This window comes from Pseudobutyrivibrio ruminis CF1b (genome assembly GCF_000424005.1).
Classification (GTDB): Bacteria; Bacillota; Clostridia; order Lachnospirales; family Lachnospiraceae; genus Pseudobutyrivibrio; species Pseudobutyrivibrio ruminis_C.
Map to the genome: position 1 here is coordinate 1 of NZ_AUJB01000008.1, position 57,671 is coordinate 57,671.

Consider the following 57,671-nt stretch of genomic DNA (forward strand, 5'->3'; position numbering starts at 1 on the left):
AAAAGAATCAACTTTGGTAGTTGGAATTGATATAGGAAGTACTACACATTATGCCAGAGCCTTTGATTGGAGAGGCATTGAACTAGGTAAAGTTTTTAAGTTTAGCAACAGTCGAGAAGGTTTTGATAGCTTCAAGAATTGGATGCAGTGGTTACTAAATAAAAACAATAAGTCAGATGTGATAGTAGGAATTGAGCCAACTGGTCATTACTGGTTTGACCTTGGCGCTTATCTTGAGGATGGAGGCATCCTACTGGTTATGGTTAACCCTTATGCGGTAAAGCAGACCAAGGAACTGGATGATAACAGCCAAAGTAAAAATGATTGTAAAGATCCGAAGGTAATAGCAAAGCTTGTTATTGAAGGCAGATATTCTGCTCCATATACACCTGATGGTGTTTATGCAGATTTAAGAGTGTTGACAACCAATCGTAAGCGAATCATTAGGGAACTTACCCAGATTAAAAATCGCATTGCAAGATGGTTTGCCATATATTTCCCTGAATATAAAGATGTGTTTGGGGACTATGAATCACAAAGTAGCATGCTCGTTTTAAGACATGCATGTACTCCAGAAGCAATAGTAAATCTTGGACCTGAAGGAATAAACCAACTTTGGAGAAATGAAAAACTTCGAGCTGTTGGAATGAAAAGAGCAATGACTCTGTGGGAAACAGCAAAAAGAAGTATCGGACTGAAGAAGGGAACTACCGCAGCAGAGTTTGAGATGAAAATGATGCTTGAGGATTATGATTACAAGATGACACAGCTAAATTCCATCATGGAAGAGATAGAAAGCTTGTGTAAGAAGATACCTGAAAGCGAGCAACTGCTTGCCATTAAAGGTATAGGATTAATCACTGTTGCTGGATTCTTGGCTGAAGTTGGTGACGTAAGACGTTTCGATTCACCAAGGCAGATACAAAAGCTTGCAGGGCTTTCTCTTAGAGAGAATAGTTCAGGAAAGCATAAGGGACAAACGACCATAAGTAAAAGAGGTCGAAGTAAGCTACGAGCTGTGCTGTTCAATGCAGCAATCCCTTTAATAGCTACAAATCCAGAATTCAAAGCACTGCATAAGTATTACACAACAAGAGCACAGAATCCTTTAAAAAGGAAGCAATCAGTGATAGCAATCAGCTGTAAGCTGATAAGAGTTTTCTTTGCAATTTTAACTAAAGGTGTGACCTATGATCCAGCCAAGATGATGTCGGATATACATAGGCAGCCTGTAGCAGCATAAGAAAACAACTGTAAATTTCAGGAAGACGTCCGCCGAAAGGTGCTGAGATAAGCAGAAACTTTTAAATACAACATAGAGAGCCGTAGTCGGATTTTTTCCCATCAGAGCATCGACTCAGCGAGTGAGCATAATGACGCCCCTTTATGGATAAGCAGAACGAAGGAATTAAGGACCCTGGAATCAGGTGATCCCGTATGACATGGGAGGTTAGGCTGCCGTAAGGACTTGGGGATAAGAAGGGCCAATCATAGTGATAATAAGACGACGTCTTATTAAATGCACCCCAAATACCTGTATATCCGTAGTTTTGGCCGTGGGGAATGGCATGGACTTAGATAGCTTCATCTATGTGACTATGAAAAAGTGAGAAAAAGTGAGTTAACAAGAGATATAACAAGATTAATATGGGAGGTACTGATTTATGAAGAAAAACAATCCGTTTACATTAACTTTTGGTAAGCAGCCAGGAGAGTATATATACAGATATGAAAATACAGATACTATAGTTAGCACTTTTGAAGCAGATAATCCAATTAGTCAGGCATATCTTATAGAAGGTGTAAGAGGTAGTGGTAAAACTGTATTGATGACAGCTATTGCAAATATCTTTTCAGAAAGAGATGAATGGGTTGTCGTCGATTTAAATTCAACACAGGATTTGATTACAGATTTTGCTCAGAGATTATGTGCTGAATGTAATAAGATACCTAATTTATTAAAATCAGGATTTAGTGTTTCTGTTGCAGGATTTGGAGTTGGTGTAAATGGCATAGGACAGACTCAGGACAATGTTGGAATAATAGATAGCATATTATCTTCTTTAAAAAAGAAAAATAAAAAAGTCCTTATCACGATAGATGAAGCAATGCCAAGTGAGAATATGAGATTCTTTGCTAGTCAGTTTCAGATATTTATAAGAAAGGATTATCCTATATATTTATTGATGACAGGATTATATGAAAATATTTATGCCATCCAGAATGATCCAGCACTCACATTTTTGCTTAGAACTCCAAAGATTAATATGGAGCCACTTAGCATTCCACAGATTACAAAGCAGTATAAAGCTATTTTTAAATTAGAAACAGAAGATGCGCATAAAATGGCATTAATTACAAAAGGCTATGCTTTTGCTTTTCAAGCATTAGGAATGCTTTACTATGAATATAATGATACTTTGCAATGGGATGAACTATTATCAAAGTTTGATGATTTGCTTGATGATTTTGTGTATAAAAAGATATGGGAAGGTTTATCAGAGAAAGATAGAGAATTAGTTAGAGTAATCGGAACAGGAGTTACTAGCGTATCTGACATATGTGAGAAATTACAAATATCCAACACAAGCTTTCCTAGATACAAGGAACGCCTGTTGAAAAAGGGGGTTCTCTCTATTGCAGGACGTGGCTTAGTGGAGTTGTCACTACCAAGATTTGCTGAGGTTGTCGAGCTTTATCCGTAGATATTAAATATATATATAAGAGAGAATATAATCGTTAGAAAAGAGCTTCCGGAAGGAAGCTCTTTTGTTATATAGTAACATAATTTCTGGAAATGGTAATTTAAATATAACAAAACCGCATTTTGTCGTTATTTTTAAAGGAAAGTTAACAGGCAAATTATGAACAATTCGTGAAAAGTCTGTTAATTTCAGAAATAGGTGTTATTATAAGGTTACAGAACGGAGGAGAAAGTTCTGTGCGTTAAAATTTTATAACGCAAAAAGAAGACAGTATACCGCACGAGTACTGTTGGTTATGTATTAACATTCAAATCTTTTTGGAGATTCAGATTTGGGTGTTAATGAGAGGTTATTAATTGATGTGCCAGGCACATCACCGGGAATGGATTCTCGGACAGGTATCTACAAGGAGGTAGAGATTATGGTAGTACAGCACAATATGCAGGCAGCTAATGCATCAAGAATGCTCAGCATCACAGCAGGAAGTCAGGCAAAGTCAACAGAGAAGTTAGCATCTGGTTATAAGATCAACCGTGCAGCAGATGATGCAGCAGGTCTTTCAATTTCAGAAAAGATGCGTAAACAGATCAGAGGTCTTACACAGGCTTCTACAAATGCAGAAGATGGTGTTTCTGCAGTTCAGACAGCTGAAGGTGCATTAACAGAAGTTCACTCAATGCTTCAGAGAATGAATGAGCTTGCAGTTCAGGCTTCAAACGGAACAAACAGTGAGACTGATCGTACATCTATCCAGGATGAGATTAATCAGCTTACAACAGAAATCGATCGTGTTGCAGAGACAACAAAGTTCAACGAGACATATCTTCTTAAGGGTTCTAACGGAACTAAGACAATGAAGATTGATGCTCATGATGCAGGTCTTGAAGGAACACTTACACAGAACACAGCTAAGGCTACATTCACAATGGATACTCTTGCTGTTGGTGATAGCGTAACAATCGGTGGAACAAAGTATGAAATTGGTGCTGAAGACTTAGATGAGGCTATTAGAACATTAGGTCTTACAAATCAGAGTACAGGTTCTATTACTATTTCTGGTAAGTCATTTGAGCTTTCTGATACAACTTCAGAGAAGGAAGCTAAAGTAAGATTTGCAGACATCAATAAGTTCGCTGGAGCTGGATCTTCTATTGGTTACAATGGAAAGACAGTATCTATCTTTAGCGAAGATTCTACAATGGATCTTACGGCTTCTTATACAGATAAGAATACAAAGACTCTTATCAATGATAAGAAGGCTTATGAGATGGTTAAGACAGAGCTTGCTGCTGCATCTTCAATTGGTGCTTCAAATGCAATTTCTACTGCTGATATTGACGATAATGAAGATGCATCAGCCAAGAAGATTTCTTTCTCATTCGATAAGGGTAGCAATACTGTTCAGAATGATCTTACATTCAATCTTCATGTTGGTTCTGATGCTGATATGACAAATAAGATTGGTGTAACAATTAATGCTATGGATTCTACAGCACTTGGTATCAAGGGACTTAATGTATCTGATGCTTCAGGTAAAGCTGCTACATACGCTATCGATGCAATCGCTGATGCTGTTTCTAAGGTTTCTGCACAGAGATCATCACTCGGTGCTATCCAGAACAGATTAGAGCACACAATCGCTAACGTTGATAACGTAGTTGAGAACTCTAACGCTGCTGAGTCACGTATCCGTGATACAGATATGGCTGAAGAGATGGTTAACTACAGCAAGAATAATATTCTTCAGCAGGCAGGCCAGGCTATGCTTGCACAGGCTAACCAGTCTACTCAGGGAGTACTCTCTATATTAGGGTAATGTAACCCCTACTGGGGAATAATAAGTAACTATTAACCAATTTTATCGTGCGACTAGATATTAATGCATAATTACAGGGGCTTCTTCCAATTGGAAGAGGCCCTTTTTCTATAGTAGTAAATATTTTTTGAAAAATTTTTAATTTAGGGGTTAAGTTTATAACACTACCACCGATATATAAGGTGTCAAGATGATAATGGCTTAAAACAAAATCCACAAAAAAAATTTTTTTAAAAAGGGGTTAAGTTTTAAATCGACTCATCCGATAAAGCATATGTAAGGTGAAAGAAAAGGAATTCTTTACCTTCGAAAAATAATAATCCAATTTCAAATGAATTCGAAACAGGACATGGATGTTATGGATCGAAAGTAATCAAATTTATTTTCCAATATCGCTTTACAACTAAATATGCAACTTGAAAAACTTGTACTAACTTTACTAGATATTGTTTCGATATTCAAAAACAGTATGCCGCGCGAGTACTGTTTTGGATATAAATGTAATTTGTTAACAATAAGTGCTAAGGCACTTCTTCCGGGAAAGGAATCCAGGAAGTATCTACAAGGAGGTAGAATTTATGGTAGTACAACACAACATGCAGGCAGCTAATGCTTCAAGAATGCTCGGCATTACATCCGGAGCACAGTCAAAGTCAACTGAGAAGTTAGCATCTGGTTACAAGATTAACCGTGCAGCAGATGACGCAGCTGGTCTTTCAATTTCTGAGAAAATGCGTAAGCAGATCAGAGGTCTTGATCAGGCATCTACAAACGCATCAGACGGTGTATCAGCTGTACAGACAGCTGAAGGTGCATTAACAGAAGTTCACTCAATGCTTCAGAGAATGAACGAGCTTGCAGTACAGGCAGCTAACGGTACTAACAGTGAGTCTGATCGTTCTTCTATCCAGGACGAAATTAATCAGCTTACAACAGAAATCGACCGTGTTGCTGAGACAACAAAGTTCAACGAGACTTATCTTCTTAAGGGCGATTATGGTAAGAAAGAAATCATGATTGCAGCACATGATGCAGGTCTTGCAGGAACACTTACTCAGAACACAACAACAGCTACATTCACAATGGGCGCTTTAGCAATGGGCGATACTGTAACAATCGGTGGTACAAAGTATACAATCGGTGTTCAGGGCGCTACAGCTGAAAAGCAGTTAGCAAATGCACTTTCTGTATTAGGCATTGAAGAACTTAACGCAGGTGAAGTAGTTAAGATTGATGGCAAGTCATTCACAATTACAAAAGGAACTACAAATGCAGATACTTCTGAAGTAAATCAGGATGATCTTGGTAAATTCGCAAGCCAGGGCTCTACAATTGAGTACAATGGCAAGACTGTTAAGCTCTTCAGTACATTATCAGATGATGGTCCAGCAGATGGTGCAACTGATGATGGTGTTGATGATGCAGATGCAACACTTATCACAGCAAACAAGGCTTATCAGCTTATCGCTAATGAGCTTCGTACAGCATCTTCTATAGGCGCTGACAAGGTAATTGATGAAGTAAAGGCAAAATTTGATGGTGGAGATATTGTTGTAAAAACAGCAGCAGGCTCTACATCAGTAAATGGACAGAAGCCTACACAGGTAAGACCAGATTCTGGTGAGCTTAAAGTAGAATTCAAGATTAAAAAGGGCAAAGCATCAGTACAGAATGACCTTACTTTCAACCTTCATGTTGGTTCTGACGCTGACATGACAAATAAGATTGGTGTTACAATCGCAGATATGAGCTCAGCTTCACTTGGTGTACAGGGACTTAACGTTGCTGATGCAACAGGTAAGGCAGCTACATACGCTATCGATGCTATCGCAGACGCTGTTGCTAAGGTATCAGCACAGAGATCTTCACTCGGTGCTATCCAGAACAGATTAGAGCATACAATCGCTAACGTAGATAACGTAGTTGAGAACTCTACAGCAGCTGAGTCACGTATCCGTGATACAGATATGGCAGAAGAGATGGTTAACTACAGCAAGAACAACATCCTCCAGCAGGCTGGTCAGGCAATGCTTGCTCAGGCTAACCAGGCTACACAGGGCGTATTATCAATTCTTGGATAATAAATACATGAAAGTCTTAAGCATAGCTTAGGATTTATCCAAAATAATTGTTTCGCGCAGACTAGTTCCTAACTAGCAAATTGGGAACTCCTCGAAAGGGGAGTTCCTTTTTTGATGTGTGGACTAAAGTTTTTTTTCACACTTCCGATAAAAAAAGTAGATGAATTAATATTCATCAATCGTAGCTTTAAAATTGAATAAGGCTATACTACATAATTTCTTCTCTTGGTAACCTGGGGTGGTTGGTCACACCTCTTGTTATATAGATACGGATGCAGCCTAAAGTATGTAGCATTCCAAATCAAAAGAAACTTTAAAAATTTTGTTATGCGTTCGTCGCATCTCTTATGAATGGAATCAAAAGAGTATCTACAAGGAGGTAGAAATTATGGTAGTACAACACAATATGCAGGCAGCTAATGCTTCAAGAATGTTAGGAATAACAACAAATGCTCAGTCTAAGTCTACTGAGAAACTTTCATCAGGTTTTAGAATCAACCGTGCAGCAGATGATGCAGCAGGTCTTTCAATTTCTGAAAAGATGCGTAAACAAATCAGAGGTCTTGACCAGGCGTCAACCAACGCATCTGACGGTATCTCAGCAGTACAGACCGCCGAAGGTGCCCTCACAGAAGTGCACTCTATGTTACAGAGAATGAATGAATTGGCAGTCCAGGCAGCAAACGGTACAAACTCTGAATCTGACCGAGGATCCATCCAGGATGAGATTCTTCAGTTAACAACAGAAATCGACCGTGTCGCTGAAACGACAAAGTTCAATGAGACCTATCTTCTCAAGGGGGATTACGGCACTAAGACTCAGGTAATCGCAGCTCATGATGCAGGTCTTGCTGGTACAATCACACAGAACACTACAACAGCCACATTTACAATGAATGCCCTTGCAATGGGTGATACAGTTACAATTGGTGGCGTTAAGTACACAATTGGTGTTGAAGGTGGTGACGTAAAAACACAGCTCGCTAACGCATTAACAGTTATTGGCACATCAGCAGAAAAACTGGAATACGGTGAAGTTGTAAAGATCGACGGTAAGTCATTCACAATCGCAGCTAAGACAAATGCCGACACATCTGAAGTAGCAAAGACAGAAATTAACAAGTTTGCAAGTCAGGGTTCAACAATCGAGTACAACGGCAAGGTTGCAAAATTGTTCAGTACAGAGCTCGGTGATGCACCAGCAGATGGAGTTGATGGCAGAGACGCAACACTTATTACAGCAGCAAAGGCTTATCAGCTCATGGCAAATGAACTTAGAGCAGCTTCATCAATCGGTTGTGACTCAATCATTGATGTTCCTAAGGCTTATTTCCAAGGCACAGAATTTGAGGACAAAATTCCAAATGGAGCTGATGAGGTTAACGGCCTTAAGCCAACAAGTGTTAGCCTTGGAAACGGCTTATACAAGAAGGTTGAGTTCGTAATGAAGAAGGGTACTGCAGTAGTTCAGAAGAGTTTATCATTCAATCTTCACGTAGGATCTGATGCTGACATGACAAACAAGATTGGTGTTACAATCGACTCAATGACAGCTACAGCTCTTGGTCTTCAGGGACTTAACGTTGGTGATGCAACTGGTAAGGCAGCAACATATGCGATTGACGTTATTTCTGATGCTTTAGCAAAGGTATCAGCACAGAGATCTGGTCTTGGTGCTATTCAAAACAGATTAGAGCATTCTATCGCAAATCTTGATAACGTAGTTGAGAACACAGATGCATCTGAATCACGTATCCGTGATACAGATATGGCTGAAGAGATGGTTACATACAGCAAGAACAATATTCTTGCTCAGGCAGGCCAGTCAATGCTCGCTCAGGCAAATCAGGCAACACAGGGTGTTCTTTCATTACTTCAGTAATTAGCGTGGCCAAACGCAATAGAGTACTTTTACGTACTATCCACAAAATTGGGGTCCTTCGGGACCCCGATTTTAATTTGCAAAAATGATATTAAACTTATATAATTGATAAGGATAATATCTTTTTATCCGACTGTGTTTTTATCATTCCAGAGGGGAAAAATTAGGGTAAATCGCACTAGAAGGAGTTTTAAATGAAAAAAGTAGAAGACTACGTAAGAACTATTCCGGATTTTCCAGAACCAGGTATTATGTTTAGAGATGTCACAACAGTTCTTCAGGATGCTGAGGGCTTCAAGCTCGCCATCGATGAGATGAAGAAGCTTCTTGATGGAGTTGATTTTGACGTTATAGCAGGAGCTGAGAGCCGTGGATTCATCTTCGGCGCACCACTTGCTTATGCAATGGGCAAGCCATTTGTGCTCATCCGCAAGAAGGGTAAGCTCCCATGTGAGACAGTTGAGAAGTCTTATGACCTCGAGTACGGTTCAGCTACTATCGAGATGCATAAGGATTCAGTTAAGCCAGGACAGAAGGTTGTTGTAGTTGACGACCTTATCGCTACAGGCGGTACTATCGAGGCTGCTTGCGAGCTTATCGAGGAGCTTGGTGGCGAAATCGCCAAGGTTGTATTCCTTATGGAGCTTGCTGGACTTAACGGACGCGAGAAGCTTGCAAAGTATGATGTAGCTTCTGTCGTTACATACGAAGGAAAGTAATATGTTCCCTCCTCTTGTATTAAGGGGAGGGATTTTTTATTATTAAAGTATGAATTTAAATCAGATAGCACATATAAACACAGGATTTACACAAAAGTTTGGTATACCTAGACAAAGTGGATTAGTTGGTGAAATAGGCCACATCATCTTCGAACCTGAATTCAGAAATCCCACATTTATCGATGGCATCACGGATTACGATTATCTGTGGCTCATCTGGGGATTTTCAAAGAATAAGCCCTTAGAGGGAGGCACCGTTCGCCCACCTCGTTTGGGTGGTCAGAAGCACATGGGTGTATTTGCCACCAGAGCGCCATTCAGGCCCAATAATATCGGTCTTTCTTCCGTGGAACTGTTGGAGGTGCAGGACACAGAAGAGTACGGACAGGTCCTAGTGGTAAAGGGTGTGGATATGCTGGATGGCACACCAATCTACGACATCAAACCTTACATTCCTTATGCAGATGCTCATCCCGATGCCAGGGGAGGTTTTACAGATGAGCTTTCAAAGGGGGCACAGGTAAGGGTATATTTTCCAGAGAAACTTTTACAGAAGCTTCCAGAGGAAATCAGAGAATCAGCGGTGGAGGTCTTAGGACAGGATCCAAGAGCTGGTTACGACCGTAGCAAGCAGCGTGATTTCAGGCTTGCATATCACGGGTATGATATAGTATTTTTAGGTAAAGATGGGGAAATAACAGTTACTGATGTATTGAAAATTTGATTCAAATTAAGGAGGGGCTCATTATGTATGACTATATTGCCATTGAACGTACCTACGGTAGTGGTGGACACAAGATTGCTGAACAGCTTGCAAAGCGACTGAATTATCGCTTGTACGACCGCAGCGTAGTAGTTGAAACCTGTAAACGTATGGGACTGGATTATGATGTGGTTTCTACAATGGATGAGCAGAATCCTGTTAAGACATTCTTCAATGCTCCTGGTGATAATCCATCTATGGAGGAGAAGATTTATAATACTCAGGTGTCTATCATTAAAGAGGCAGCTGAGCAGCCAGGTTGTATTTTCGTGGGCCGTGGCGCCAGTGAACTTTTAAAGGACAAGAAGGTCCTTAAGGTATTTATCACAGCAGGCGATGGCTATCGCCGTGGCCGTGCTAAGGATGTAGAGAAAATCGAAGAGAGCAAAATCGACGAGACTATGAAGAAGTTCGACAAGAAGCGTGAGAAATTCTTCACCACTCACTGCCCAGGCGCTAAGTGGGGCTCTATCGAGTACTTCGATTTAATCATCGATTCAGAGCATATCTCTGAGGAAGGTGCAGTTGCAATGCTTGAGGCACTTGCAAAGGCATAGGATTTTTATAAAAAATACCTCATTTTTATATAAAAAACTAAATTTTTCGCTTAATATTTAACCCGTCAGGTATTGAATTACCTGGCGGGATTTTTTATAGTAAATACAGGTACGAAAACGTTTAAGGGGGAATAAACTCAAATGAAGAAAATATTCGTAAATCAGGTAGGTTTTTTACCTTCAGAGGCTAAGAAGGCTGTTTTGAATTTTGATACGCCAGAGTTCAAGCTTGTTGACGCTGTTGGCAACTGCGTATTTGAGGGCAAGACAAGTCATTTTGGGACTGATGAGATTTCCGGTGAAGACACTTTTGTAGCGGACTTTAGTGGCTTCAGTGGACAGGGAAAATACAAAGTAGAGGCAGGCTCAAAGGAAAGCGTCACCTTTGCTATCGGAGATAATGTTTATGACAAGCTCATGCATGATATCTGCAAGTGTTTCTATTATCTCCGTTGCGGCGATGCTCTTGATAAAAAGTATGCAGGAGAGTACTATCACGAGCCTTGCCATCTTACAAAGGCAACAGTGTACGGAGAGGACGTTGAGCCTGTTGATGTGACAGGTGGTTGGCACGACGCTGGTGATTACGGACGCTATTCTACAGCAGGTGCAGTAGCGGTAGCTCATCTTTTATATGGAGTGCGTTTTTTCAAAAATCTTCTTGATGTGAAGTTTGAGATTCCAGAGGAGAAGTGTGAAAAAGGCACATTGCCAAATATCCTTGCTGAGGTAAAGGTGGAGCTGGATTTCCTTATGAAGATGCAGCGCGAGAACGGTTCTGTTTGGCACAAGGTTACCACATTCAGCCATGCACCATTTATCATGCCTGAGGAGGATAAGTCAGAGCTTTTCTTATTCAGCGTGTCTTCTCTTGCAACTGCTGATATTGCAGCAGTATTTGCACTTGCTTATACAATCTATAAGGATTATGATAAGGCTTATGCTGATTTGCTGATGGAGCGGGCATTAAAAGCTTATGCCTGGCTTGAGGCAAATCCACAGGCTACATTATTCAAAAATGCCGAAGGCTCTAACACTGGCGAGTACCCTGAAAATGAGGACAACTCTAACAGATTCTGGGCTGCAGCAGCATTATTTGAAGCTACCGGAGAAAAGAAATATTATGATGAGGCTCTCAAGCAGAAGCCTCTCATTGAAGCTTACGACAAGAGCGATGCCTTCAAGGAATACACAGGAAATGTGTTCACATGCCTTGGATGGGGCGATGTGGCAGGGCTTGGTTCATTGTCACTTATTCTTAAGGATGACGGCAGTGAGCTTTGCACATTTGTAAAGGATGCCTTTTTAGGTGAGGCAGACCGTCTCTGCAAAAACGCTGAGACCAACGGTTTTGGCCTTTGCATGCTGAAAGAGAATTTCATCTGGGGAAGCAACATGGAGCTTTTGAAGTATCTTATGGTGCTTACTACAGCAAATGTTCTTAAGCCACAGGAGAAATTCGTAAATACGATTACAGCAGGATTGGATTACCTTCTTGGCTGTAACAGCGTGGACGTAAGCTACGTTACTGGAAATGGAGAGAAATCATATAAGAATCCACATCTTCGCCCAACAGCGGTAGATGACATTGAGGAGCCATGGCCAGGACTTGTTTCCGGCGGACCGAACACAGGTCTTCAGGACGAGCAGGCTCAGACACTTCCAAAGGACACAGCACCAATGAAGTGCTACCTTGATCACGTGGATTGCTATTCTCTCAACGAAATCACAATCTACTGGAATTCACCACTGGTATTTGTGATGGCGGGATTACTAAAGTAATTCTTTATATTAAGTTAAATAGTAGGAGCTTGCTTGTAGGCAGGCTCCTTTTTTTGGACAATTTTACCTGTGTTTAGGGGTGTAAAATGAGGCTTAGATTTTCAGTAGTTTATCATGGAAGGAATTAGTGTATGAATTATTCTGTAATAGCCCTTGATTTAGATGGCACACTTTTAAATAGCAAAAAGGAAATTAGCAAACGTAATAAAGAGACTATTATGAAGGCCGCAAAGGCGGGAGCAAAAATCGTGCTTGCTTCTGGTCGCCCTGTTCCAGGGGTCAGAAAAATCGCCCAGGCTCTTCATTTGGAAGAGGTAGGCGGATACATGCTTGCCTATAATGGCGGTATGATTATGGATTGTAAGACTGGGGAGGTGCTCCGTCGCGAGACAGTTCCTACTGAGTTTTACCATACAATCGTGCATATTGCTCACAAATATGGTGTGACACCACTTACCTACGATAGTGAGGGAATCATCACAGACAATGCTGATCATGAGTATGTGCAGCTGGAGGCAAAGATTAACAACATCCCAGTGAAAGAGGTATTTCATCTTAATGAAGTGGCTGCACTTGATCCACCTGTAAAGTTTTTAATGGTAGGAGACCACAAGGTCTTGCGTCAGGCCGAGGCCGAGCTTAATGAGAAATTAAAGGGCGAAGTAGAGGTATTTTTCTCAGAGCCATTTTTCCTTGAGATTACTCCAAGGGGCATCGAAAAGGCATCATCTCTGGAGCTTCTTTTAAGCAGTATTGGCATGGAGCGCAAGCATCTTATGGCATGTGGCGACGGTTTCAATGACATCCCTATGATGCGTTATGCAGGTCTTGCAGTTGCCATGGAAAATGCCCAGGATGAGACAAAGGAATGGGCAGATTACATTGCTCCTCTCAATGATAAAGACGGTGTTGCTGTGGCTATTGAAAAATTCGTGTTGACATAAAATGTCCATAGTGTTATAACTGTATTACTACATTTAATACAGCTAACACAGAGAGCAAGGAGATTTTGAGATGAAAAAGAGATTTTTAGTAATTATTATGGCAATGACAATGGGCTTATCCATGGTAGCCTGTGGCCAGAAGAATGATGATTTCTACAATACAACTAGTGACTGCGGTGTTTGTTTAGATTGCGATGATGACGGTGAAGTTGATGACGGTTTAGCATCAGAGAATCCTCGTGAGGATACATCTGTTTCCAGCGAAGTATATGAGATTAATGTTTCTTTAATGGATGATGCTGAGGAAGTATTCAAGACTCTTACAGATAACTGGGGTGATCCATATATTGAGGATTCTGGTGATTACAAGATAGCAACTTTCGATACTCTTAAGATTACATATTCTGAAGTTGATGGTAAGAAGGAGCTTATAGAGTTTGATGTATACTCTGACTGCTATAAGACAAACAAGGGCATCACAATTGCTTCTACACAGGACGATATAAGAGCAGCATACGGTGAGCCATTATGCGAGTACGATGATGGCGATGAGCACTATATGAACTATTTCTATAAGGATGGCTTCAGCATCTACTTTACAACTTCTTCTAAGGCTGGTGATGCAGTAACAATGTACCAGATCGTAAAGGGAAGAGGCTAATAGTATTTTAGACTTAAATAAATAAAATTTTTACAAATCAGCCCTAACATGGTAAGATATAACTTGCCTTGATAGGGCTATTTTTATGTATGTAAATATTTAATGTATAGATAAGGAGATATATTATGCGTTTAGGCATTGTCGGCTTACCAAACGTTGGTAAGAGTACACTTTTCAATTCACTTACAAAGGCTGGGGCTCTTGCAGCAAACTATCCATTTGCTACAATCGACCCAAATGTTGGTATTGTTTCAGTACCTGATAAGCGTCTTGATGCACTTACAAAGATGTACAACTCTAAGAAGACAGTTCCTGCTACTATCGAGTTTGTTGATATTGCAGGTCTTGTAAAGGGTGCGTCAAAGGGTGAAGGTCTTGGAAACCAGTTTCTTGCAAATATCCGTGAGGTAGATGCTATCGTTCACGTTGTACGTTGCTTCGAGGATGCAAACGTAGTTCACGTTGATGGTTCTATCGATTCACTCCGTGATATCGAGACAATCAACCTTGAGCTTCTTTTCTCTGATATGGAGGTTATGGAGCGTCGTTATTCTAAGACAGAGCGATCTGCTCGTATGGACAAGACACTTCAGAAGGAAGCTGCTATGCAGAAGCGTCTTCTTGAGCATATGGAAGCTGGCAATATGGCTAAGACTTTCGAGCTCAACGATGAGGATGAGGAAGGTTACTTCAAGGAGTACAACCTTCTTACAGCTAAGCCAGTAATCTATGCGGCAAACGTAGAGGATGAGGATCTTGCAGACGACGGCGCTAACAATAAAAATGTTCAGGCTGTTCGTGAGTATGCTGCAAAGGAAGGCTCTGAGGTATTCGTTATCTCAGCTCAGATTGAGCAGGAGATTTCAGAGCTTGAGTCAGATGAGGAGAAGCAGGAGTTCCTTGAGGCTATGGGTCTTTCAGAGTCTGGTCTTGATAAGCTCATCACTGCATCTTACAGACTTCTTGGTCTTATCTCTTACCTTACATCAGGAGAGGACGAGACACGTGCTTGGACAATCAAGAAGGGTACAAAGGCTCCACAGGCAGCTGGAAAGATTCACACTGACTTCGAGCGTGGATTCATCAAGGCTGAGGTTGTCAGCTATGATGCCCTTATGGAGAATGGCTCAATGACAGCAGCTAAGGAAAAGGGCCTTGTTCGTATGGAAGGTAAGGATTACGTTGTAGCAGATGGCGATGTAATTACATTCAGATTCAACGTTTAATCCGAGAAATTCACACATTTTTGAATATTATGTATTATTATAAGGATTATAAATAGATTATTTTATTTTCCTTTAAAGGAGGTACATATGAAGCTTACAAATATTAAAGACACAGAAGCATTTTTCAAGGTTATTGATAGCTGCACCGGTACAGTAGAGCTTGTTACTGGCGAAGGTGACAGATTAAATCTTAAGTCAAAGCTTTCACAGTTTGTATCACTTGCTAATATTTTCCAGGCCGAGGAGAGCATTCCAGAGCTTGAGCTTATTGCATATGAGCCTGATGACGCTAAGAGATTACTGGAGTTTATGATTAACCAGTAAACATAATTGAAAACTAACGGGGGCCACGCTTTATTTGTGGCCCCTTATTCATGTAATCAGCTAAGGAGCGACATAATGTTAGAGAATCTTATTTTTTGTCTTAATGCAACTGTACCAATTTTCCTTTTGATGGTTTTGGGAGGAGTATTCAGAGCCACCGGGATTTTCACTGAAGACCTGACAAAGGGTCTGAACAACTTCGTTTTCAAGATAGCTCTTCCTGTCCTTGTTTATAAGGAACTGGCCACATCTGATGTTGAAGAGCTGTGGGACACAGGTTTTATCGTATTTTGTTTTGTGGCCACATTTATCTCTATCCTTATTGGTTGGGCATTTTCATTTTTAGCCCACGACAAGCGCACCAGAACAGAGTTTATTCAGGGAACCTACAGAAGTAGTGCGGCCCTTTTAGGTGTAGGTATCGCAGTTAATCTATACGGTACAGCAGGTATGACTCCACTTATGATTATTGGAGCTGTGCCTCTTTATAATGTGGCGGCTGTAATCGTTCTTACACTTGGTCAAAGCGATGGAAAGCTTACACCGGCGCTGATCAAAAAGACTGCCATCGGAGTTATTAAGAATCCGATTATTATAGGTATTGCACTTGGAATTATTCGTTCACTTATTCCTGTGCCTATCCTTCTTCCAAAGACACTGGAGTCAGTCAGTGCTTTGGCTACACCACTTGGACTTATGGCACTTGGAGCCAGCTTCCAGATGGGGGAGGCCATCAAAAAATACAAGCCTACAATTGTGGCTACATTCTTTAAATTGATTGGATTTTGTGCCATCTGGCTGCCAGTGGCAATTGCCCTTGGATATAGTCATGACAAGCTTGTCGCAGTGCTTATTATGACTGGTTCCCCAACTACAGTTTCATCATTTGTAATGGCTAAAAGTATGGGGTATAATGGAAACGTTTCAGCAGGTATTGTTATGCTGACCACCATATTGTCTGCATTCACGCTTACAGTATGGCTTTATATTCTGAGGTCTATGGGCCTTATTTAAAGGAGAATTAATTATGAGAGCATATGAAAGATTGCTTAATTATGTAAAAATATACACCACCAGTGACGAGGACAGCACCACTGTTCCTTCAACAGCCCGTCAGTTTGATTTGGCTAAGATTTTGGTGGAGGAGCTTAAGGAGCTTGGCGTTGCCGATGCACATGTAGATGACAAGTGCTATGTTTACGGCACTATCCCTGCTACAGCAGGCTACGAGGACAAGAAGGCTATCGGCTTTATTGCCCATATGGATACAGCTCCAGATTTCACAGGAGAGAACGTTAATCCTATAGTTGAAGAAAACTATGGCGGCGAAGATGTTGTTCTTGGAACATCAGGCAGAGTTATCAAGGTGGCTGATTTCCCACATCTTAAGACATTAAAGGGACGCACCCTTATTCATACAGATGGCACTACACTTCTTGGTGCCGATGATAAGTCAGGTATCGCAGAGATTATGACTTTTGTAGAGGAGATTCTTTCAGGCAACGAGCCTCACGGCAAGATTTGCATTGCCTTCACTCCAGATGAGGAGATTGGAGCAGGCGCAGATCATTTTGATGTAGAGGGCTTCGGAGCTGATTTCGCTTACACAGTAGATGGTGGCCAGGAAAATGCAGTTGAGTACGAGAACTTCAATGCAGCAGGCGCAGAGGTTAAGTTTAACGGTGTAAACATCCACCCAGGTGATGCAAAGGACATTATGGTTAATGCAGCACTTGTAGCGATGGAGTTTAACGCACTACTTCCACCTTCAGAGGTGCCATCACAGACAGAGGGCTATCAGGGATTCTTCCATCTTACAGATATGTCAGGTGATGTTGCAGAGGCTAATCTTTCTTACATCATCCGTGACCACGATGAGGAGAAGTTTGCTTACAAGAAGAAGATTATGGAGCACGCAGCCAATATCATCAATCAGAAGTATGGCGAGGGCACATGTGAGCTTACTATAAAGGATCAGTATCAGAATATGCTTGAGATGATCAAGCCACACATGTTCTTAATAGATTATGCATTTGAGGCCTTAAAGGATGCAGGCGAGAATCCTAAGGCAGTTGCCATCAGAGGTGGCACAGATGGAGCAAGACTTTCATTTATGGGATTGCCTTGTCCAAACCTTGGAACAGGTGGATACAACTTCCACGGTCCAATGGAGCATATTACAGCGGAGGGTATGGACACAGTAGTTAAGGTTCTTCAAGGTATCGTAAAGAGATTTGCTCAGTAGTCCAGACGCTAAGGGGGAAGATAAATGTCATCAGAGAAAAGAAAAGAATTAATCATAGATATAATTATGGATGCCCTGTCAGGTTTATTCATAGGTATCGCACTTTACAATTTTGCAGCAGATGCAAAATTTCCATTGACAGGACTCACAGGTATCGCTATGATTTTCTATCAGTACTGGGGATGGAAAATCGGTATTGCCACCATCATCATGAACATTCCACTTATTATCTGGGCCTACAAGGTTCTTGGTAAAAAGTTCCTTTTAAAGTCGTTTAAGACTATGGCTATTGGCACAGTTATGATGGATTTTGTGGCACCGCTGGTGCCTAAGGTAGCTATTGGCAATATCTTTTTAAATGCCGTAGTAGTAGGTGTGTTTACAGGACTTGGTTATGCCCTTGTATACATGCGCAATTCATCTACTGGTGGAGCGGACTTCATCATGATGATTATCAAGGCGAAGCATCCACATATGTCCCTTGGAAGAATTTTCTTCATCGTGGACACTGTAATTATTGTTATCGATACCATTGCATACGCTCATTCATTTGAGGCTCTTTGCTATGGTTTTGTAATAAGCTATATTGGTTCTCTTGTAGTTGATAAGGTAATGATTTCTGCCGATGCAGGTATGATGTGTATGATTGTTACCAACAAGGCTGAGGCCATCGCGGACGCTATCGATAAAGCTGTGGAGCGTGGTACCACAATTTTTACCGCAAAGGGCGGTTACAAGGGAGATGAGAGACAGGTGCTTATGTGTGCCTGCTCAGACAAGCAGATGTATCAGGTTAATCGTGTTGCAAAGAAGATTGATGTGGATGCATTTATTGTCATCATGGAATCTAAGGCCGTTTACGGCGAGGGGTTCAAGCGTTTTAAGGGTTAAAAGTAATAAGGAGTATTTATGTCAGAGAAAATTTGCGTTCTTGGTGTAGCAGGAGGTTCTGCTTCAGGCAAGACTACAATCATCAACAAGTTACAGGACTTTTTTGGAGAGGATATTGCAGTAATCAGTCATGATGCTTACTACAAGGCTCATCCAGAGATGTCTTTCGAAGAGCGTAGCCAGCTTAACTACGACCACCCAGATTCATTTGAATCTGACAGAATGGCAGAGGATGTTAGAAAGCTTATCAAGGGTTATGCCATCGATATGCCTGTTTATGATTATGTAAATCACAACCGTTCAGCTGAAACTGTTCGTGTTGAGCCTAAGACTGTTATCGTTATGGAAGGTATCCTTATCCTTGAAAATAAGGAGCTCCGCGATTTGATGGATATTAAGATTTTCGTTGATACAGATGCTGACGAGCGTCTTATGCGTCGTATCCAGCGTGATATGATTGAGAGAGGACGTAGCATCGAGTCAATCATCGAGCAGTACTCAAAGACAGTTAAGCCAATGCATGAAGAGTTTGTTGAGCCTTCAAAGAAGCATGCTGATATCATTATCCCACGTGGTGGTGAGAACGCAGCCGGCATTGAAATGCTTACAACATATATGACCAAGAAATTACACAGTGAGGATTAATCCTCATTTGTCTTGTGCAAAGTGCTTTTTACGCCACAGTGGATTTTGTCTATTTAGGAAAAAATCCCTGTGGCTTTTTTGTTTTCCTTTATTTGTGGAATACTTCTATGCTAGAATTGAATAGCAATAATTGACAAAAATTTATCAATCTTTGACAGTTATTGAATTGTGGTAATTAAAGGGAGAAATAATTAAAGATGGAAAAGAAGCCTATAGTGTTGGCTGTTGCTGGTAAAGGTGGAGTAGGTAAGACTTCACTTGCGTCGGTGATGGTCAAGTTGTTAGTGGAAGCTTATCCAGACAAAAAAATCTTAGCAATCGATGCGGACCCAGCTGTTGGTTTGTCCACAGCACTTGGCGTGGAGCCAGAGCTTACTCTTGATGATATCAGGAAGGAAGCTGTGGAGGCGGCTGAGAATGGGGATGCCAAGGCCACTGTTGAGGTACTTGGTGAAGCCAGATATCGCATTTTCGATGCTATGGTTGAGATGGATGGCTTTTCTTTTATTGCAATCGGACGTCCTGAGGCTGCAGGCTGCTATTGCAAAATCAACACATATCTTAAAGAGGTCATCGCTCAGGTGGCCGACAATTTCGATTATATCGTTATAGACGGCGAGGCTGGTATCGAGCAGATCAATCGCCGTGTCATGGAAAAGGTTACACACCTTGTTCTTATTACCGATTCTAGTAAGAAGGGCTGTGGAGTAGTTAAGACAATCAAAGAAGTGGCAGACAACCTTGTTATGTACGACGAAATCGGAGTAGTTGTAAATCGTGTTCCATCCGAGGACGTTTTACAGTACATGGATTTGGGAGATATTCCACTTTTGGGTTGGATTCCAGCAGATGCCAATCTTACAGAGCGCGATCTAAAAGGAGAATCTGTCTTTTACATTCCGGGAGAAGCACCAATCGTAGAGGGCCTGCGTAGCTCTCTTAAGAAGATGGGTGTTTTATAAAATTTTTAAATGAGCTGGTAGCTATCAATCTCTAAGTGTTGCACAGCGAGACGTGTTAGTCGAGCGGAGCAATATCTTAGGATTGAGAGCGTAACCAGCGGAGTAGGGAGAATTGAATATTATGAAGGATTTAAAGCATTTATACTACTTTGAAAACCTTCTAATGGACGCTGATAATGATCTGGTTAGACAGGCCCAGGCTGAGGGCCGTGTCTGCGTTGGTTCAGTTTGTTATCAGATTCCAGAAGTGTTGATGAACTTAGGTAATGCTTTCACTGTAAGACTTCGTGCGCCACGTACAGGTTCCATGGAAATGGGAACCTATTACCTGACCAGTCTTTTATGTGAATATTCCAGAGCATTGCTTGAGCGTGCCATTGAAGGCGGATATCAGTTTTTAGATTGCCTTATGGCACCAGACGGATGCACCATGATCAACCGCTGCGTTGAGAACATGGAGCTCCTTAAGATGAATGACAAGGAGCATTTCTTCTACCAGTACCTAGAGGTTCCAATGAAGGCTGATGAAAATGGATTAAACCTCTATGTTGGACAGTGCAGAAGCAAAATCCTTGAACCTTTAAATGAAAAATTTGGTGTTGATATAAGTGATGAAGCTCTTAGAAAGGCAGTGGAGGAACACAACAAAATCTGCCGTCTTATCACAGAGCTTGGAAACTTCCGTAAGGAAGAGAAGCCTCGTATCACAGGATACGAGTTCCACATTATTACAATGTGTACTTATGTGTGCCCTCACGACTTACTTATTGAGAAGCTTGAGGAGACACTTGAGGAAGTCAAGAATCGTCAGCCAGACGAGAAGTGGCCATTTAGAGCAAGAGTCGCTGTGGTTGGTTCAGAGATTGACGATATTGATATGATTAAGCTTGTTGAGGATTCAGGAGCTTATGTATGCGCAGACCGTTTCTGCTTCGGTTCATTGCCGGGACGAGAGGAGATTATCCTTAATGATGAGGAGGATGTTCTTACTCAAATTTGCCGCCATTATATGATGAGCTGCATGTGCCCACGTCATATGGACACACCTAAGATGAACCGCAGACGTGAATACGTGGACGAAATCGCGCGAGAATACAAGGCAGATGGAATCATCTATGAGCAGATGAAATTCTGCGACCCATGGGCATATGAGAGAATGGTGGGAAGTCATGTTTTACGCGACGAATATGGTTATCCAGTTCTCACTATCGACCGTCCATACGCAGTAGGAAATTCCGGACAGTTACGCACCCGTGTACAGGCCTTCGTGGAGAGTATCGAAATCAAAAAAATCCAGAGGGAGGTGTGATTATGACGAAGTCAGAATCTACCATCACACCGACCGATGTGGCACTATTGCGGAAGCAATCGTGCCGATTCATTGTAAACGGAGGTAGAAAGTAATGGGAAAAGCAGTCGGCAGCTCACAGCTTGGAAAGCTTTATAGTGGTGATAAAAAGGTTTTCAAGCATCGTGAATGGAGAGGAATTAAAGACACTTGGTACGATTACACCAGATGGCTTGGAATCATGGCCATGCTGGGAAAGTTTATGCTTCATCCAAAGAATGTAAAGGGATTCTTTAGATATCGCTGGATGCTCAATTATCTGGCTGTGCCAATGATGATTGACAAGCATTCAATGGGTCTTCGTGGCCCACAGCTTCGCATTTGTCGTGAGGAATACGATTTGGTTGCCTCAGACGTTGCAAAGCTTCTTACAAAGATCTTTTCTATGGATCAGAATCTTGGCGCAAAGCCTGAGAAGTCAAAGCATGTAGTCCTTATGGATGAAAATGAGATGACCAACATCATGTGTGGTTTCCCAAATCTTGAAGGACTTAGTTGGGAGACAGCAAGCTGTTATGTTTGCGTACTTCTTCAGGGAGATGCCATGACACATTATCTTGATGTAGTTCAGGAATGTGGTATGCCTGGTGATGTTTGCCCTATGCCGGCATCTGAGGCAGGTATCTGTATCGATGGAGATATGCCAATCTTTGGTAAGTGCGCTGTTCAGTGTAACACTACCTGTGATGGTTCTCTTATGGGAAATGGTGTTATTTCAAGAGCTCTTGAGCGTAATGGAATTCCAGTTCATCAGCTTGCTACACCACTTCGTCATACTGAGCCAGGGGTACAGGACTACGCTGCACAGGAGGTTAGAAACGCTATTGCTTTCATCGAGGAGCAGACAGGAGAGAAGTTCGACTGGGATTACTACTTCGAGTGTGCAAAGCGAATCAACATCGGTGCACAGGAGTGTACAGAATGGCTTGAGCTTTCTAAGACAGATTATCCACAGGTAATTGGAAACAACATTCTTCTTTACCGTGAGACAGAATACATGGCTATTGCTGGTAAGGTTTCAGCTTTTGCCAAGCTTGATAAAAAGATTACAAAAATGGCTACAGAGGCCTACAAGAACAAGACAATGCTTGCAAAAGAGTACCGCCATCGTGCAGTAATCTGGGGCGTTCAGTCACAGTTCTATACAGATTTTGTAGCATGGCTGTTAAATTGCTGGGGAATTCTTCCACTTTTTGATATGCTTACTATGGTCTCTCTTGATCCTATTTCAGAGGATGACAAAGAGCAGGCTATTTACGACATGGCTCACCAGTACGAGAACATGATTATGAGAAACCGTACCCATGGTGGTTACGAGGTTCTTCTTGATGATTTATGGCGTTACTGTGAGGAGTTCAATGCGGATATGGTAATCCTTTGGGAGCACATCGCCTGCAAGGCCCTTGATGGTATGCATGGCATGTTCGAGCAGCAGGCTCGTGAACACGGCATCAAGCTTGTTTGGGTAAACCACGATCTTTATGATCCACGCGTTATCCCACGCAAGAATCTTCGCCAGGATGTAAACCGCTACATGCGCTCAGTCCTTCGCGAGGAGCCACTTGACCCATCGTTAGAGGATTATGATGATACTAATTTATGGTAGGAGAATAATAGTATGAAATATTTTGGTGGATGTGATTCCGGCTCTACATACACAAAGTGTGTAATCATTGATGAGACCGGTAAGATGGTAGCTGATGTGACTCTCAAAAGCCGCATCAATGCAGTGCTCTCATGCCAGGATGCCCTTGATCAGGCGGTGGCTCAGGTTCCAGAGCTTAATAGCGCTGAGGATTTAACATATCTTGTAGGTACAGGATACGGCCGTAACAAGGTACCATTTGCAGATGAGAACATTTCAGAGATTAGCTGTCATGCCATGGGTGTGCACGTTGCAGACCCTGAGGTAAAGGCTATAATCGATATCGGTGGTCAGGACGTTAAGGGTATCGCTGTTGATACAGACGGTACAGTTCTTAACTTCGCCATGAATGATAAATGTGCAGCAGGTACAGGCCGTTTCTTCGAGGCAATGGCCAGAGCATTTGAGATGGATTTGGACGAGTTCTCAAATCTTTCTCTCAAGGCTAAAAACGTTATTCCAATCACTGCTCAGTGTACAGTATTCGCTGAGTCAGAGGTTATCTCACTTGTTGGTGAGGGTAAGCCTATGGATGAAATTGCTGCAGGTATCGAGCTTTCAGTTGCAAAGCGCTGCTTCGTAATGTCGAAGAAGGCTGGCGCTGTTGATAAGATTACACTTACAGGTGGCTGCGCAAAGAATGCGGGGCTTAAGGCTGCAATTGAGCAGGTTCTCAAGCTCAAAGTCATCGAGCTTCCAATTGATCCACAGCTTATGGGAGCACTTGGAGCCGCTGAGTTTGCACGACAGAAAGGAATGTAGTTAGCCTTCCCCTTGAGGGGAAGGTGGCCTGAAAGGCCGGATGAGGTGTTAATTATGTTAAAAGTTTTATTAATTATTGCAATAGTTTTCATCTGCTTATTCGTATTATCGCTGATTGTATATTTCTTCAATTTGGATATGAAGCTTACAAGCGCTATTCAGCCATTACTTGCTAAGCACTACGACAAGATAAAGAGAGATAGAAAGATATAATCAATGAAGCTATATGATGAGACTATAAAGTGCATTATGTCTTCACTGGATGGGGCACCATTAAAGCAGCTTGATATCGCAAATGCGAATTGGGCTGACGCTGGTGACCACAATCTTATCCTTAGAGCAGACATGGCTTATGAGCTTGGTGGCGGTACCTGTCCAGCAGTTAGTGCAATGGGCGTCACAGCAAGCACAGAGCTTGTCTCAGCTGATGAGGTTTATCTTCTTGGTCCTGATTTGTCAGAGATTAAAGAAGACCAGCCTTATGCCAGAATTGCTCTAGTAAGGGTGGCAGAGGATAGCCTTGGGGATGGCAATGTACTTTATAATGCTATTAGAAAAATCGAATATGTGAGATATCACATTAATCCAGAGGGGTACATGACTCGTATCTCTGCATCAAATGGCAGGGAGCCGGTTAGAGTCAGCAGGGAGGCCATTGATAAAGGTCTTGGCTTTGCCCAGGTAGGTAAGCTTTTCCTGGATAAATATCATGAAAATAAAAATATTGAAGCTGTAAAGCTCATATTTATAACTCAGCCAGATTTTGATTACAAAGCATTGGCTGAGAATTCACGTCATCTTGAGGAGATCACTGGCACAATCGATCATATCTTCAAGAACGTGACAATGGACTGCGGAAGCTGTTCATTACAGCAGATTTGTGACGAAGTTGAGGGTCTTCGTGAGCTGCATTTTAAAGAAAGAAAGGGAGTATAAGGAAATGCCAGAAATGAGTAAAGCAGTCATTCCACCACACATGAATGACAAGGCACCAAGCGACAAGATTATCAAGCTTGGAAGAAAAATTACAGACGTTGCTGGGCACAAGATGTTCGGCGTAAAGGTTGAAGATCCAGAGTACTGGGGTCTTGCAGAAATCGTTACAGAGGAGATGGCTGAGGTTGGTCTTACTATGAAGCTCCGCCATCATTACACATTTGCAGAAATGTGCAACATGAATCCTGAGAAGGCAAAGGACAAGGAAGCATTCCAGAAGCTTCTTGACGAGATGTCATACATCGGTCTTTTAGAGTACGATTACGGCGATCACTACGATCATAACGGACGTACAGCTGAGCCTTCAGAGAGAAGATATTGTCTTCCAATGTTCGTTCCAGGTTCTGCTGAGCTTTTCAACATGGAAGAGTCAGTTCCTGGCGAGCGTTCAAATCATAGATTAAAAGAGCATCCAGCTCTTGCATCATTCTTCGAGAGAATGACATTCATGCCACTTGATGGTCTTACACACCTTATCCCACCAGGAGGCGCTGGTGTAGGTATGCACGTTATCCCTGTTGAGAAGGCTATCGAGTTCGAAAATGAGAAGTTAGACCTTGAGCAGATTTCATACTGGCTCAAGAAATACGAAGGCCACATCGGTGTTGGTCAGTGCTCATGCCGTGTATCAAGAGCTTGCCTTGAAGAAGGTTGCGGCGATGACGAGATGAACTGGTGTATCGGTCTTGGTGATTTCGCTGACTACTGCCGTGAGACTGGCAAGGGTCACGACATCACATACGAGGAGGCTATGCGCATCGTTGAGCGTGCTGAGACTCTTGGTTATGTTCACCAGATTACAAACATCGATGGTGAGAACAAGATCTTCGGTCTTTGCAACTGTAACGTAAATATTTGTAATGCCCTTCGTACATCACAGCTTTTCAACACACCTAACATGTCACGTTCAGCTTACACAGCTCATGTTGAAGCTGAGAAGTGTGTTGCCTGCGGTAAGTGCGTAGAGTACTGCCCAGCTGGTGCTGTTAAGCTTGGCCAGAAGCTTTGCAAGAAGGACGGAAGCCAGGTTGAGTATCCAAAGGTAGTTCTTCCAGACAGAGTTCACTGGGGTAAGGAAAAGTATGATGAGGATTATCGTGATAACAACCGTAAGAACTGCTACGAGACAGGTACAGCTCCATGTAAGGTAGCTTGTCCTGCACACGTTTCTGTTCAGGGTTATGTAAATATGGCTAAGGAAGGACGTTACGAGGACGCTCTTGCCCTTATTAAGAAGGACAATCCATTCCCAGCTATCTGTGGTCGTGTATGTAACAAGAGATGTGAAGCTGCTTGTACACGTGGTACAATCGACGCTCCTGTTGCTATCGACGACATTAAGAAGTTTATTGCTGAGCGTGACTTACACGCTGAGACAAGATACATTCCACCAATCGACATCCCTTCAAACCGTTTAACACAGTGGGATGACAAGATTGCTATTATCGGTTCAGGCCCTGCAGGTCTTTCATGTGCTTACTACCTTGCAACAAAGGGTTATAAGCCAACAGTATTCGAGAAGAACAATCGTCCAGGTGGTATGCTTACATGGGGTATCCCTTCATGGAAGCTTGAGAAGGACGTAGTTGAGGCTGAAATCGATGTTATCCGTCAGCTTGGCGTAGAGATTAAGTGCGGCGTTGAAGTTGGTAAGGATATCACTCTTGATGAGCTTCGTGCTCAGGGTTACAAGGCATTCTATGTTGCAATCGGATGCCAGGGTGGAAAGATTCCACCAATCCCAGGTACAGATGCTAAGGAAGGTATCGACATCGCTGTTACATTCCTTCACAAGGCTACAGAAGACCAGAACCAGAAGATGGATGGCAATGTAGTTGTTGTCGGTGGTGGTAACGTAGCTATCGACTGTGTGCGTACAGCTGCTAGATTTGGTGCTGGCAAGCCTCAGATGTTCTGTCTTGAGCAGAGAAATGAGATGCCTGCAAACAATATTGAAATTACAGAGACACTTGAAGAGGATATCGCAATCAACAATGGTTGGGGTCCAAAGGAAATCCTTAAGGATGAGCAGGGCAACGTAGCTGGTATCGTATTCAAGAAGTGTACATCAGTTAAGGATGCTGAGGGCAAGTTCAATCCTCAGTACGATGAGAACGAGACTATGACTGTAGAGTGCAAGAACATTATCTTCGCTATCGGTCAGGGCATCGAGTGGGGCGGACTCCTCGGTGATGGAAAAGAAAAGGTAGAGTTCTGGCACGGCAACTACCCAGTGGCAGATCACCTTACATACCAGACAGCACAGCCAGACATCTTTGTTGGTGGTGATGTTTACTCAGGTCCTAAGTTCGCTATCGATGCTATCGAGGCTGGTAAGTGCGCTGCTGATTCACTTCACAGATTTGTTCAGCCAGGATGCTCTATGACAATCGGTAAGAACCGTCGTGATTTCATCGAGCTTGACAAAGACAATATTCTTGTGGAAGAATATGATACAGCAGGACGTAATGAGCCTGCTATCGATACAAGCATTGATATGAAGCATTCATTTAGAGATGCTCACCTTACTCTTACAGAGGAGCAGGTTAAGGCAGAGGCTAGCCGTTGCCTTAAGTGTGGTGCGTCAGTGGTTGATGAGAATAAGTGTATCGGATGTGGTGTCTGCACAACTAAGTGTGCATTTGATGCTATCCACCTTCACAGAACTCATCCAGAGTGCACACACATGGTTCCAGCTGAGGATAAGTTCAAGCATATCGGTGCTTACGCACTTAAGCGTGCTGCAAAGGTTGCCTTCTCTAAGAAGACAGAGGCTGAGAAGCAGGCTGAGCGCGAACACAAGGAGTATAAACGTAATCATAAATAATGATTACAGTGCAATTAGAAAGGGTAGTATATGCACGAATTAGGGATTGTATTTCATGTCGCTAAGCAGGTAGAGGAAGTTGCCGCGCAAAATGGCGCTGAGCACATCAGCGAGGTTGTTCTCTCAATTGGCGAGGTTTCTACAGTCATCCCAGATTATCTGATCGATTGCTGGGCATGGAATGCAAAGAAATATCCAAGACTTGATGGCAGCAAGCTTGTCTGCGAGACCATCAAGGCCGTTACTTTCTGCGAGGATTGTAAGCAGGAGTATGAGACAGTTGCCTACGGAAAGACTTGTCCACATTGTGGCAGCGGCAACACATATCTTGTTACTGGTAATGAGGTAATTCTTAAAGAAGTTATAGCGGACTAAATGAGAAATCCCACGGTGATGCCGTGGGATTTTTTTATGTTAAAATTTGGAATGGATTTCAATTATGATAAAATTATAGCAGACTAACATATACAAGAGGGTGTGGATATGTTTAAGATAAAATATATATTGCTGCTTTTACTTGTTTTATGTTTGTGTGGCTGTGGAAATCAGATTTCAAAAGATGACTCAGCTGTAGATAATCAACAGACAGTGCAGCAGATTCAGAAAAAAGAAAAAATTGATGAAAAGACATTAGATGAAGATGTAGAAGTTGAAACATCTGAATCTGATGAACTTGCAAAAACGGAAGAACCTGAGGAAGAAATAATGGATGAAAATACAGTGACAAATACAGTGACAAATACAGTGACAAATACAGAAGGCTTCTACTCCCTAGAATTCGACGAGACCAGCGATATCTTTGCTAGAATAAAAGGCAAGTCCTACAAGGATAATTGCACTGTCCCTGTATCAGATTTAAGATATTTACATGTCATGCATATTGGATTTGATGGTCAGCCACATGATGGTGAGATTATTTGTAACAAGTATATCTCAGAGGATTTGCTGGAGATATTTGAAGCCCTATATGAGGCCCAGTATCCTATAGAGAAAATCAGACTTGTGGATGAGTACGATGCTGATGATGAAAGCTCTATGGCTGACAACAATTCATCCAGCTTCAATTTCAGATTTATCAGCTATACTACAAAGATTTCCAAGCATGGCTACGGTCTTGCCATGGACATCAATACTTTGTACAATCCTTATGTGAAAACAGTTAATGGTCAGCTTTCTATCGAGCCTGCCAATGCAGCAGCTTATGTTGACCGCAGTCAGGATTTTTCACATAAAATTGATGAGAATGATTTAGCTTACAAGCTCTTTACAGAGCATGGCTTTGAGTGGGGCGGTGCCTGGAAAAAGTCCAAGGATTATCAGCATTTCGAGGTGCCAGACTCAGTGGTAAAGAAGCTTTACAACTAAGGAGAATAGACATAATGAAAAAAATTGCATCTACTATCTACTGGCTGGTGGTAGCAGCCTGTGGTTTAGTGCTGTTGAACTATACAAGCTATGTGAAACCACAGTGGATTTTCTTTGGAATAGCAGCTGCCATCGGTTGCGGCATTTGCATATTTAAATCATATAAAAATGAGGACTATGTAGCCCAGACTTTAGCCATTCCTAAGAACAATAACAGAAATCCAGTGTACGATTACCTTAGACTGGTGGCAGTGCTTTTAGTTATCATTATCCACGTTCTTAACCTGGATTTGAGACTGGCAGCAGATATGGCTGGCACAGGTATCTACAACACCATGAACTATATCCGCTGCTGGAGTGGTAATTGCAACACTTTCTTTATCATGATTTCCGGCGCACTTTTGCTTGTAGATAAGGATGAATCCGTATTTACGTTTTACAAAAAACGACTTCTCAGAATTGCCATTCCATTGGTAGTTTATTATCTCTGGTATTTATGGCAGTACGAGAAGATTGGTGTGCTTACCTGGAAAGAGATTACCTACAAGATTTTGTCGGCAGATGTTTATACAGACAATGTTCCTCATTTCTGGCTTGTATATGAGATTGTGGCCATTTATGTGGCAGTTCCATTCCTTAGAATCATGCTTAAGAACATGTCATATACAATGCTGACACAGCTGGTGACTATTACATATGTGCTTTCCATATTCATGAAATTCTTCCCAAATCAGATTGGAACAATCATACCTCTTTCTGGCTGGTGTGGAGTAGCCATAATAGGATACTGGTATAGCAGGGAGGAGTCACGAAATCTTGATACATTGATGATTGTTGCCGGAGTATTGGTAAGCATTTTAACCTATTTCAAGATTGATCCAAATATGGCTTATCAGGAATCAATGACAGGACTGACACATTACTTTATAATCACAGTTCTTGCAGTATTTGCCATTTGCTTCAAGCTTCAAAAGCATCTTAAGAATTTCTACTTCCTAAGACTTGTTAGCAAATACAGCTATGGAATCCTTTTGATTCATATGTGGGTGCTGTTTTTCGTCGTAAAAAATATCATTCACATTTCATCAGTGATGTATAAGGGCGTGGGATTCATTCTTCTGGTGATAGCCACACTGCTTATTTCCACAGTAGCAGCGTACCTGATAGAAAATCTTTTTATAGATATTTTCAATACAGTAATTGCACTGTTTGATAAAAAGAATAATTAGAACGATAAAGACCCTCGGGTGGCTGAAACCCGAGGGCCTTTTTGTGTGTGCATATTCGTTCAAGAACATGCAGATATAGGGAGAAAATATATGATAGGTCCGAATGACCTGGAAATAATCTAATTAAAAGAAACAGCATATGTTGCACAGCAGATTTAAAATAATCATGCTTGCGCACCAGCGGACAACACCGAAGTATGGGCGATTGTAGCCATAATAATATCTCTTGTATTCATACCAGTTGTCATAGTCCTGCTGATTCTGATTTTGGTTGCCATAGTTGCCATAAGGGCCGTAATTATTGTAAGGCCCATAGTTGGCAGACTGGCTATTATTATAAAAATCCTGATAGAAAGGTCCGCCATTCTGGCGCTCATCCATGATGCGATTGTAAGCTGCCTGAATTTCTTTGAATTTCTCTTCAGCCGCTTCTTTATTGGGATTGTTTATGTTGGCATCAGGATGGTACTTTCTACTGAGACTTCTGTAAGCTTTTTTGATTTCGTCTTCAGAAGCATTTCTTGATACACCTAAAATGCTATAAGGATCTGTCATCTACGATTCTCCTTGGAATTATTTTTTCTCTTTTCTTTAAGCTGAAGATATTCGTATCTGGTCCATACTCCTGAGTAAATAATGTTTCTCAGAATATCTACATTATCGACTATTGGAAGCCTCTCAAAGGACTTTGCACATTCCGTCATTAGGGATGTGAGATTGATTTTTACAAAGCACTCAAACTCCTTTGGTGATTCCCTTTTCATAAACAGGAGAGGATTGTAACTACCTCTTTTTTCATCCTTTTTTATGTCATCATAGGCATCAATTAAATAAATGAATTTGCCCATGTAATAACCCATACAGTGAAGGGTCTGTCCCCAGGAATCCTGCTTCCAGTTGAACAGTTCACCTAGCATTTCGCCGGTGTAGCCTGAGACAAGGTCAATGTTTGTTTCGCCTGATTTTTCAGCGATTGTCAGCTTGTTGATATAATCCTCAACCGCCGCTGTTTGTCTAGGATATTTGGCACTTATTCTGTCGTAATCCTTTTTTAAGGAATTGGCAGCCATGCCAGAAAGCTTAGAGCCATCGTCAGCGTAATTATCCATAAGGCTATGGTAGGAAAGAATAATATCCATAGCTGCTGCGTATTCCATAGCTTCACTGGAAAATCCATTTTTCTTTTTGGCGGGATGAATCATGCATCTGAAATCTTCCTGATTAAGCTGAGGCTCGTAAAGGCTTTGAAGCAGTATAGCCAAAAAGCATAAATCAAAATTAAGAAGCATCTGGCCTTTGACTCCGGCCTGCTTACCTAACTCTCTGCACAAGCCACAGTAGAAGCTTTGATATGTACGCTTGTCCTCGGGGGACAGCTGACTTCGATCTGCGTTAATATATCCAAACAATAGTTATACCTTCTTAATGAACTGAGTGTGACATCTGCTACAGTTAACCTGAATCTTACCTCTGCCTCTAGGTGCTCTAAGCTTTTGCTTGCAGCTAGGACATTTGAAAATCTTGTAGGTTCTTCGCTGTTCCATGTTGTAACGAGCTTTGATAATGCTGTTTCTAACATTTGGTGTAAGTCTCATAAAGAAGCCTCTAATCTTAGCTGTCTTCTGAAGAAACATTTGATTTTCGTAGTATCTTTTCTGATAGTTCTTAGAAAACATTCTCCAGATGCTATAAACGAGGCATGCCATTGCAAGCAGGTAGGCTATATTCGAATGGGTGAACATTGTAACTATCATTAGAATCATGGCAACCCATGTGAAGGTTCTGCCAAGGGCATCTACGCCAGTTCTTCCGGCAAATAACTGTGCCATTCTGTATCTGAAATTGTTCATGAGCTTCCTCCTTAACAATTAGCTTATCTGCACTTTAAAGGTTTGAAACTTGTCCGTCAACACTTTATAATCCGATTTAATAAAAGTTTAATAAATGCTTTAGAAAGCTTGATAAATTGCTGATGTTAGGTTAAACTAACTTTAGTTTAACAAGTTGCACAGAAGTTGGAAATATGGTACTCTTAATTTACGGTGAGTTGTGTGCAATTGATTCACCCAAGGTTCCAAATAACAGGAGGTTTTTATTTTGAGAACATTTGTAAATGAGTCTTCAGAAAACTATTTAGAGACAATTCTTATACTTAGCAAGAAGCTCCCAGTTGTTCGTTCTGTAGACATTGCTAACGAGTTAAATTTTAAAAAATCATCAGTCAGCATAGCTATGAAGAATCTTCGTGAGAAGAATCACATTACAGTTACTGACGCTGGATATATTTACCTAACAGATGAAGGAAAGGCTATCGCAGAGATGATTCTCGAGCGCCATGAGCTTATTACTGATATTCTTGTGAAGCTTGGTGTAGATGAGGAGATTGCATCTGAGGATGCATGCCGCATTGAGCACGTAATCAGTAAGGAAAGCTTTAAGGCTGTTCGTGATTATGCGAAGGATAAGATTTTAAAGTAATTATGGATATTGCAGTAAACAACAGTGAACAAAGAGACATAATTGTACAGCAGCTTAGAGAAGCTGGCTGTCGCATTACAAAACAGCGCCTTGTGGTTTTGGATATCATTCTTAATTCAGACCCTTCCTGTGTGAAGGAGATTTACCGCGAGGCTATAAAAATCGATAAAAATATAGGTACTGCCACAGTTTACCGTATGGTAAATACCCTTGAGGAGATTGGCGTACTTAATCGCAAGAATATGTATCAGGTAGATTGTACAGCCTGTGAGCAGCACTGTAAGGATGAGGACTGCGATCCAAACTGTCCAGGAGGTAGCTGTGTTGCATGTGAGACCAACGTAGTTGTCACTTTGGACGACGATTCAAAGATAGTGTTGAACAGAGCAGATTTACAGGATATTTTGTACGAGGGATTGAAGGCAAAAGGCCGAATTTCTGACCAGAAGATATCTAGACTTGCGTATTAAAAAGGTGTATTATAAAAGGGCTGTCAAACCGTTGGCAGCCCTTAGTTTTATTTATTAGAAGAGGAGATATAAAATGACTCAGTCACGTACACACAACTGTAACGAGCTTCGTCTTTCAGATGCTGGCAAGCAGGTTACTTTAGTTGGTTGGTTCGAAAACATTAGAAAGGTGTCTAAGAATCTTGGATTCGTTATCCTTCGTGATTTCTATGGCACTACACAGATAGTTGTTGAGACAGAAGAGATGATGGCTGTTATCGATTCTGTTAATAAGGAATCTACAATCTCTGTTACTGGAGAGGTTCGTGAGCGTTCTTCTAAGAACACAGAGCTTCCAACTGGTGAGATTGAGGTCGTTCCTACATCAATTGAGATTCTTGGAAAGTGTACTCACAACGAGCTTCCATTCGAGATTAATCGTTCAAAGGAAGCTGACGAGAATACACGTCTTAAATATCGTTATCTTGATCTTCGTAACCCAGAGGTTAAGAGCAAGATTATCCTTCGTAGCAAGATCGTAGCAGAGCTTCGTGCTTCTATGATTGCTCACGATTTCATGGAGATTACTACTCCAATTCTTACATGCTCATCACCTGAGGGTGCTCGTGATTACCTTGTTCCAGCTCGTAATCACCCAGGAAAGTTCTATGCACTTCCACAGGCACCACAGCAGTTCAAGCAGATTCTCATGGCATCTGGTTTTGACAGATACTTCCAGATTGCACCATGTTTCCGTGATGAGGATGCTCGTGCAGACCGTTCTCCAGGAGAGTTCTATCAGCTTGATATGGAGATGGCATTTGCATCTCAGGAAGATGTCTTCGCAGTTATCGAGGATGTACTTCCACCTATCTTTGCTAAGTATGGCGTTTACAATTCAGCTTCTACAGCTCCATTTGTACGCATTCCATATCTTGAGTCAATGGACAAGTACGGTTCAGATAAGCCAGATCTTCGTATTGACCTCGTTCTTCAGGACGCTACAGAGGTTATGGCTGATTGTGGATTCGGTCCATTCGAGGGCAATGTTGTTAAGGCTATCGTTGTTGATGGCCTCAACGCTACACGTAAGCAGATTGATGCTATGATCGCTGAGGTAGAGGTTGCTACAGCTCAGAAGACATACTGGTTCAAGCTTGATGAGAATGGTGAAATCGTTGGTGGTATCGCTAAGTTCCTTCAGGAGAGAAAGCAGGCAGTCATCGATGCACTTGGTCTTAAGCCAGGCGATTTCGTTGGTCTTGCAGCAGGTCCACTTCTCGTTGCTCAGAAGACAGCTGGTGTATTCAGAAAGCTTCTCGGTGCAGCTGCAGAAGGTCACATGAAGAAGGATACTTACGAGTTCTGCTGGATCGTTGATTTCCCAATGTACGAAATCGGCGAGGAGTCAGGCGAGCTCGAGTTCTGCCATAACCCATTCTCTATGCCACAGGGCGGAATGGATGCTCTTAAGAATAAGGCGCCACTTGATATTTTAGCTTACCAGTACGACTTAGTATGTAACGGCGTAGAGCTTTCATCAGGTGCTATCAGAAACCATGATCCAGAGATCATGATTGAGGCATTCAAGCTTGTAGGTCTTGGTGAGGATGATGTTAAGGCTAAGTTCCCAGCTATGTACAATGCATTCACATATGGTGCACCACCACACGGCGGTATCGCTCCAGGTGTAGACCGTATGGTTATGCTTATCGCTGGTGAGGAAGCTATCCGCGAGGTTATTCCTTTCCCAATGAACAAGAACGCACAGGATATCATGATGGATGCTCCTGCAACAGTAGAGCAGAAGCAGCTTGACGATGTACACATCGCAATCGTGATGCCAAAAGAGGATTAATAAAGAAAATAAAATTGGCTACCAACTTTAGTTGGTAGCCAATTTTTTTATGAACGGATAAAGAATAGTTGAAATGACAACTCCGAACACACCCTGAATGATATTTGGTACGATGCCTGCCAGGGAGGCGATAACTCCAGCTGAAATAGATGTGTGATTTACAACTGAGAGCATGAATATTTCGAAGATGAAATATCCAAGCACCATGACAGCCTCGCCTGCGATTCCAGAAATAATTAGGGTAGGTAGCTCAGTTTTATTACTGAGTAATCTGGAAAGTGTTTTGAATACCACGTATCCAACGAGGGCTGTCAGTGCCTTGATAACGAATGTGGCTGGAACATAAATGAAATAGCCGCCAATCAAATCTGAAAGAGCTGAGCCAATGCCTGCTGCCAGGGCGCCCCAAAGAGGTCCAAGCAAAAGGCCAGATAATAATACAAAACCGTCGCCTGGGTGAATGTAGCCCATGGTAGGTGTTGGGACTTTTATAATCATTGTGCCCACACAGGTAAGTGCTGCCATCAGTGCTGCGATGATAACTTTTCTTGTTTCAATTCTGTTTGCTGAGTAATGTGTTGCTGAGCTATCCATGATGTTCCTCCTAAACTCAAATGCCAAATAAATACCGATTAAAAAGAAATGCTTTCTTTTTTGTTATGTTGGGGCTATAATACCACCAAACTGATACCTAAAAAATGGACAAAAATAGATAAAAAATAGGGGACAGATATGAAGGTATATGAAAAGGTCTACAATTATTACATTGAGCAGATGAAGGAAGGCACCCTGAAAAAGGGTGATAAAATCCCGTCTTTAAGGGAAACAGAGGGGATTTTGGATGTGAGCCGAACCTCGGTGGAAACAGGATATATGCAGCTGGCAGCAGATGGATATATTTATTCTGTGGAGAAGGTGGGATTTTTTGTTTCAGAGATGGCAGAGCAACTTTCTGTCATAGATAAAAACAACCAAAGTCAGTCAAAAGAATCAAATCAGAAAAAGTCCAAAGCGAAACCTGTGGCAAAGTACGATCTTGCCACTATCGGAGAGGACAAAAGAAGTTCCTGCCTGGATTTGTGGAGACGTTACATGAAATCTGCCCTGAGACAGGAAGAGAGACTACTTACCTATGCCAAGAATCAGGGTGAGGATGACCTTCGAGAAGAAATCGCCAGCTATGTTAGAAAGAACAGAAATATCATTTGTTCCCCAGAGGATATAGTAATCGGTGCTGGTTTCCAGAGTCTTCTTATTATCCTGATGGGACTTCTTGATGGTGAGAAGAGCATATCATTCCCTACCAGGAACTTCTCAGATGGTGCTGCGGTATTTAGCAACGGAGGCTATGAAGTCAGCTACAGAAACAAAGAAAGTCATGTGATTTATGTAACCCCATCCTACATGACCAAGTGGGGAGAAATCATGACAATGAAGCGTCGTCGCGAGCTGATAGAGCATGCCCAAAAGAACGACCATCTGATAATAGAGGATGACTATCAGAATGAATTTGTATTTTCCAGCAAGCCAACACCTAGTTTGTATGCCATGACAGGTGGTGACAGAGTAGCCTTCTTAGGTTCTTTTTCACGAATCCTTTTACCTAGTGTCCGTATAAGTTTCCTTATACTTCCTAAGGGATATCGCGACCGATATGCTCAGATGCAAACCCTCTATAACCAGACAGCATCAAAGGCGGAGCAGATAGCCCTGACCCAGTTCCTCCGTGATGGTCACCTTAACAGACATATCAAAAAGACTGCCAGACTATACGAGGATAAAAGAAAAAAATTCCATGACCTGCTAAAAAAATATTTCAAAGATGATTCGGAAATCTATATGGGAAACAGTGGAATGGAGATAGGCCTTGTTATCCATAAACCTAATCTCTCTGCTAAAATCAAAGCTTCAGGAGTGGATGTGTATATTGTAGATGAAGGGGAAGAAACCACTACACTGTTATTGTCCTGTGGTATTATTGAAGAAAGTGAAATGGAGGCTGCAATTAAAAAATTATATATAGGTTTACAAAAATAGTTTAGTGTGGTAGAGTGATAAAGTAATAAAGCAATGGAACTAAAAAGAAATGAGGAGAGTATAAATATGAGGAAGAAGATTATTGCATTACTTTTATCAGCTTCTATGATGGCAGCGTCTTTTGTAGCATGTGGTTCTAAGGGACCTAATGACTCTGGCGACACAGCTTCAGCTCCACAGCCTGAGGAGACAGCCACAGAAAGTGATGTGGCATATATCCAGGGCAAGGGTACTCTTTTAGTGGGTATCACTGATTTCGCACCAATGGATTATAAGGATGATGGGGGAGAGTGGATCGGCTTTGACGCAGATTTGGCAAAGAAGGTCGCTGAGAATTTAGGCGTAGAAGTAGAGTTTGTGGAAATCGATTGGGACAATAAAATCTTAGAGCTTCAGAATAAATCAATCGATGTTGTATGGAATGGCATGACACTTACACCTGAGGTTACCAGCTCAATGGAATGCTCAAAGGCATACCTTAACAACGCTCAGGTAGTTGTAGTTCCTGCTGATAAGGCAGATTCAATCAGGACTGCAGAGGATGCAGCAGCACTTAGCTTTGCAGTAGAGTCTGGTTCAGCAGGTGAGGCAGCAGCAGAGGAGAACGGTTTCGATTATGTAGCTGTTAAGTCTCAGGCTGATGCAGTTATGGAAGTAGCTGCTGGTACATCAGAGGCTTGCATCATTGACCTTCTTATGGCAGGTGCAATGATTGGTGAGGGTACAAGCTATCCAAACCTTGCACACACAGTAGAGCTTACTACAGAGGAATACGGCATTGGTTGCCGCAAGGGATCTGATTTAGCAAAATATATTAATGAGCAGCTCAAGACACTTTACGATGATGGAACAATGACTGACATTGCCACAGAGTACGGTGTACAAGAAGCAGTAGTGGCTCAGTAATTCAAAGGAAGAAATATGTTTACAACAGTTACGATGTCTTTATTTGAGGGTTTCTTAGGAACCCTCAAATTGTTTAGTTTAACACTTTTATTTTCACTGCCACTTGGACTTATCATAAGCTTTGGCTCCATGAGTAAGAGTCCCATTATCAGATGGCCTATCAGATTTATCATCTGGGTTGTTAGAGGAACTCCACTTATGCTGCAGCTTTTGGTTATCTTTTACGGCCCAGGTATCTTCTTTGGTGCCAATCTTTGGGGCTCAGGAGATGGTGGAAGATTTACAGCAGCCTTAGTTGCATTTGTATTCAACTACGCCTGCTATTTCAGTGAAATCTTTAGAGGAGGAATCCAGTCTATCCCAAAGGGACAGTACGAGGCAGCTGCAGTACTTGGTCTCACCAAGTCTCAGACTTTCTTTAAGATTGTGCTTCTTCAGGTAGTGAAGAGAATTGTTCCACCTATTTCAAATGAGGTAATCACTCTCGTAAAGGATACATCCCTTGCAAGAGTTATCGCATTCTACGAAATCATCTGGGAAGGTGAGCGATTCATCAAGAGTGCCGGTATCATCTGGCCACTTTTCTACACAGGTGCATTCTACCTTATTTTCAGTGGATTACTTACATTGTTGTTTGGATACATTGAAAAGAAACTTGATTACTTTAAATAATTTGGAGTGTTATGGCTATTTTAGAGGTTAATGATTTAAAAAAGAAATTTGATAATATAGAGATTCTTAAGGGAATCACTTTTTCCATGGAAAAGGGTGAGACTCTGTCCATTCTTGGAAGCTCAGGCTCTGGAAAGACTACTTTGCTTCGCTGTCTGAATTTCCTTGAGACTCCTAACGAGGGTACCATAACTGTAAATGGTAACTGCCTGTTTGACGCAAAAAATGGTCCTCTAAGAGATGGGGATTTACGAGAAAAGCGTCTTCACTTTGGAATGGTGTTCCAGCAGTTTAATCTGTTTCCACAGTATACAGCTCTTGAAAATGTTACTCTAGCTCCAAAGCTAGAGGGCAGAGGAAAATCTCAGGAGGAGATTGTAGAAAATGGCAAGCGTCTTCTTGAAAAGATGGGACTTGGGGACAGAATGAACAATTACCCACACCAGCTTTCAGGTGGTCAGCAGCAGCGTGTAGCCATTGCAAGAGCATTGGCACTTCGCCCTGATATACTCTGTTTCGACGAGCCTACCAGCGCCCTTGATCCAGAGCTTACAGGTGAGGTACTTAAGGTAATTAAGGAGCTTGCTGAGCAGCACACAACAATGATTATTGTTACCCACGAAATCGGATTTGCCAGGGATGTTTCTGACAAAATCATCTTTATGGATGATGGCGTTATCGCTGATGAAGGCACCCCTGATCAGGTCATAGATAATCCTTCAAATGAGAGGACGAGACAGTTTTTGGCTAATTATTTAAAGTAATTTAAGAAGGGAGATTTATATGGCAACATTAGGTATCGTAATTGCGATAGTGATTTACCTTGCGGCACTTTTGATTATGGGCGCCACATTTGCCAAGGAAAATCACACAGTTGGAGATTATTATTTAGGCGGACGAAAGCTTGGCCCCTTTGTAACAGCTATGAGTGCGGAGGCATCTGACATGTCTTCATGGCTTTTGATGGGACTTCCTGGAGTAGCCTATGCCACTGGTATTTGCGATGTTTTCTGGACGGCGCTTGGACTTGGAATTGGAACTTACGTTAACTGGTTACTGGTGGCGAAGAGACTTCGAAAGTATTCTGAAAAGAATAATTCAGTTACAATACCGGATTTCTTTGAGAATCGTTTCAGAGATAAGAGTCATACACTGATGCTTATATCTTCTTTAATCATAGTAGTTTTCTTTGTACCATATGTTGGTTCAGGATTTGCTGCCTGCGGAAAGCTTTTCTCATCGCTGTTTGGACTTGATTATACAATTGCTATGATTGCCTCAGCAGCTGTTATCATCGGATACACAGCTACAGGTGGATTTATGGCAGCATCTGTTACAGACTTTATTCAGTCAATCATTATGACAATCGCTCTTATAGCAGTTGTTTGCTTTGGTCTTTCAACTGTTGATGGAATCAGCACTGTAAGCACTTACTCAAATTCATTGGACGGATATATCAGCCTTACAGCAATGCATGATTTCGAGACAGTCAGCCGTGTTTCCTATGGTGGCATTATCACTATAATTTCAACAATGGCATGGGGACTTGGATACTTTGGAATGCCTCATATCCTTCTCAGATTTATGGCTATCGAGAACCCAGAGAAGATTAAGCTTAGCCGTCGCATTTCTACTGTTTGGGTATTCATCGCCATGGGCGTAGCTATTTTCATCGGTGTAATGACAAGAACTATGGTACATGAGGGAGCAATCGGAGAGCTTGCAGATTCAGAGAGAGCTATTGTTATCATCGCACAGACACTTGCAGAGCACAGCTTTATAGCATCTCTATTGGCAGGTGTTATATTAGCAGGTATTCTTGCCTGTACAATGTCCACCTGTGATTCACAGATGCTTGCTGCTTCATCCTCAGTATCAGAAAATATTCTTCATGAGACCTTCGGAATCAATCTTTCTGAGCACATGCAGATGGTTATGGCGAGGGTGGTACTTGTTATCATTGCCGCCATTGGTGTTATCATAGCAAGAGACCCTAACAGCTCAGTATTTGGTATCGTATCCTTTGCATGGGCAGGCTTTGGAGCAGCCTTTGGACCAATTATGCTTCTGGCCCTGTTCTGGAAAAGAGCAAACAAATATGGCGCTATCGCAGGTATGATTGGCGGTGGTGTGATGATATTTGTATGGAAATTTGGTATCAAACCACTTGGAGGAATCTTCGGAATCTACGAGCTTCTTCCAGCATTCATCATAGCTTTAATCCTTTGCGTGGTAGTAAGTCTTCTTACACCTGCTCCAGAAAAGGAGATAGTAGAGGAGTTTGAATCCATAAGATAAAATAAAAAATTAAGAGCCGGTTAGATACCCTTTTAAAATGGTATCCAACTGGCTCTTATTTATTGTTCGTTGCAATATTTTATAAATTCATTAATTGGAATAGGCTTTGAATAGAAGTATCCCTGCAAATAATCACAGCCTATATCACGCATTTTTATGGCCATCTCTGCATTTTCGATTCCCTCCGCTGTGATTTCAAATCCACTCTTTTTAAAGGCTGTTATTTCACTTGGAAGAATTTCGCCAGGCTTTTTGCAGTAATCCCACACAAGGCTCTTATCCAGCTTAATATTTATAAATGGTGTTTTGCGTATGCGATATATGTTTGAATAGCCTGTGCCATAATCATCTAAAACAAATCTAAAACCGCTTTTATTAAGTAAGGCAATTTGTTTTTCAATCATGTATTCATCTACAAATGCCTCCTCTGTGATTTCTAGATGAATGAATTCAGCATCCAGATTGTTGTCCCTGACAAATGTGGTAAGGCTTTGCTCCAAATCATTTCTCATTAGCTGTATAGGTGACAGATTTACATTTATAAATGAAAGACCAAGTGCTCTGAATTCTGGAAGGTTTGCGTATTCACAGCATATTCTGAATACCTGCTTTCCAAGCTGATTGATTTTACCGTTTCTTTCAGCGATAGGAATGAATTCTCCAGGATAAAGTAAATCACCTGATGAATTTCTGATTCTAGAAAGAGCTTCAGCGCCTACCACCTTACCTGTTTTGCTGTTTACAATTGGCTGGAGGAATACTTCCACTTCATTGTTATCAATAGCAAATTCCAAAGAACGCTTCATGTCGTTTTGGGCAACGATATTATTGATATCAGCATTTTCTATAGTTATAAGCTCGTTATCAATAATTTTGTTTGGATTAGAATATGCGATGTTAAAAATACGAAGCAGGATATCCATAGGTAAGTTCTTTTCGGTCAGAGTAATGGCAGTTCCACCTATATCCCAGTATATTTCTGTATTCATGGAAATCCATGGCTGCTGGAATCTGTATAGTAGCTTTGAGTAAATCTGTGGCCATTCAGAAGGCTTGGAGCCAAAGATTATAAAACTACCTGCATCATTGTAGAATATCAGATTAGAAGGAAATTCCTTCCTGAGGTAGTTTTGTATCAAATACAGACCCTGATTTGTTTGGGCAAGACCATAGAGCTCCAGCTTATCTGTAAAATTTTTAATACCAAACACTAATGCATTAATAGATTTTTTATTATAAAGCTCTGTTATGTAATCCCTTAAGCCAACCCTGTTGAAAATAAATGTTCTTTCAATTAGGTATAAATCAGGATTTTCAAATCCTAAAAAGAGTACTATAAACGATGTAAGGGTAAAGATATTCTCCAAAAGCAGGCTTGGGAAAGCATATCTGACAAAAAGCCCAATAGAAAGCATCGTATTACAGCCAACAAGAATTTCCCATTCCCTACGCCTAATTAGTAGATGTCGCTGCTTGATAATAAGAAGGAACGACAAGAGGATATATATAGCATAGATAAAATAAAGAACATTGTATAATACACTGGCGTGATAGCCCTCATCATCTATGTAATAAAACCAATGTGTCCAGGAACTGGTCACTACAATGACATCACCAAAAATCATTGGCAATGTAATCAGATAGCGCTTAAATCCGTGTTCATATAAAGTTACATTTAAAACATTGGCTGTAAATATATGAAAAAGGAAGGCACATGCAAAGAAGGCAACAAAATAGGCACTATTCAAGACATAAAGAAAAGCATCATGATAGAACTCATCATGCATATCTGCCCAGGAAGAAATAATGTCTAAGGACATACATAGACATATTGCAGATGTAAGGTATACAAATATGAGATTTTTCTTTACTGGCAATCTTGGTAGCGAAACGTAATGACCGATTAATACTGCCATTATCATTAAGCTAGGGATTACATAACTAAAAGTCCAAACCATAGGGGTCCCTTCCAAATACTAAGCATACCATCAGCCATTATCACCACTAATCTGATGATACACTTTATTTGTGAACAAAACGTAGTATTATTATGCCCATATAAAGAAAAGAATCGTAAGAGTTTTACATAATTATCAAAAATTGAACACGATTAAATCAAATATTAAATAGATTTATTTTGTACCATCTAATAATATGTTCAAAGATAAAGAAGAGAAGGATGATATAAGGTATGAAGAGTTCTACAATTTCAAAGAGTAAGACCATTGATTTCACTGATGGAAAGCCAGCAGGCTTGATTTTACGGTTTTTCTGGCCACTTTTGATGACTAGCATGTGTCAGCAGCTTTACAACTTCGTGGATTCGATGATTGTTGGAAGGGGTATTAGTGATAATGCCTTAGCAGCAGTTGGTAACATGGGTTCACTATTTTTCCTGATAGTGGGCTTTTCATTTGGATTGGCAAATGGATTTGGTATTATGATTGCCCAAAGCTTTGGTGCAAAGGATTTTGATGAGTTACATCACAGATTAGCAGGTACTATTCAATTAGGAGTAATCTTAGCAGTTGGACTTACAATATTCAGTGTTTTATTTTTGCCTAATGCATTAACGTATTTACGAACTGATCCTATTATTTTTCAGGACAGTCTCAAATATGGAAATATACTATTTGGTGGATTGTTTGTAGGAATCACTTACAATATCTCAGCAGCTATTCTTCGTTCACTTGGAGATAGCCAGACACCTCTTATTTCCATCGTTGTTTCGTCAGTTACAAACCTTTGTCTTGATAGCTTGTTTATTTTTGTATTCAAGATGGGTGTTGAGGGCGCAGCAATTGCCACAATTATCGCTCAGATAGTGTCAGTTTTTATTTGTCTGAAGAAGCTATTCTCTATCGAGATGATTAGATTATCTAAATCTGATTTTGCAAACAACCAGAGAGTATGGTTGCTGCTTATCTCAAATGGTCTTCCAATGGCCCTTATGAACTCGATAACAGCTATTGGATGTATGGTAGTTCAGTATTTTGTAAATGGATACGGAGTAGTTTATACAGCCGCTTATGCAGCATGCAGCAAGTATCTGAATCTGTTTATGAATCCAGCGGCTACAATGGCTAATGCTATTAGCGCTTACACAAGCCAGAACTACGGTGCAAAGAAATATGACCGTATTGTTGATGGAATAAAGTTTGGCCTGAAGATTGTAACAGGCTTCTATGTAATTTTAGGTGGGGTAATGATTTTCTTCCCAGCAAACCTTGCCAGAGTGCTTCTTTCAGGAAAAGACCAGATTGATTTGGTGTGCATATTCCTTCCAACCTGTGGAATAATGCTAATTTTTTTGAACATTTTGTTTATAGTCAGGGCAGCAGTACAGGGAATGGGAAAGCCAATGCTTCCAATGGTTTCCGGAATTCTAGAGATGCTTCTAAGAACGGCAGTGATTTCAATACTTATGAGCCGAATCGGTTTTAGAGCTACCGCATTTGCGGAAATCAGTGCATGGATAGGCGCTCTTGTTATTAACGCATATGCGATGTTTAAATATTTGTTACCATCAATAAAAATGAAAAGAGTTTTGGAAGTTGAATAAACTTCCAAAACTCTTTTTTTTATGCCCATACCAAGATTTCTTTATTGCTATAATCAGCAAATGGGCCTGGTACAGGAGGGATTATTCTGTGGTCACCGAAATAATCTCTGCCGAATGTGATTGGTGTTCCATCAGGTCTTTCAAATGCCTGCTCTGGCTCGAAGGCAAGTCCAAGTGACTCTGTAGTGATGATATTTACATTGAAATTCTCAAGTACCTTTGCAAATTCACCAGTAAGATACCATTTTCCGTCCTTCTCATCTAACTTAATTCCAGGGTTGAATGTTTTGTTCTCTAAGCGATGAATTTCGTTTTTATAAATGTTTGCACCGTTAAGATATACGTTTCCGTCAATCCATACCGGAAGATGTCCGAAGTGTGCCTCAGCAAGACCACCCATATCAGGATCTGTATCTGGAGCAAATGGCTCATACCAGTCATCGTAAGTAGGGAAAATATCAAATGGTGCTGTACCTACTGCCTGGTAATCAGCATCTGCAGCAGTCTTTGTGTTATCAGTAATAGGATAGTGCTGTACAAAAATATTATTGTATATACGGTCATCTCCATGGAGAATTGTCATGAAACCAGCTACCTCAGTCCTGTGTTGGATGTGATAAGGAGTGTAACGAGGTTCACGCTGTCCATTTATAATGCTGTCTACTCCAGAGTTAATTAAACTGAAGCTTCCTAGAATCAGGTTGTGCACGCATGCAATACCCTCACTTGGGATTGTGATTGAAACAGGAGAGAGAAGCAGGTTGTTGTCGATAAGTGTAGGACCATGGCCAACTTCAACAAATACATCAGTGTTGAACATGGCACCATCAGCCTGCTTGATTCCATCTGGACGGCAGTTATCGTGCATAAGATTTCTTGTTACTCTAGCGCCCTGAGCCTCCCAGTCAAGCCATACACCCATGATGTTGTTGTGGATGTGGTTTCTTCTGATTGTAACGTCGATAGCAGCATGTAATTTAATACCAGCTGTCTCAGCACCGCCAAGCTGCTGTGAGTTGCAGATGTGGTGAATGTGGCAGTCCTCGATTGTAGAGAATACGCCACCCATACGGCCTACGATACCTGTCTGCTCGCAGTGGTGAATGTGACATCTTCTGATGATGTGATGTCCAATATTTTCCTTGAGCCATCCGTGATACTGGCCGCGACAAACAGCGTCACGCTCCATCTGAGTAGGGCTTTTTACCTTTTTAACTGTAAAATACATGTCGTTTTCTGGGTCAAGATATTTACCCAAAGAGATACCGCAGCAACGGCTTCCGTAAATCTCACAGTCCTCGATAATCCATCCCTTGCTCCAGTGTGGTCCAATCATACCATCCTGATATGCAGCTGGTGGAGCCCATGTAGTAGCAGCTTTATTGATGTTAAAGCCACTGACTGTGATGTAGTTTATGCCGTTTTCATCTGGCATGAAGCAGTTACGGCGGACAAGAATTTCAACATTTTCTTTATTTGGATCAAGACCCTGAAAGTTTGCGTAGAGAATGGTCTCGTCCTTTTCAGAATCCTGCTCTGTGAACCAAAGATAAGATGCTTCCTCTTTGTTCCATGCAAAAGGATTTGCCTCTCCCTTTTTGCATTCATCAAGAGAATCGCACTCGTACATCATTTTATTGTTAAGGAAAACTGCACCAGTGTGTCTGATGGCAGGAGAGAAGTACCAGTCTCCATAAACACGTGTAGTATATGGATTGTAATCAGCGAACACACCGTTATTTACACGTACAGTCCATAAATTTCCCTCTAAGTTTTCCCAACCAGAAATTTCCTCAGCACCTGTGATTACAGCTCCAAGCTTTTCAACTGAGCGATATACAATAGGTGCATCCTCTGTACCTGCATTTCTTGGAGTAACCTTCTCGCGATAAACACCACTTGCAACAAGAATTTCATCACCTGCTACAGCAATGCTTGCAGCATCTCCAATATTTTTAAAAGGTCTTTCCTTTGAACCATCTCCATCACGGAAAGCCTTGGCATCAACGTAGTAAATCATAGTATAGTAAAGCTCCTTTCGGTCATTTCGATACTATAATTATCAAACATATTGATGCCGTAAAACACCTAGAAAGTTTTGAATTTGCTAGGATAAACTATATTATATCCTCGAAATCTATGACGCTCATAGGCTTATGGAAATAAAAGCCCTGCATTTCAACACAGCCTTTTTCCTTAAGGAAATTAGCCTGCTCCAATGTCTCAACACCTTCAGCCAGCAAATCGATTCCAAGAAGCTGAATCATCTGAATCAGATAAGAAAGGATAATCTGTCCCTTTTCTTCGAAGCCTGGTCCAGTAAGGAAACGTAAATCAAGCTTAATGCGGTCTACTGACAATTCTTTAAGCATGTTAAGAGATGAGTAGCCACTTCCAAAATCATCCATTTCCACCTGGAATCCGTATGAACGAAGTGTATCGGTGGTTTTGTTAAGCATTGTTGAATCTGCAACATAGGCTGATTCTGTTATTTCAATGTGAAGCTGATCGAATCCTAAATCGTATTTACGAATTAAACCTACAAACAGTAAATGAATGTTAGGATTTTCTTCAATGTCATTTCGGGAAACATTGACTGATATAGTCATGCGTTTTCCAACGGTGTTCCAACGGTGAAGATCCTGACACACTTTTTCCCATACAAAGCAATCCAGCTCGTAGATTTTGCCAGAGTTTTCCAGGGCAGGAATAAATTCACCTGGGCTAATCCATCCAAGGTTCCCATGAGCCCAACGGCAGAGAGCCTCTGCTCCAATAATCTTATTTGTAGAAAAATCTACCTGAGGCTGGTACCAAACCTGAACCTCACCAGATTCAATAGCAGAAGATAAATGACCCACTATCTCCACAGCTCGCTTCTTAGATTCCCATTGATTTAGATTGTAGAATTCAAATCCTGTCTTTCCAGATTCGCGAAGTTTGCGCTCAGCAATTCTTGCGAAATCTATCATATGATCTACATCCATATTCTGGATATCATCTGGCGTAATTACATAAATACCACTACAGATTTGAACCTTGAAATTTTTACCCTGACTAATAAGGTAATTATTTACAGGCTCAACTACGTCTTTTTCATCTTCGTAGATTCTTGCGTTTCCCTCGATTCGACGAAGGATAACAAACTGGTCAGAAGTAACTCGTCCGATTGCTTCATCATCAGATAGTATTTCTTTTGAGATTTTTGCCCAGAATTTTAGAAGCTTGTCACCAGTTTCCTTTCCAAAGCTATCGTTGATAAATTTGAAATCAACGATGTTGTTATATGACAGGAAGTAAGGGACTGAAGGATTCTTTCTGAGAATATCTTCGACTCGCTTCCTGAATCCGTTCATGCTATACACATCTGTAAGCTCGTCGTGGTCAATAAGACGTCTGACGCGTTCTTCCTGTATAAGAGAGATAGAACGTTGTCTGAAAACCATAGTGCCTATTACAGCAGCGAATAGCAGGGTGCCTAAAATAATGAAAGCACCATATAGATATAGGTAATCGAAAATATCATAGTGGTATAGGCGTCGAGTTGTGTAGTCCAGGGTGATAGCTTCCACCTGTGTTTCTTTTATCTTTGAAATGCCAGTGTCAAGTCGTTTGATTATTTCTCGTCCCTCAATGGTATCCACAGTTCCAGCTTTAAATCCCATAGAGAACATGGCAGAAGGCTGGACATGAAGATTGATGTATGAAGGCTTCTGAAGCACATAGCTCCACACATAAGAGTTGTTAAGCAAAGCATCCACTTCACCCCGCTTGAGGCCCTTAACACTTTCACCTATATCATCGTAATAAACGATTTTCATTCCTGGATGGAGTTTCTGAACAGTCTCAGACACGCCTTTTAGGGAGACAGGCATACCTATCTTTAAAGAGTTTAGTGTTGGCAGAGTATCATCTTTGATAGTTACAAGAGTAAATGGAGTTTCCATTATGTTTTCAGTTACGATGGTGTTTTTTCCTTTTGCACTTTGGATGGAGCTGCCAAATGGCATAACTATATCGTATGCATTGTTGTCCAGTGCTTCCTTTAAATTTGGTTCAGTGATAGTTGTTATTTCTACATCATAGCCGGCTTCGTCTGCTACTTTCTTTATAAGATCTACACCGATACCAACAGTTTCATAGGAAACGGGGTCAACATAAAAGACTGGACAGCGGTCAGAAGGGACACCGACCACTAGAGTATCTCTGGAAGGGGCTGCCTTAGAATTAAGGAAGAGCACAGCAAAACAAAGCACAATAAATGTGCCCAGGAATGCCAAAAATATTCTTTTTCTAACACGAAGCCTGTTCAATGGTGTGCCTCCCCCAAAAAACGCCAATTTTCAATTTGAAAATATATCAAATTTAATATATCAAACGAATGAGAAAAATCTGTGATTGCAAGAAAAGTTATATCTTGGTATAATACTTCTCACGAGTGTTTAGCAGTTTAAAGTGCTAAGCAGATAAAGATGTGGAGGTAATATTTTGGAACAGGAAAATCGCGGTAGTTTTTCAGGAAAAATAGGTTTTGTGCTCTCGGCCGCGGGAGCGTCAGTAGGTTTAGGAAACATTTGGAGATTTCCTTATTTATGTGCTAAGTACGGTGGAGGAATTTTCCTTATTGTATATGTACTTTTGGCTCTTACATTTGGTTACACTATGATTGTTGCTGAGACAGCAGTAGGAAGAGCTACAAATAAAAGCCCTGTTGGAGCATTCAACAGATTAAGTCACAATAATAAGCTTATGAAGATTGGTGGCTGGATTAATGCAATTATCCCAATTTTAATTGTGCCATACTATTCTGTAATCGGTGGATGGGTTTGCAAATATCTTTTTGAATATATTCGCGGTGATGTGAATGCTATTGCTGGGGACAATTTCTTTGTAAACTTCATTACAGATGGTGCAGAGACTGAATTATGGTTTATCGTATTTACATTTTTAGTATTAGCCGTAATTTATCTCGGCGTTGAAAATGGTATTGAGAGAGTATCCAAGATTGTAATGCCTATTCTTGTAGTACTTGCAGTGATTATCTGCATTTATTCAGTTACAAGACCAGGTGCATTAAGCGGTGTGAAGTATCTTTTCATTCCTAACTTTGAGCACTTTTCAATTATGACCGTCGTTACTGCCATGGGCCAGATGTTCTATTCCCTTTCCATTGCTATGGGTATACTTATTACATTTGGCTCTTATGTTAAAAAAGAAGTAAGTATCGAGGATTCAACAAAGCAGGTAGAGATTTTTGATACAGCAATCGCTGTTATTGCCAGCCTTATGATTATCCCAGCTGTTTTTGCATTCTCACATGGAGATGAGAGCATGCTTAAGGCAGGCCCATCACTTATGTTCATCACTATGCCTAAGATTTTCGCAAGCATGGGATTTGGAAGAGTAATCGGAATCGCATTCTTCGCATTGGTACTTTTTGCAGCAGTAACAAGTGCCATCGCTCTTACAGAGAGTGCTGTTTCTACATTTGCAGATGAGTTTAAGTGGGACAGACACCGTGGTGTTAATATCATGGCTGTTATTATGTTCCTTCTTGGCAGCCTTTCTTCACTGGGATACGGCCCACTTGCTGATGTTACAGTAATCGGTATGCAGTTTTTGGATTTCTTTGATTTCCTTACAAACTCAGTAATGATGCCAATCGCTGCTCTTGCTACATGTATCTTGATTACAAAGTTCATGACAGTAGAGAAGCTTGAGGCAGAGGTGGAGCAGGAGAATCACCCATTCAAGAGAAAGGGTGTATTCAGATTTATGATTAAGTTCCTTTGCCCACTTTTTGTAGTAATTATTCTTGTAAGTGCAGTACTTAATGTGTTTGGAATCATTAGTATGTAATATTGTGTCAGTCCAGGGTCGCCTTTTTGGCGGCCCTTTTTAGTTTGATAATACTAACTTTCTGTTGCAATAGATGAACTTTTAGGCTACAATCCCTATCGAGAGGTGAGAAACATGAGAGGTACAACAGGTTTTAATCGCATACTTGCAAGTGTAGCTATTTTAGCTACTGTTCTTGTTGTGCTTGTTTCAGGTGTGCTTCTTGCTGAAAATGCAGGACATCACTGCGATTGTCAGGAACATTGTCCTGTCTGCTCACTTATTCTTCAGTGTGAGCAGAACATCAAAACTATTGGTTCAGGATTAATTGCTGTAGCTACAGTTATTTTCGTGGCTCATGCCATGACTGAGCTGGTTACAGCTTTTGAATATCAGTCTGTTCAGACTACATTAGTTTCCCAAAAGGTAAGATTAGATTCTTGATTTATGCCCTTTGCCTGCCAGTGCAGGTCTTATTTTGGTGCAAAATTTAGCGTATTTTGAAAGGATCTAATTATGAAAAAGTTAATATCGTATGTACTTACTTGTGCTTTGGCACTTTCTGTTTTTATGGGCTGCGGAGCAAACAGCGCTCAGATTTCTGACGAGGAGGTGGCTTCAGCAGGTACAGATTCTGAGGCTATCTCTGTGGTTACTACAATCTTCCCAGAATACGACTGGGTTCGCGAGATTGTAGGTGATAAGGCAGATGTGGAAATCACTATGCTTTTAGACAAAGGTGTAGATCTTCACAGCTACCAGCCAACAGCTGAGGACATTATGAAGATTGCCACATGTGATGTGTTTATCTATGTAGGTGGTGAGTCTGATGAGTGGGTGGAAGATGCCCTGAAAGAAGCTACAAATCAGAATATGCAGGTAGTAAATCTTCTGGATGTTCTCGGTTCTCAGGTAAAGGAAGAGGAAGTTGTAGAAGGCATGGAAGCTGAGGAAGAGGAAGAAGAAGGCGAAGAAGGTGAAGAGGAAGAGGTAGAATATGATGAGCATGTATGGCTTTCATTGAAGAATGCACAGACTCTTGTAGATGCTATCGCCGAGGCTATTTCTGCTGTAGATGCAGCAGGTGCAGATACATATAAGGCTAATTCCGCCAATTACAACAGCAAGCTTGCTGATTTGGATAATCAGTATGAAGCTGCTGTAAGTGCTGCAAACGTGAATACAGTGCTTTTCGGAGACAGATTCCCATTCAGATATCTTGTTGATGATTATAATATCAGCTATTACGCAGCTTTTGTAGGATGCTCAGCTGAGACTGAGGCCAGCTTTGAGACAGTTAAGTTCTTAGCTGACAAGGTGGATGAGCTTGGTCTTAAGACAGTATTTACTATTGAAAACTCAGACCAGAAGATTGCAAAGACTATTATCGAAAATACAAATTCAAAGGATGCACAGATTCTCACATTGAATTCAATGCAGTCTACAACATCGCAGGATGTTGCATCTGGAGCAACATATTTAAGTATTATGGAAGAGAACCTTAAGGTTCTTCAGGAAGGATTGAAATAAGTAATGTCAGTATTATCAGCCAAGAATCTGTCTGTGGGATATGATCGCAGCCCTGTTCTTGAAAATATTAATTTCACAATAGAAGCGGGAGACTATTTTTGTATTGTAGGGGAAAATGGTTCCGGAAAAACCACTTTGATGAAGACCATTTTAGGGCTTCAGTCACCAGTGTCAGGAAAAGTAGAGTTTGGCGAAGGAGTGGAGAAAGCCAGCATTGGATATCTGCCACAGCAGTCTGATGTGCAAAGAGATTTTCCTGCTACAGTATACGAGATTGTTCTTTCAGGCTGTCAGAATGGTCTAGGTAGGAGATTTTTCTACAGTAAAGCCCAGAAGGAAATGGCTCTAGCAAATATTGAGAGAATGGGAATTTTGGCTCTTAAGAATCGTTGCTATCGTGAATTATCAGGAGGGCAGCAGCAGAGAGTTCTTCTGGCAAGGGCACTTTGTGCTACCCAGAAGGTACTTCTTTTGGATGAGCCTGTGGCAGGCTTGGACCCACAGGTGACAGAGGAAATGTATCAGCTTATTGAGGATTTGAATAAGCAGGGCCACACCATAATCATGATTAGTCATGATATTGAGAATGTAAAGCGCTACGCTACGAAGATATTTAATGTTACGGAGGTGGCATAATGGAAAAATTAATAATGTACCTGGGCTTCCCCTTCGTCCGTTACGCCCTCATTGTAGGTGTGTTAATCGCCCTTTGCTCATCCCTCCTAGGCGTGACCTTAGTTTTAAAGCGATACTCATACATTGGAGATGGCCTTTCACATGTGGCATTTGGCGCTCTTGCCATCGCAACAGTGTTAAATCTTACAAATAAGATGATAATCATTTTGCCTCTTACAATCCTCGCAGCTATATTGCTTTTAAAGAATGGCAATAATTCCAAGGTTAAGGGAGATGCAGCCATTGCCATGATTTCTGTGGGAGCCCTGGCTTTTGGTTATCTTTTGATGAATGTATTTCCATCTTCGGCAAATGTATCAGGGGATGTGTGCTCCACACTATTTGGCTCCACATCTATCCTTACACTGACAAAAGAAGAAGTAATAATCTGCGGCATTCTTTCAGTTTTTGTGCTTGTAGTATTTGTACTGTTTTACAATAGAATTTTTGCAGTTACCTTTGATGAGAACTTCGCAAATGCGGTAGGAACAAAGGTGGATTTCTACAATCTTTTGATTGCTACTGTTACTGCTGTGATTATAGTTCTCGCCATGAATCTGGTGGGCTCTTTGCTTATATCAGCCCTTGTTATATTCCCTGCACTTTCTGCAATGAGCGTGATAAAAAGCTTCAGGGGAGTGACAATTTTTTCTGCAGCATCCTCAGTGATATGTGCCTTTATTGGAATAATTATTTCCATATTGGGAGGCACACCTGTTGGTTCCACAATTGTGGCCGTTGATGTTGTTATGTTTTTAATTTGTTTCGTTATAGGAAAGGTAAAGGGATAGGATTATGAAGAAAGTAACTGTGTTAATCCTGACTGGTTTATTAGCATTAGGGCTTATGGCTTGTGGAAAAACAGAGGCTCAGGTGGAAGATACTGTGGATGTAGCGGTAGATGATAACATTGCTCAGGTGCAAGAGGAGGATTTACAGGAGGAAGTCCCAGAGGAAGAGGTTCCTCTGGCTGACCCTTCTGTAGATTTGGATCTTACAGCCATGTCTTCCACAATGATTTATGCAGAGGTATCCAACATGATGATGGAACCGTTAGAATATACCGGCAAGACAGTGAAGATGGAAGGTATCTGTGGCACATATCAGGATGCTGAAACAGGAAAGATGTATTATGCATGTGTAATTCAGGATGCTACTCAGTGTTGCTCCCAGGGATTAGAATTTGTTTTGGATGAAAGCAAGTATTCTAAAGATGACTACCCAGCTCAGGGTGAAGAGATTTCTGTCAAAGGAACATTTTCAACCTATGAGGAAAACGGCGGTCAGTACCTGACTATGCTGGATTCTGAGTTGGTGAGTGATTAAATAGGAGTTTTTACTGATTAAGGGAAGCTGATATTTTTCGGCTTCTCTTTTATTTTGTTTCAACCTGCTTGCTACAGTTTATATGGTCTTGTCTTGTATCAAGAGCAAGCCCTTCGGGAGCTGTGCTCTCTTGACACTGCGCCAATAGCCATATAAAAGGTAATCAAGCAGGCTTGAAAACGGGACTGTGGCAGGCCACAACCTATAAAATCAAATACACTACGTGGGGGTTATATTATTTTTCTTAAACCTCACGTAGTAAAATCATATATTTGCACTAGGGACTACGTGAGGTTTTGAAAAAAAGTGAAAACCTCTCGTAGTTTTTCTTGTTTTTTGCTGTCTTAATTACGTGAGGTTTGATCCAAAATGCTAAAATCTCTCGTAGTTAGACTGATAATTAGGATCATATACTACGTGGGTTCTTATAAAAAAGCATCAAATCTCACGTAGTATACTTGTTTTTATAGGTTATGGTGCTGCCACAGTCCCAGTTTCAAGCAGGTTGAAAATAAAAAGAGATTTAGCCATAGACAAAACTTTTGAGATAAACTCTTCTTTAATCCATATAAACCTTTGAATTGGAATTATAGATAATGCCCTATGACTATATTTATAGTTAATCGAAGAATAGTAGACACCCCATCTAATTGTTGCCAATTTATTGTATTTCGCTATACTATGAGGAAAGAGAAATATAATTAGGGGTATGATTAGATGGTTCTATTAGATAAATATGAAGCATTAAAGAACTACTTCAAGGAGCTGGGCTCTGTGGCAATCGCATTTTCCAGCGGAGTAGATTCTACATTTTTGCTTTTTACAGCTCATGAGGCACTTGGCGATAATGTAATAGCAGTGACAGCTTCATCATGCTCATTTCCAAAGCGTGAATTGAATGAAGCTAAGGATTACTGCAAATCTATTGGTGTAAGACATTTTATTGTGGAATCAGAGGAGCTTGAGATAGAGGGCTTTTCTCATAATCCACCAAATAGATGCTATTTGTGCAAGCATGAGCTTTTTACAAAGATTTTTGATTTGGCAAAGAAAGAGGGCATAGCATATGTAGCTGAGGGCTCAAATCTTGATGACAACGGAGATTACAGACCAGGTCTTCAGGCTGTTAAGGAGCTTGGCGCCAAAAGTCCTCTCAGGGAGGTAGGCTTTACAAAGCAGGAAATCAGAGAGCTTTCAGCTCATTTTGGATTGCCTACTGCAAACAAGCAGTCTTTCGCCTGCCTTTCAAGCCGCTTCCCATATGGAGAGACCATTACAGAAAAGAAGCTTGGTATGGTTGATAAGGCAGAGCAGCTACTTTTGGATATGGGATTCAATCAATTCAGAGTTCGTATTCACGGAGAGAATGTGGCTCGTATCGAGTTACAGCCTGCAGATTTTAGCAGAATGCTTGATGAGGAATTGCGTTTAAGTATTTATGATGCATTTAAAGAATACGGCTTTGCGTACGTTGCGCTGGATTTACGAGGCTATCGTACTGGTAGTATGAACGAGACACTTAATATATAATATTACTAGAATGTTTTACCATAGGAGGGTTTATGGATTACAGTCAGTACGTAAAAAAAGATTTTGAAGGAATAAGCGCATTTAGTTTATCAATGGGAGCAAAGGCAAGAAGCTACAATGCACATTGGCATTCCCATGGGGAAATAATACTTGTCGCGTCGGGTGAAAATAATGTATTTAAAGTAAATCAGGATACATATCATCTGTCTCCAGGGGATTTCGTACTGGTGTGGCCACGAGAAATGCATGAAGTGATTGATGCCGATTTGGAAAATACACTGATTATTAGATTTAGTAATGCCTTTGTAAATTCGTTGTTTGATCTTCAGAGAATCATGCATTTTTATAGAAATTTGCATGTAATCTGTATCAATACACATCGTGAATTGGTGGCTAATCTTACAGCTATAGCATATAGAATGAAAGAGTATTTTATGTCTGATGTTCCTGATAAGGAGCTTAGATGTTGTATGCTCCTCATGCAGTTTATGCTTACTCTCGATGAGCACAAAAGTGAATTTGTTCCAGAATTAAGACAATTAGATGAAATTAATTCTTACGGAGATATCTACCGTAGGATGGTATTAGTTACTGATTATATAAAGAATAATCTTACAGCCGATGATTTATCTCAGGCCAGCATGGCTAAAATGGCAGGTGTAAGTAAAGATTATTTTTCTAGAGTTTTTAAGGAAACCACAGGAATGAATTATAGTAAATGGCTAAATATGATAAGGTTGGAGAAAGCCACCGAACTTTTAGCTACAGAGGATAAGCCTCTTACAGAGATCGCCATGCTTTCGGGTTTTCAAAGTATCCCTAGTTTTAACAGGGTATTCAGGGCAGAAAAGGGCATGTCTCCAGGTGAGTACCGAAGCCTGTTTGAAAAAAGTAATCCATATTTAGCAAAATATGATAATCTTCATGTCAAAAATCGATAAGTATATTTTAAAATTTCGCAATATACTTTAGTAGACGACATAAAGATTGCATGTAATCTTTATTCTGAATATTTATCACCACATTACGTGGAAGAGGTCTGGTTCAGCCCCAGGCCTTTTCTGCATTTATAGGACAATAAATGAGAGGTTTGGGTTAGCCCCAAACCTCTTCTGCTATTTCTTTTACTAATTTAAGTTTTGCCCACTGTTCTTCCTCAGTAAGCTTGTTTCCGATTTCACATGAAGCGAAGCCACACTGAGGGCTTAAGTATAATCTATCAAGCGGGATATATTTTGCTGCATCGTGAATACGTTTTATGATTGTTTCCTTGTCCTCTAGCTTTGGTGTCTTAGTGGTAATAAGACCAAGAACTACCTTCTTGTCAGGTGAAACCTTTGCAAGTGGAGCAAATCCACCTGAGCGGGCATCATCATACTCCAAGAAAAGAGCATCTACATTTTCCTTCGCAAATACGTAGTCGGCAACTGAATCATAGGGACCACTGGTGAAGAAAGTAGAGTGGTAGTTGCCTCGGCAAATATGAGATGTGATAACCAGGTCAGCAGGCTTGTTCTCAAGAGCAAGATTATTTACCTGGAGGAGTTGTTTCTTAACTTCCTCAATATCAATTCCAAGAGATGCATAGCGCTGCTTTGCTGCATCACCTACGATGGCACCCCATGTGCAGTCATCAAACTGAAGGTTGCGGCAGCCTGCCTCATAGAATTGCTTAATAACATCCTGGTAAGCAACACCAATATCCTGGATAAGCTCTTCATTTGTAGGATAAAACTTTCTTGTGGTCTCGTAGTTTGCTGGAATAATCATCTGCTGGAATGTCTGAGCAGGTGCTGGGATTGTGTATTTTGCAACTGTGTTCTCATCCTCAAACTGCTTTAAGAATTTAAAATACTCCACAAAAGGATGAGGTTTTGCCTTGATTTTTCCCACAAGATAAGTGTCATCCAAAAGGGCAAGCTCCCCGTTAAAGCTGACGCCGCCACCAGTATTTTCATGGGCAACTCCCTCAAGCCCCCACATGAAATCAAGGTGCCAGAAGGTTCTTCTGAATTCACCATCTGTGATTATGTGATATCCAAGCTCTTTCTGCTTGGCTACAACCTTTTCAATTTCTCTGTTCACTACATGATCATAGGCTGATTCAGCAATTTTTCCAGCAAGGAAATTTGCCTTT

The 57,671-nt window shown here is 41.1% G+C and carries 52 protein-coding genes (1 of these 52 running past the window's edge); 44 read left to right on the plus strand and 8 right to left on the minus strand.

Annotated elements, in window-relative coordinates; all coding sequences use genetic code 11:
* The 27 genes from G592_RS0102295 to G592_RS0102430 all read left to right on the plus strand — a co-directional run.
* On the plus strand, nucleotides 1-1,243 hold a 1,243-nt coding region (locus tag G592_RS0102295; protein ID WP_028246384.1), incomplete at its 5' end, for an IS110 family transposase.
* Between the two features lie 421 nt (nucleotides 1,244-1,664).
* Entirely contained in the window at nucleotides 1,665-2,705 is a 1,041-nt protein-coding gene (locus G592_RS0102300) for an ATP-binding protein (RefSeq protein WP_028246385.1), read from the plus strand.
* Nucleotides 2,706-3,126: 421 nt separating this feature from the next.
* Nucleotides 3,127-4,521 carry a flagellin gene (locus tag G592_RS0102305; RefSeq protein ID WP_028246386.1) on the plus strand — a complete coding sequence of 465 codons (1,395 nt, stop codon included), beginning with the start codon at nucleotides 3,127-3,129 and terminating at the stop codon, nucleotides 4,519-4,521.
* 578 nt (nucleotides 4,522-5,099) lie between these two features.
* Nucleotides 5,100-6,602, plus strand: a complete 1,503-nt coding sequence (locus G592_RS0102310; RefSeq protein WP_028246387.1) for a flagellin — start codon at nucleotides 5,100-5,102, stop codon at nucleotides 6,600-6,602.
* A gap of 388 nt (nucleotides 6,603-6,990) precedes the next feature.
* Nucleotides 6,991-8,484 (plus strand): flagellin, encoded by a 1,494-nt coding sequence (locus G592_RS0102315; protein WP_028246388.1) that lies wholly within the window; start codon nucleotides 6,991-6,993, stop codon nucleotides 8,482-8,484.
* A 194-nt stretch (nucleotides 8,485-8,678) separates the two neighbouring features.
* Nucleotides 8,679-9,203 (plus strand): adenine phosphoribosyltransferase, encoded by a 525-nt coding sequence (locus tag G592_RS0102320; protein WP_028246389.1) that lies wholly within the window; start codon nucleotides 8,679-8,681, stop codon nucleotides 9,201-9,203.
* Between the two features lie 49 nt (nucleotides 9,204-9,252).
* Nucleotides 9,253-9,927 (plus strand): tRNA (N6-threonylcarbamoyladenosine(37)-N6)-methyltransferase TrmO, encoded by a 675-nt coding sequence (gene tsaA, locus G592_RS0102325; protein ID WP_028246390.1) that lies wholly within the window; start codon nucleotides 9,253-9,255, stop codon nucleotides 9,925-9,927.
* 23 nt (nucleotides 9,928-9,950) lie between these two features.
* Nucleotides 9,951-10,523, plus strand: coding sequence for an AAA family ATPase (locus tag G592_RS0102330; RefSeq protein WP_028246391.1), 573 nt, complete (start codon nucleotides 9,951-9,953; stop codon nucleotides 10,521-10,523).
* 141 nt (nucleotides 10,524-10,664) lie between these two features.
* Nucleotides 10,665-12,305, plus strand: a complete 1,641-nt coding sequence (locus tag G592_RS15390) for a glycoside hydrolase family 9 protein (protein ID WP_051194721.1) — start codon at nucleotides 10,665-10,667, stop codon at nucleotides 12,303-12,305.
* A gap of 131 nt (nucleotides 12,306-12,436) precedes the next feature.
* On the plus strand, nucleotides 12,437-13,249 hold the full coding sequence (locus tag G592_RS0102340) for a Cof-type HAD-IIB family hydrolase (protein WP_028246392.1): 813 nt from the start codon (nucleotides 12,437-12,439) through the stop codon (nucleotides 13,247-13,249).
* 70 nt (nucleotides 13,250-13,319) lie between these two features.
* Complete coding sequence (locus G592_RS0102345; RefSeq protein WP_028246393.1) at nucleotides 13,320-13,910, plus strand: hypothetical protein; 591 nt, start codon at nucleotides 13,320-13,322, stop codon at nucleotides 13,908-13,910.
* Nucleotides 13,911-14,035: 125 nt separating this feature from the next.
* Nucleotides 14,036-15,136: a redox-regulated ATPase YchF gene (gene ychF, locus G592_RS0102350; protein WP_028246394.1), complete on the plus strand. Its 1,101-nt coding sequence runs from the start codon at nucleotides 14,036-14,038 to the stop codon at nucleotides 15,134-15,136.
* A gap of 87 nt (nucleotides 15,137-15,223) precedes the next feature.
* Complete coding sequence (locus G592_RS0102355) at nucleotides 15,224-15,460, plus strand: hypothetical protein (protein WP_028246395.1); 237 nt, start codon at nucleotides 15,224-15,226, stop codon at nucleotides 15,458-15,460.
* Nucleotides 15,461-15,535: 75 nt separating this feature from the next.
* The gene (locus G592_RS0102360; protein ID WP_028246396.1) at nucleotides 15,536-16,474 is read left to right on the plus strand and encodes an AEC family transporter; all 939 of its coding nucleotides are present in this window, start codon (nucleotides 15,536-15,538) and stop codon (nucleotides 16,472-16,474) included.
* Between the two features lie 13 nt (nucleotides 16,475-16,487).
* Nucleotides 16,488-17,705, plus strand: coding sequence for a peptidase T (gene pepT, locus G592_RS0102365; protein WP_028246397.1), 1,218 nt, complete (start codon nucleotides 16,488-16,490; stop codon nucleotides 17,703-17,705).
* A gap of 24 nt (nucleotides 17,706-17,729) precedes the next feature.
* Nucleotides 17,730-18,596 (plus strand): YitT family protein, encoded by an 867-nt coding sequence (locus G592_RS0102370; protein ID WP_028246398.1) that lies wholly within the window; start codon nucleotides 17,730-17,732, stop codon nucleotides 18,594-18,596.
* An 18-nt stretch (nucleotides 18,597-18,614) separates the two neighbouring features.
* Nucleotides 18,615-19,241 carry a uridine kinase gene (udk, locus tag G592_RS0102375; protein ID WP_028246399.1) on the plus strand — a complete coding sequence of 209 codons (627 nt, stop codon included), beginning with the start codon at nucleotides 18,615-18,617 and terminating at the stop codon, nucleotides 19,239-19,241.
* 197 nt (nucleotides 19,242-19,438) lie between these two features.
* Nucleotides 19,439-20,203 carry an AAA family ATPase gene (locus G592_RS0102380; protein WP_028246400.1) on the plus strand — a complete coding sequence of 255 codons (765 nt, stop codon included), beginning with the start codon at nucleotides 19,439-19,441 and terminating at the stop codon, nucleotides 20,201-20,203.
* Nucleotides 20,204-20,324: 121 nt separating this feature from the next.
* Nucleotides 20,325-21,512, plus strand: a complete 1,188-nt coding sequence (locus G592_RS0102385) for a 2-hydroxyacyl-CoA dehydratase family protein (RefSeq protein ID WP_028246401.1) — start codon at nucleotides 20,325-20,327, stop codon at nucleotides 21,510-21,512.
* Nucleotides 21,513-21,606: 94 nt separating this feature from the next.
* Nucleotides 21,607-23,157 carry a 2-hydroxyacyl-CoA dehydratase family protein gene (locus G592_RS0102395; RefSeq protein WP_028246402.1) on the plus strand — a complete coding sequence of 517 codons (1,551 nt, stop codon included), beginning with the start codon at nucleotides 21,607-21,609 and terminating at the stop codon, nucleotides 23,155-23,157.
* Between the two features lie 12 nt (nucleotides 23,158-23,169).
* Complete coding sequence (locus tag G592_RS0102400; RefSeq protein WP_028246403.1) at nucleotides 23,170-23,958, plus strand: acyl-CoA dehydratase activase; 789 nt, start codon at nucleotides 23,170-23,172, stop codon at nucleotides 23,956-23,958.
* 54 nt (nucleotides 23,959-24,012) lie between these two features.
* A complete protein-coding gene (locus G592_RS17675) occupies nucleotides 24,013-24,171 on the plus strand; it encodes a hypothetical protein (RefSeq protein WP_176757584.1) in 159 nt (52 codons plus the stop codon).
* A gap of 3 nt (nucleotides 24,172-24,174) precedes the next feature.
* Entirely contained in the window at nucleotides 24,175-24,894 is a 720-nt protein-coding gene (locus G592_RS0102410) for a carbon monoxide dehydrogenase (RefSeq protein WP_028246404.1), read from the plus strand.
* Between the two features lie 13 nt (nucleotides 24,895-24,907).
* Nucleotides 24,908-27,781, plus strand: coding sequence for an FAD-dependent oxidoreductase (locus tag G592_RS15395; RefSeq protein ID WP_420329241.1), 2,874 nt, complete (start codon nucleotides 24,908-24,910; stop codon nucleotides 27,779-27,781).
* Nucleotides 27,782-27,811: 30 nt separating this feature from the next.
* Nucleotides 27,812-28,156 (plus strand): hydrogenase maturation nickel metallochaperone HypA, encoded by a 345-nt coding sequence (locus G592_RS0102420; RefSeq protein ID WP_028246405.1) that lies wholly within the window; start codon nucleotides 27,812-27,814, stop codon nucleotides 28,154-28,156.
* A gap of 108 nt (nucleotides 28,157-28,264) precedes the next feature.
* Complete coding sequence (locus G592_RS15400) at nucleotides 28,265-29,146, plus strand: M15 family metallopeptidase (RefSeq protein WP_242830136.1); 882 nt, start codon at nucleotides 28,265-28,267, stop codon at nucleotides 29,144-29,146.
* A gap of 14 nt (nucleotides 29,147-29,160) precedes the next feature.
* Nucleotides 29,161-30,375 carry an acyltransferase gene (locus G592_RS0102430; protein ID WP_028246406.1) on the plus strand — a complete coding sequence of 405 codons (1,215 nt, stop codon included), beginning with the start codon at nucleotides 29,161-29,163 and terminating at the stop codon, nucleotides 30,373-30,375.
* Nucleotides 30,376-30,498: 123 nt separating this feature from the next.
* On the opposite strand, the gene G592_RS17905 is transcribed toward G592_RS0102430, so the two are convergent.
* The 3 genes from G592_RS17905 to G592_RS0102445 are packed head-to-tail and all read right to left on the minus strand — an operon-like array spanning nucleotide 30,499 to nucleotide 32,225.
* The gene (locus G592_RS17905; RefSeq protein ID WP_028246407.1) at nucleotides 30,499-30,930 is read right to left on the minus strand and encodes a DnaJ domain-containing protein; all 432 of its coding nucleotides are present in this window, start codon (nucleotides 30,928-30,930) and stop codon (nucleotides 30,499-30,501) included.
* Nucleotides 30,927-31,784, minus strand: a complete 858-nt coding sequence (locus G592_RS0102440) for a DUF5685 family protein (protein ID WP_028246408.1) — start codon at nucleotides 31,782-31,784, stop codon at nucleotides 30,927-30,929. The genes G592_RS17905 and G592_RS0102440 overlap by 4 nt, the downstream gene beginning before the upstream one ends.
* Before the next feature lie 3 nt (nucleotides 31,785-31,787).
* Nucleotides 31,788-32,225: a hypothetical protein gene (locus G592_RS0102445; RefSeq protein ID WP_242830137.1), complete on the minus strand. Its 438-nt coding sequence runs from the start codon at nucleotides 32,223-32,225 to the stop codon at nucleotides 31,788-31,790.
* A 247-nt stretch (nucleotides 32,226-32,472) separates the two neighbouring features.
* On the opposite strand from G592_RS0102445, the gene G592_RS0102450 reads away from it, so the two are divergent.
* The 3 genes from G592_RS0102450 to aspS all read left to right on the plus strand — a co-directional run bounded on the left by G592_RS0102450 (nucleotide 32,473) and on the right by aspS (nucleotide 35,160).
* Nucleotides 32,473-32,853: a metal-dependent transcriptional regulator gene (locus G592_RS0102450; RefSeq protein WP_028246410.1), complete on the plus strand. Its 381-nt coding sequence runs from the start codon at nucleotides 32,473-32,475 to the stop codon at nucleotides 32,851-32,853.
* A gap of 2 nt (nucleotides 32,854-32,855) precedes the next feature.
* Nucleotides 32,856-33,323, plus strand: a complete 468-nt coding sequence (locus G592_RS15405; RefSeq protein ID WP_036951603.1) for a Fur family transcriptional regulator — start codon at nucleotides 32,856-32,858, stop codon at nucleotides 33,321-33,323.
* 73 nt (nucleotides 33,324-33,396) lie between these two features.
* A complete protein-coding gene (aspS, locus tag G592_RS0102460) occupies nucleotides 33,397-35,160 on the plus strand; it encodes an aspartate--tRNA ligase (protein WP_028246411.1) in 1,764 nt (587 codons plus the stop codon).
* Between the two features lie 27 nt (nucleotides 35,161-35,187).
* On the opposite strand, the gene G592_RS0102465 is transcribed toward aspS, so the two are convergent.
* On the minus strand, nucleotides 35,188-35,754 hold the full coding sequence (locus tag G592_RS0102465; RefSeq protein WP_028246412.1) for an ECF transporter S component: 567 nt from the start codon (nucleotides 35,752-35,754) through the stop codon (nucleotides 35,188-35,190).
* A 138-nt stretch (nucleotides 35,755-35,892) separates the two neighbouring features.
* Between G592_RS0102465 and G592_RS15410 the strand changes: the two genes are divergently transcribed.
* The 5 genes from G592_RS15410 (at nucleotide 35,893) to G592_RS0102490 (ending at nucleotide 41,073) form a co-directional block, all read left to right on the plus strand.
* Nucleotides 35,893-37,197 carry a PLP-dependent aminotransferase family protein gene (locus tag G592_RS15410; protein WP_036951606.1) on the plus strand — a complete coding sequence of 435 codons (1,305 nt, stop codon included), beginning with the start codon at nucleotides 35,893-35,895 and terminating at the stop codon, nucleotides 37,195-37,197.
* Nucleotides 37,198-37,263: 66 nt separating this feature from the next.
* Nucleotides 37,264-38,103 (plus strand): transporter substrate-binding domain-containing protein, encoded by an 840-nt coding sequence (locus tag G592_RS0102475; RefSeq protein ID WP_028246413.1) that lies wholly within the window; start codon nucleotides 37,264-37,266, stop codon nucleotides 38,101-38,103.
* Nucleotides 38,104-38,118: 15 nt separating this feature from the next.
* On the plus strand, nucleotides 38,119-38,775 hold the full coding sequence (locus tag G592_RS0102480; RefSeq protein ID WP_028246414.1) for an amino acid ABC transporter permease: 657 nt from the start codon (nucleotides 38,119-38,121) through the stop codon (nucleotides 38,773-38,775).
* An 11-nt stretch (nucleotides 38,776-38,786) separates the two neighbouring features.
* On the plus strand, nucleotides 38,787-39,539 hold the full coding sequence (locus tag G592_RS0102485) for an amino acid ABC transporter ATP-binding protein (protein WP_028246415.1): 753 nt from the start codon (nucleotides 38,787-38,789) through the stop codon (nucleotides 39,537-39,539).
* A 19-nt stretch (nucleotides 39,540-39,558) separates the two neighbouring features.
* On the plus strand, nucleotides 39,559-41,073 hold the full coding sequence (locus G592_RS0102490; RefSeq protein WP_036951609.1) for a sodium/proline symporter: 1,515 nt from the start codon (nucleotides 39,559-39,561) through the stop codon (nucleotides 41,071-41,073).
* A 59-nt stretch (nucleotides 41,074-41,132) separates the two neighbouring features.
* Here G592_RS0102490 and G592_RS0102495 read toward each other — a convergent pair whose 3' ends face one another.
* Complete coding sequence (locus tag G592_RS0102495) at nucleotides 41,133-43,031, minus strand: EAL domain-containing protein (protein WP_028246417.1); 1,899 nt, start codon at nucleotides 43,029-43,031, stop codon at nucleotides 41,133-41,135.
* A gap of 233 nt (nucleotides 43,032-43,264) precedes the next feature.
* On the opposite strand from G592_RS0102495, the gene G592_RS0102500 reads away from it, so the two are divergent.
* On the plus strand, nucleotides 43,265-44,635 hold the full coding sequence (locus G592_RS0102500) for an MATE family efflux transporter (RefSeq protein WP_028246418.1): 1,371 nt from the start codon (nucleotides 43,265-43,267) through the stop codon (nucleotides 44,633-44,635).
* 19 nt (nucleotides 44,636-44,654) lie between these two features.
* On the opposite strand, the gene G592_RS0102505 is transcribed toward G592_RS0102500, so the two are convergent.
* Nucleotides 44,655-46,655 (minus strand): right-handed parallel beta-helix repeat-containing protein, encoded by a 2,001-nt coding sequence (locus G592_RS0102505; RefSeq protein WP_028246419.1) that lies wholly within the window; start codon nucleotides 46,653-46,655, stop codon nucleotides 44,655-44,657.
* Nucleotides 46,656-46,752: 97 nt separating this feature from the next.
* Nucleotides 46,753-48,948, minus strand: coding sequence for an EAL domain-containing protein (locus G592_RS0102510; RefSeq protein WP_028246420.1), 2,196 nt, complete (start codon nucleotides 48,946-48,948; stop codon nucleotides 46,753-46,755).
* Nucleotides 48,949-49,120: 172 nt separating this feature from the next.
* Between G592_RS0102510 and G592_RS0102515 the strand changes: the two genes are divergently transcribed.
* The 8 genes from G592_RS0102515 to G592_RS16875 all read left to right on the plus strand — a co-directional run bounded on the left by G592_RS0102515 (nucleotide 49,121) and on the right by G592_RS16875 (nucleotide 56,475).
* Complete coding sequence (locus tag G592_RS0102515; RefSeq protein ID WP_155942142.1) at nucleotides 49,121-50,494, plus strand: sodium-dependent transporter; 1,374 nt, start codon at nucleotides 49,121-49,123, stop codon at nucleotides 50,492-50,494.
* A gap of 114 nt (nucleotides 50,495-50,608) precedes the next feature.
* Nucleotides 50,609-50,917: a hypothetical protein gene (locus G592_RS0102520; RefSeq protein WP_028246422.1), complete on the plus strand. Its 309-nt coding sequence runs from the start codon at nucleotides 50,609-50,611 to the stop codon at nucleotides 50,915-50,917.
* Between the two features lie 72 nt (nucleotides 50,918-50,989).
* Complete coding sequence (locus G592_RS0102525; protein WP_028246423.1) at nucleotides 50,990-52,003, plus strand: metal ABC transporter substrate-binding protein; 1,014 nt, start codon at nucleotides 50,990-50,992, stop codon at nucleotides 52,001-52,003.
* A gap of 3 nt (nucleotides 52,004-52,006) precedes the next feature.
* Entirely contained in the window at nucleotides 52,007-52,639 is a 633-nt protein-coding gene (locus tag G592_RS15415) for a metal ABC transporter ATP-binding protein (RefSeq protein ID WP_036951613.1), read from the plus strand.
* Nucleotides 52,639-53,469: a metal ABC transporter permease gene (locus G592_RS0102535; protein WP_196801816.1), complete on the plus strand. Its 831-nt coding sequence runs from the start codon at nucleotides 52,639-52,641 to the stop codon at nucleotides 53,467-53,469. The genes G592_RS15415 and G592_RS0102535 overlap by 1 nt, the downstream gene beginning before the upstream one ends.
* Before the next feature lie 4 nt (nucleotides 53,470-53,473).
* Nucleotides 53,474-54,004: a hypothetical protein gene (locus G592_RS16870; RefSeq protein ID WP_051194722.1), complete on the plus strand. Its 531-nt coding sequence runs from the start codon at nucleotides 53,474-53,476 to the stop codon at nucleotides 54,002-54,004.
* Nucleotides 54,005-54,721: 717 nt separating this feature from the next.
* On the plus strand, nucleotides 54,722-55,534 hold the full coding sequence (gene larE / locus G592_RS0102545) for an ATP-dependent sacrificial sulfur transferase LarE (RefSeq protein ID WP_028246425.1): 813 nt from the start codon (nucleotides 54,722-54,724) through the stop codon (nucleotides 55,532-55,534).
* Nucleotides 55,535-55,566: 32 nt separating this feature from the next.
* Nucleotides 55,567-56,475 carry a helix-turn-helix domain-containing protein gene (locus G592_RS16875; protein WP_028246426.1) on the plus strand — a complete coding sequence of 303 codons (909 nt, stop codon included), beginning with the start codon at nucleotides 55,567-55,569 and terminating at the stop codon, nucleotides 56,473-56,475.
* A gap of 154 nt (nucleotides 56,476-56,629) precedes the next feature.
* Here the strand turns inward: G592_RS16875 and G592_RS0102555 are convergent, their stop codons facing one another.
* Nucleotides 56,630-57,671 carry the 3' portion of a 5-methyltetrahydropteroyltriglutamate--homocysteine S-methyltransferase gene (locus tag G592_RS0102555; protein WP_028246427.1) on the minus strand. It continues 74 nt past the right edge of the window, so the window shows 1,042 of its 1,116 coding nt (coding positions 75-1,116); its start codon lies off the right edge, out of view; it ends in the stop codon at nucleotides 56,630-56,632.

Excerpts from the sequence above, each read along its gene's own strand:
- G592_RS16870 (WP_051194722.1), top strand. The coding sequence starts at position 53,474 with ATGAAGAAAGTAACTGTGTTAATCCTGACTGGTTTATTAGCATTAGGG.
- G592_RS0102380 (WP_028246400.1), top strand. The coding sequence starts at position 19,439 with ATGGAAAAGAAGCCTATAGTGTTGGCTGTTGCTGGTAAAGGTGGAGTA.
- G592_RS15395 (WP_420329241.1), top strand. The coding sequence starts at position 24,908 with ATGAGTAAAGCAGTCATTCCACCACACATGAATGACAAGGCACCAAGC.
- G592_RS0102340 (WP_028246392.1), top strand. The coding sequence starts at position 12,437 with ATGAATTATTCTGTAATAGCCCTTGATTTAGATGGCACACTTTTAAAT.
- G592_RS0102480 (WP_028246414.1), top strand. The coding sequence starts at position 38,119 with ATGTTTACAACAGTTACGATGTCTTTATTTGAGGGTTTCTTAGGAACC.
- G592_RS0102320 (WP_028246389.1), top strand. The coding sequence starts at position 8,679 with ATGAAAAAAGTAGAAGACTACGTAAGAACTATTCCGGATTTTCCAGAA.
- G592_RS0102400 (WP_028246403.1), top strand. The coding sequence starts at position 23,170 with ATGAAATATTTTGGTGGATGTGATTCCGGCTCTACATACACAAAGTGT.
- G592_RS16875 (WP_028246426.1), top strand. The coding sequence starts at position 55,567 with ATGGATTACAGTCAGTACGTAAAAAAAGATTTTGAAGGAATAAGCGCA.
- G592_RS0102500 (WP_028246418.1), top strand. The coding sequence starts at position 43,265 with ATGAAGAGTTCTACAATTTCAAAGAGTAAGACCATTGATTTCACTGAT.
- G592_RS0102445 (WP_242830137.1), bottom strand. The coding sequence starts at position 32,225 with ATGAACAATTTCAGATACAGAATGGCACAGTTATTTGCCGGAAGAACT.
- G592_RS0102305 (WP_028246386.1), top strand. The coding sequence starts at position 3,127 with ATGGTAGTACAGCACAATATGCAGGCAGCTAATGCATCAAGAATGCTC.
- G592_RS0102345 (WP_028246393.1), top strand. The coding sequence starts at position 13,320 with ATGAAAAAGAGATTTTTAGTAATTATTATGGCAATGACAATGGGCTTA.
- G592_RS0102465 (WP_028246412.1), bottom strand. The coding sequence starts at position 35,754 with ATGGATAGCTCAGCAACACATTACTCAGCAAACAGAATTGAAACAAGA.
- G592_RS17905 (WP_028246407.1), bottom strand. The coding sequence starts at position 30,930 with ATGACAGATCCTTATAGCATTTTAGGTGTATCAAGAAATGCTTCTGAA.
- tsaA (WP_028246390.1), top strand. The coding sequence starts at position 9,253 with ATGAATTTAAATCAGATAGCACATATAAACACAGGATTTACACAAAAG.
- aspS (WP_028246411.1), top strand. The coding sequence starts at position 33,397 with ATGACTCAGTCACGTACACACAACTGTAACGAGCTTCGTCTTTCAGAT.
- G592_RS0102495 (WP_028246417.1), bottom strand. The coding sequence starts at position 43,031 with ATGGTTTGGACTTTTAGTTATGTAATCCCTAGCTTAATGATAATGGCA.
- G592_RS0102520 (WP_028246422.1), top strand. The coding sequence starts at position 50,609 with ATGAGAGGTACAACAGGTTTTAATCGCATACTTGCAAGTGTAGCTATT.
- G592_RS0102315 (WP_028246388.1), top strand. The coding sequence starts at position 6,991 with ATGGTAGTACAACACAATATGCAGGCAGCTAATGCTTCAAGAATGTTA.
- G592_RS17675 (WP_176757584.1), top strand. The coding sequence starts at position 24,013 with ATGTTAAAAGTTTTATTAATTATTGCAATAGTTTTCATCTGCTTATTC.
- G592_RS0102310 (WP_028246387.1), top strand. The coding sequence starts at position 5,100 with ATGGTAGTACAACACAACATGCAGGCAGCTAATGCTTCAAGAATGCTC.
- udk (WP_028246399.1), top strand. The coding sequence starts at position 18,615 with ATGTCAGAGAAAATTTGCGTTCTTGGTGTAGCAGGAGGTTCTGCTTCA.
- G592_RS0102385 (WP_028246401.1), top strand. The coding sequence starts at position 20,325 with ATGAAGGATTTAAAGCATTTATACTACTTTGAAAACCTTCTAATGGAC.
- G592_RS0102360 (WP_028246396.1), top strand. The coding sequence starts at position 15,536 with ATGTTAGAGAATCTTATTTTTTGTCTTAATGCAACTGTACCAATTTTC.
- G592_RS0102370 (WP_028246398.1), top strand. The coding sequence starts at position 17,730 with ATGTCATCAGAGAAAAGAAAAGAATTAATCATAGATATAATTATGGAT.
- larE (WP_028246425.1), top strand. The coding sequence starts at position 54,722 with ATGGTTCTATTAGATAAATATGAAGCATTAAAGAACTACTTCAAGGAG.
- G592_RS15390 (WP_051194721.1), top strand. The coding sequence starts at position 10,665 with ATGAAGAAAATATTCGTAAATCAGGTAGGTTTTTTACCTTCAGAGGCT.
- G592_RS0102410 (WP_028246404.1), top strand. The coding sequence starts at position 24,175 with ATGAAGCTATATGATGAGACTATAAAGTGCATTATGTCTTCACTGGAT.
- G592_RS15405 (WP_036951603.1), top strand. The coding sequence starts at position 32,856 with ATGGATATTGCAGTAAACAACAGTGAACAAAGAGACATAATTGTACAG.
- G592_RS0102395 (WP_028246402.1), top strand. The coding sequence starts at position 21,607 with ATGGGAAAAGCAGTCGGCAGCTCACAGCTTGGAAAGCTTTATAGTGGT.
- G592_RS0102485 (WP_028246415.1), top strand. The coding sequence starts at position 38,787 with ATGGCTATTTTAGAGGTTAATGATTTAAAAAAGAAATTTGATAATATA.
- G592_RS0102420 (WP_028246405.1), top strand. The coding sequence starts at position 27,812 with ATGCACGAATTAGGGATTGTATTTCATGTCGCTAAGCAGGTAGAGGAA.
- G592_RS15400 (WP_242830136.1), top strand. The coding sequence starts at position 28,265 with ATGTTTAAGATAAAATATATATTGCTGCTTTTACTTGTTTTATGTTTG.
- ychF (WP_028246394.1), top strand. The coding sequence starts at position 14,036 with ATGCGTTTAGGCATTGTCGGCTTACCAAACGTTGGTAAGAGTACACTT.
- G592_RS15415 (WP_036951613.1), top strand. The coding sequence starts at position 52,007 with ATGTCAGTATTATCAGCCAAGAATCTGTCTGTGGGATATGATCGCAGC.
- G592_RS0102430 (WP_028246406.1), top strand. The coding sequence starts at position 29,161 with ATGAAAAAAATTGCATCTACTATCTACTGGCTGGTGGTAGCAGCCTGT.
- G592_RS0102330 (WP_028246391.1), top strand. The coding sequence starts at position 9,951 with ATGTATGACTATATTGCCATTGAACGTACCTACGGTAGTGGTGGACAC.
- G592_RS0102300 (WP_028246385.1), top strand. The coding sequence starts at position 1,665 with ATGAAGAAAAACAATCCGTTTACATTAACTTTTGGTAAGCAGCCAGGA.
- G592_RS0102535 (WP_196801816.1), top strand. The coding sequence starts at position 52,639 with ATGGAAAAATTAATAATGTACCTGGGCTTCCCCTTCGTCCGTTACGCC.
- pepT (WP_028246397.1), top strand. The coding sequence starts at position 16,488 with ATGAGAGCATATGAAAGATTGCTTAATTATGTAAAAATATACACCACC.
- G592_RS0102475 (WP_028246413.1), top strand. The coding sequence starts at position 37,264 with ATGAGGAAGAAGATTATTGCATTACTTTTATCAGCTTCTATGATGGCA.
- G592_RS0102490 (WP_036951609.1), top strand. The coding sequence starts at position 39,559 with ATGGCAACATTAGGTATCGTAATTGCGATAGTGATTTACCTTGCGGCA.
- G592_RS15410 (WP_036951606.1), top strand. The coding sequence starts at position 35,893 with ATGAAGGTATATGAAAAGGTCTACAATTATTACATTGAGCAGATGAAG.
- G592_RS0102505 (WP_028246419.1), bottom strand. The coding sequence starts at position 46,655 with ATGATTTACTACGTTGATGCCAAGGCTTTCCGTGATGGAGATGGTTCA.
- G592_RS0102525 (WP_028246423.1), top strand. The coding sequence starts at position 50,990 with ATGAAAAAGTTAATATCGTATGTACTTACTTGTGCTTTGGCACTTTCT.
- G592_RS0102355 (WP_028246395.1), top strand. The coding sequence starts at position 15,224 with ATGAAGCTTACAAATATTAAAGACACAGAAGCATTTTTCAAGGTTATT.